We start from the raw sequence: 57,671 nt of genomic DNA, 5'->3' as shown, positions 1-57,671 counted from the left end.
CCTTAAGCTTTGACCATACAGTTCTATTAACGAAGTCGGTATAGCTCAATACGGTGCGTACGACCTTCGCAGAAACTTGCCCGCCTGCATAATCGGCTACAGTATTAGGCTTGAAGCCTTGCTGAGACGACTGTTCCGTTACAACGCTCACAGCATCCAATACACGTTCAGCCTTCAATCCAGTCATCACCAGCGTGCCTTCATCCATCCCCTCCGGCCTCTCGTGGGCATTGCGGATGGTTACAGCTGGCAGATTCAACAGAGAAGCTTCTTCCGTGATCGTGCCGCTATCAGACAAGATACAGAAGGCCTCCATCTGCAGTTTGATATAATCAAAGAACCCAAATGGCTTGAGGAATTTTATTTTTGAATCGATAGATTCGATTCCCAGTTTTTCCAAACGCTGCCGGGTGCGAGGGTGCGTCGAAACAATCACTGGCATATCGTATTGCTTAACCAACGCTTGCAAGGTATCCAGCAGATCTTGCAGGTTGGTAGTGGTATCGACATTTTCTTCGCGATGCGCGCTCACCAGGAAATAGTTTTTAGCCTGCAGCTGCAGCTTATCCAGCGCGGTTGACTGCTGGATCTTGGGCATGAAGTGGCTCAATACTTCCTGCATATGAGAACCAGTCTTAATGATTCTATCCGCAGGGATGCCTTCAGCCAGCAAATAACGACGCGCATGCTCAGTCAAAACCATATTGATATCACTCAAATGGTCCAAGACTTTACGATTCAGCTCTTCAGGCACCCGCTGATCAAAGCAGCGATTACCCGCCTCCATATGGAATACAGGGATTTTTCTGCGCTTGGCCGATATCACTGCTAGGCAAGAATTAGTATCGCCGTACAGCAACAGCGCATCCGGCTGCTCCTTTTCCAGCACTTCATCCGCTTTTTCTATTACACGAGCAATAGTTTGTGCCGCATTATTGCCGACGGCTTCAAGAAAATAATCGGGCTTTCGAATATCTAATTCATCAAAGAAAACTTGATTCAATTCATAATCGAAATTTTGTCCAGTATGCACTAAAACATGCTTGGTATGCTTATCAAACTCTGCGATGACTCTTGACATCTTAATGAGCTCAGGACGCGTACCAACAATAGTCATTACCTTAAGCATTCAGCTGCTCCTGAATGAAATCCAATGTCAGAAGTAATTTCTTCACGCCTTCGATATCTAAACGCTCGGTATTGTGCGATGTATAATCATCATACAGCGTGATCTCAGTTTCACCTTCGACAGAGAATTTGGCATAATTCAGATCGCGGTGGTCCGCAGGAATGCGGTAGTAGGCACCCATATCTTCCGCATGAGCGAGCTCTTCGCGCGAAACGAGAGACTCATAGAGCTTTTCGCCATGACGCGTACCAATAACCTGAATCTTATTGCTTTTAGCAAATAGCTCGCTCAATGCTTGAGCCAATACTTCGATAGTCGAAGCAGGAGCCTTCTGCACGAAGATATCGCCTTGGCGTCCATGCTCGAATGCATGCAATACCAGATCAACCGAGTCTTCAAGAGACATCAGGAAGCGGGTCATCGTCGGGTCGGTAACCGTTAATTGCTTACCCTCTTTCAGCTGGCTTACAAACAACGGAATGACCGAGCCTCGCGAAGCCATAACATTGCCATATCGGGTTGCGCAAAGAACGGTTTCGCCTTCGGTTCGCATTCTCGACTTGGCCACCATCAATTTTTCCATCATAGCCTTGGATATACCCATCGCATTGATAGGATATACCGCCTTGTCCGTACTCAGAACAATGACCCGCTTGACCTTATTCGCAATTGCGGCATTCATGACGTTTTCCGCACCCAGCACATTGGTGCGCACAGCTTCCATCGGATAAAACTCGCAAGAGGGTACTTGCTTCAAAGCGGCAGCGTGAAAGACATAGTCAACGCCATTCATTGCCTCATTCACGCTGTCATAATTCCTGACATCGCCAATATAAAACTTGAGCTTTGGATTATTCAAAGCAATCCGCATGTCTTCTTGTTTTTTTTCATCGCGGCTAAAGATACGAATCTCTTTTACATCAGTTGCCAAAAATCGCTTCAGTACCGCGTTGCCGAAAGAACCGGTACCGCCGGTAATCATCAAGGTTTTATTGAGAAACATCTTTATCTTCTCTTCCTGATTATATAAATTCACACATACGCTGAACCAGCGTCGACCAGTCTGGCGCTACATAGCCAGTCGCTTCTCTGAAGCGGTCAGCATTGAGAGATCGATCAATCACCAACGAATCATCAGGCAAAATCTCAATTTCTTTCCCATAGGCCGCGGCCACCAGGCTCAGCAAGTCAAATTTATTGATGGGCTGGGCGGCGACATGGTACAAGCCATGCAGGTCAGGACGACCCAACACCACATCGCGCACCACGCGTGCCAGCTCCACCGTCGGCAGACCTGAGAAAATGGCCTTAGTAAAGCCTTTGACTGTTTTTTGCTGCGCAAGGAACCAGCCAACCAGACTACGCTGCCCAGACAGCTCATGGCCGATAATCGACGTCCGCAGCGTTATCGCATGGGGATAGTCCACTTCGCCCAAAAGCTTGGAACGGCCATACAAATCATATGCATCAGGAAAATCAGATTCCAGATAATTGCCTTGCTTGCCTGAGAAGACACAATCTGTGCTGATATGCACGAGTCGAGCGCCGGCGACCTGACATAAGCCCGCCAAACGATGGGGGAGCAATGTGTTGATCGGTACGGCCTGCAAGGGGTCGTTGGCATCGGCGAGTTGCTTGACGAGGCCGACACAGTTAACGACGACGTCCGGACGCGTGGCGGCAAAGGCTCTGGCGAGCGAGTCATGGTTTTCCACATCGACGCCGATGACCAATCGCTCAGCCTGTTCGGCAGAAAAATGGCGGCGAGCATTCTCGCCGCGGGCCGTGCCGTAGACAATCAAGCCAGAGTCTTCTGATAAGACTCGGAACATGGCATTGCCCAGCATGCCTGTCACGCCTAGAACTAGAACTTTCATTGATGCCACTTCTCTGCTTCCGATTCAGTACATGGTTTGTTCATAACAACTCTGAGTGATCGCGGGCTCGAATATGCATTACAGATATGCCGTGCAGGATTATGCCATCGTCACGATTGCGTTTCTGAGCTTACCAAGCGGAGTACTGCTGTGCGGGGGTTGATCACCAGGGAAAGAATGATGGCGCTTCCGATTATAAAACACTTCTCGATATTCAAAAATGGTCTTGACTGGACCGCATACAAAAAGCATACCATCTCAGAATTGTGTCGCGAATCCCGATACGCTCAGGTAAGCAACGGCGCTTGAGCCGTCGGTTCGGCATTTTCTCTGCTCGGGCCTGTTATCCCCCGCCATGCTCAAACACTAGGCTAGCGATGCCAATAGCACTCCAAGTCGCATTGATCGCCAGCTAGTCACAGACTCAAAGCGCTGATCGGGATCGTCTGCTTTGCCTGGTGCGGCGCTCAGCCACGGGGAATGCCGCGCGAGCATGCGCAACCGCAGCCTGGAAACCACCATCTTCACCACTCAGACGCGGAAGTTTAGTCCCGCCGCGCAGTCTTGTATATTGGAACCTCCCGCCGGCGGCCTGGCCGGCCACGCTTGAAACCGGAAAACGCGGTTCAAACCCAGCCCGCCTGCCGTTGTCGCCTCACACGCAGTCGAAGTAACCCAGTATGCCTTCCGCCGCCTGCCGGCCTTCGAATACGGCCCTGACCACCAGATCGGCGCCGCGCACCATATCGCCGCCGGCAAAAATTTTCGGATTGTCCGTCTGATACGGATGCTTGCCGCCGGCCTGAACCAGCGTACGACCGTTGCCAGCGGTATGGATGCCCTGGGCCTCGAACCACCCAGCCGCCTCCGCCTGAAAGCCGAAAGCAATGATGACGTGGTCGCACTCGATGATCTCTTCGCTGTCTGGCGCCACTTCCGCATTCCTGCGCCCTTTGGCATCCGGCGGCCCAAGCCGGGTCTCCGCCAGTTTGACAGCCAGCGTGCCCCCTATCATCGGTTCGATGGCGATGGGTTGGCGATTCCACAGGAACTGCACCCCCTCCTCCCTGGCATTGGCGACTTCACGCTTCGAGCCGGGCATATTGGCTTCGTCGCGGCGGTAGGCGCAGATCACCCGCTTGGCGCCTTGGCGGATGGCGGTGCGGTTGCAGTCCATCGCGGTATCGCCGCCACCCAGCACCATCACCCGCTTGCCGCGCATGGACACCGGGACTTCGCCCTTGGGCAGCGTGCCCAGATTCTGTCGCACATTGTTGACCAGGTAGGGTAGCGCCTCCAGCACCCCCGGGCTGTCTTCGCCCTGGAAGCCGCCCTTCATGTACTTGTAGGCGCCCATGCCCATGAAAACCGAGTCGTGCTGCTTGAGCAGCTTGTCGATGGAAATATCTTTGCCCACTTCGGTATTCAGAACAAAGCGCACGCCCATCCCTTCCATGATTTCTCGCCGGCGACGGATCACCTCCTTTTCCAGCTTGAATTCCGGAATGCCGAAAGTCAGCAGGCCGCCGATCTCTTCGTAACGATCGTAGACCACCGGCTTCACCCCGTTGCGCGCCAGCACGTCGGCGCAAGCCAATCCAGCAGGCCCCGCGCCAATCACCCCCACCGTCTTGTCAGTCCATACAACCTTGGACATGTCCGGTCGCCAACCTGCCTTGAACGCCTCGTCGGTAATGTACTTTTCGATACTGCCGATAGAGACCGCGCCGAAACCACCCTGGTCCAGGGTACAGGCTCCTTCGCACAAACGGTCCTGCGGACAGACGCGGCCGCATATCTCCGGCAAGCTGTTGGTCTGGTGCGACAACTCCGCCGCTTCGAACAGCCGGCCTTCCTCCACCAGCTTCAGCCAATTGGGAATGTAGTTGTGCACCGGGCACTGCCACTCGCAGTAAGGGTTGCCGCAAGACAGGCAGCGGCCAGCCTGGTCAGCGGCATCCACCGCGTGCAGCGGCTGATAGATTTCCTTGAATTCGATCTTGCGCACGGATGCGTCGATCTTGTCGCCCGGGTTGCGCGACAGCTTCATGAATTGGAATACATCGGACATCTTGTTCTCTCCCGCAGGGATGGGCGGCGCCTTCCCGCGCCGCCGCGTATCGATTCAACCGGCGCTTAGTCTTTCAGCAGGCTTTCCAGCTTGGCCGCCTTGGGCTTCACCAGCCAGAAGTAGTCGACGTAGTCGTCGAAGTTCTGCAGCATCGCGCGGCCGGTTTCCGATCCGGTCAGCTCCACGTGCTTGGCGATCTTCTCCAGCAGGTAGGCGCGGTACATGCCCATCGCCTCGCCGTTGATCAGGTGGATGTCGATCAGCTCGTTGTTGTAGCGGTAGGCGAATTTCTCGCCTGGATCGTAGACAAAGGCGAAGCCCCCGGTCATGCCCGCGCCGAAGTTGTAGCCGGTTTCGCCCAGCACCACCACGGTGCCGCCGGTCATGTATTCGCAGCAGTGGTCCCCCGCGCCTTCTATCACCGCCAGCGCGCCGGAGTTGCGCACGCCGAAGCGCTCGCCGGCGATGCCGGCGGCGAACAGCTGGCCGCCAGTGGCGCCGTACAGACAGGTGTTGCCGATGATGATGGATTCGCTGGCCTTGTAGCCGGCGTCCCTGGGCGGGTAGATGGTGACGCGGCCGCCGGCCATGCCCTTGCCGACGTAGTCGTTGGCGTCGCCTTCCAGCTCCAGATGCAAGCCGGACGCGTTCCACACGCCGAAGCTCTGTCCGGCGCTGCCGCTGAACTTCACTTTCAGGCAGCCAAACGGCAGACCGGCCGCGCCGTGGACGCGGGCGATCTCGCCGGACAGCCGCGCGCCGATCGAACGATGGGTGTTTTCGATGGCGTAGGACAGCTCGAGCATCTGCTTGTTATGAATGGCTGGCAGCGCGTCCTTCAGGATGGCTTCGGCCAGTTCGCCCTTGTCGAACGACGGATTGCTGGCGCTGATGCAGAAGCGCGGCTCGCTGTCGGGCACCGTGCCCTGCGACAGCAGCGGGCTGAGGTCCAGCTTGCGCTGCTTGTCGCTTTCGCCCTCCAGCAGTTCCAGCAGATCCATGCGGCCGATCAGCTCCTCCATGCTGCGCACGCCCAGCTTCGCCATCCACTCGCGGGTTTCGCGGGCGATAAACAGGAAGTAGTTGACCACCATCTCCGGCAAGCCGGTGAAGTACTTGGAGCGCAGCTTGATTTCCTGCGTCGCCACACCGGTGGCGCAATTGTTCAGGTGGCAGATGCGCAGGTATTTGCAGCCCAGCGCCACCATCGGCCCGGTGCCGAAACCGAAGCTCTCGGCGCCGAGGATGGCGGCCTTGACCACATCTAGGCCGGTTTTCAGGCCGCCATCGGTCTGCACCCGCACCCGGCCGCGCAAGCCGTTGGCGCGCAATACCTGCTGGGCTTCGGACAGGCCCAGCTCCCACGGCGAGCCGGCGTATTTCACCGAGGTCAGCGGCGAGGCACCGGTGCCGCCGTCGTAGCCGGAAATGGTGATCAGGTCGGCGTAGGCCTTGGCCACGCCGGCGGCGACAGTGCCGACGCCGGGCTCGGCCACCAGCTTCACCGACACCAGCGCGGTCGGGTTCACCTGTTTCAAGTCGAAGATCAGCTGCGCCAGGTCCTCGATCGAATAAATGTCATGATGCGGCGGCGGCGAGATCAGGCTGACGCCTTCCTTGGCGTGGCGCAGCCGCGCGATCAGGCCGGACACCTTGTCCCCCGGCAGCTGCCCGCCCTCGCCCGGCTTGGCCCCCTGCGCCACCTTGATCTGCAGCACCTCGGCGTTGACCAGGTAATGCGGGGTGACGCCGAAGCGGCCGGACGCCACCTGCTTGATCTTGGACATCTTTTCGGTACCGTAGCGCGCCGCGTCCTCGCCGCCCTCGCCGGAGTTGGAGCGGCCGCCCAGACGGTTCATCGCGATCGCCAGCGCCTCGTGCGCCTCCGGGCTAAGCGCGCCCAGCGACATGCCGGCCGAATCGAAGCGCTTGACGATAGCCTCCACCGGCTCCACCGCGTCGATGTCCAGCGCCTGCTCGGCCAGCCTGAGGCTCATCAGGTCGCGCAGCATCGCCACCGGGCGGCTATTCACCGTTTCGGCGTATTGCAGATAGGCGGCGTAGTCGTCGTTCTGCACCGCTTTCTGCAACTGTGTCACCACGTCGGGGTTGTAGGCGTGGTATTCCTCGCCGTGCACGTACTTGAGCAGGCCGCCCTGAGCGATGCCGCGCATCGGGTTGAACGCCAGCCGCGCCAGTTTCTTCTGGTCGGCCTCGAAGTCGTCGAAGCCGGCGCCCGACACCCGCGACACGGTTCCCTTCAGGCACAGCGCCACCACATCCTCATGAATGCCCACCGCCTCGAACAGCTGCGCGCCGCGGTAGGAGGCGATGGTGGAGATGCCCATCTTGGACAGCACCTTGAGCAGGCCCTTGTTGATGCCCTTGCGGTAATGCTGCAACGCCTCGTTGGCCTTGAGATCCACCTCGCCGCTGCTCACCAGCTCGATGATGCTCTGATAGGCGAGGTAAGGGTAAACCGCGGTGGCGCCATAGCCCAGCACGCAGGCCACCTGGTGCGCGTCGCGCACCGCGGCGGTCTCCACCACGATATTGGTCTTGCAACGTAGGCCAGCGTCTATCAGCGCGTGATGCACGGCGCCGGTGGCGAACAGCGCGTGGATCGGCAGGCGCTGGCCGGTGACATGGCGGTCGGACAGCACCACCACCACCGTGCCCTCCTCCACCGCCTCCACCACATGGCGGGTCAGGCTGACGATGGCCTCGCGCAGCGTGGTTTCATCCGGGTCGTAGCACAGGTCGAAATTGGTGGCCTTGAGATAGGGCTCCGGCCGGGTGGTGACGCGGGTGAACTTCTCATGGCTGAGCACCGGCGAGCGCACTTCCAGCCGCTTGGCGTGTTCCGCGCTCTCCTCGAACATATTGCGTTCCGGGCCGAACACGGTGTTCAGCGACATCACCACCGCCTCGCGGATCGGATCGATCGGCGGGTTGGTCACCTGGGCGAACTGCTGACGCAGGTAGTCGAACGGCGAACGCACGCGCTGCGACAGCACCGCCATCGGCGTGTCGTCGCCCATCGAGCCCACCGCCTCCTGGCCGTCCTCGGCCAGCACCCGCAGGATTTGGTCGCGTTCCTCGCGGCTGAAGTTGAACAGCTTCTGCAGCCGGGACCGCTCTTCCTTGGACAAAGCCTCGACGCCGGCGTCGTCCTCTATCGACAGCTCCAGGTACTTGGCGCTGTCCTTGATCCACTGTCGGTAGGGCTTGGCGCTTTTCAGCTGGGCGTCGATCTCTTCCGGCAGCAGCAATTCGCCGCTGGCCAAGTCGGCGCCGAACAGCTGACCCGGCTTGACCCGGCCCTTTTTGACCACGTCCTTCGGCCGGTAGTCCCACACACCCACTTCCGAAGCGATGGTGAGGATGTTGTCGCGGGTCAGCACCCAGCGCGCCGGACGCAAGCCGTTGCGGTCCAGCATGCAAGCGGCGTAGCGGCCGTCGGTCAGCACGATGCCGGCCGGACCGTCCCACGGCTCCATGTGCATGGAGTTGAATTCGTAGAAGGCGCGCAAATCCTTGTCGGTGCTGTCGACGTTCTGCCAGGCCGGCGGCACCAAGAGGCGCAGCGCGCGAAACAGCGGAATGCCGCCCATCAGCAGCCCTTCCAGCATATTGTCCAGGCTCATGGAGTCGGAGCCGTCGGTCTGGACGATGGGACGCACCGCGTCCATGTCGAGGTGCGGCGAGGCCATGATGCGCTCGCGCGCCCGCGCCCAGTTGCGGTTGCCCTGCACGGTGTTGATCTCGCCGTTGTGGGCGAGGAAGCGGAACGGTTGCGCCAGCTTCCATTGCGGCCAGGTATTGGTGGAAAAGCGCTGATGGAATACCGCCAGGCTGGATTCGAAACGCGGATCAGCCAGATCGGGGAAAAACACCGCCAGGTGATCCGGCGTCACCAAGCCCTTGTAAGAGATGGTATGCGGCGACAGCGTGGGCAAGTAGAAATGCGGGTCGTTCTCACGATTGGCCTTTTCCGCCAGCCGGCGGCCCATGTACAGCCGACGCTGGAAAGTCAGTTCATCCATGCCGAATGGACAGTTGACGAACACCTGGACGATGGCCGGCAGCGAGGCCAGCGCGGCACCGCCACAGGCGCTGTTGTCGGTCGGCACCGCGCGGAAACCGGCCACTTCCAGCTTCTGCGCCTCCAGGTATTCCTTCAGCCGCGACAAACTGCGCTCGCCGGACGCCGCTTCGGGATGGTGGAACACCAGTCCGGCGGCGTACACTGACTTGAGCGCGATGCCCGATTCGCCGGCCACTTCGCGCAGAAAGCCATCCGGTTTCTTGAACAACAGGCCGCAGCCATCGCCCGACTTGCCATCCGCCGCCATCGCGCCGCGGTGGGTGAGCTTGGCCAGCGACGAAATGGCGGTGGCCACCAGCCAATGGCTGGGCTTGTCGTCCAACTGGGCGATCAGGCCGAAGCCGCAGCTGTCCTGTTCAAACTCCGGTTTATACAATGTGCCTTGCAAGCAGCGCTGTCTGTCCATTTCTCTGCCTATTTATACTTTGTAGTGATGGTTTCGATTCTAAGGGCAAGATCGCAGCCGCCGCAAGCCGCACTGGCGCAGCGCAACATTCGTTTAACTTCAATCACTTAACATGCAATCAATTGATTTTAAATGTAATTACACTACTAAAAAACTGCGCTCTTATTGATTTTTTGAGACATGATTTTTCAAAAAAACGACAGTTTTTCACCATGAGAAACAGATACAAAGCAGCCTTTTTGGCAATATTTTGTATTTTGTCTGACAAAATTCAATAAAATCATGAACCACGACGACCAATCCGCTTCCACATTGCAATTCGTCCGCCAGTTGGCCGAACAGGCGCTGTCGCGCTCCGCCGGCGCGCCGCTGACCGGCGGCAACCGCGTCGAACTGCTGTATGACAGTGCCGGCAACTTCCCGGCCTGGGAAAACGCCATCGCCGCCAGTCAGGATTCGGTTTTTATTGAAATGTATATTTTCGCCAATGACCAATTTGGCGAGAAAATCCGCAACATTCTTATAGATAAGGCCAAACAAGGCATCCAGGTTTGTCTCTTGTACGACTGGCTGGGTAGCTGGCGCTCGCATCTGTCCAGTTTCTTCAAACCTCTGCTGGAGGCCGGCGCCGAAGTGCGCGCCTATCACCCGCCCAGCCTGGGCGGCGGCCTGAGCCTGTTGGGACGCAACCACCGCAAGATGATCATCGTCGATCGATGCCAGCTGTTCGTCTCCGGCCTGTGCATCAGCGCCAGCTGGCAAGGCCAGCCGGACAAGGGCCTGGCGCCCTGGCGCGATACCGGCCTGGCGCTGCAGGGTCCGCTGCTGATGCCGGCGCTAGCCGCCTTCGCCGACAGTTGGGCCAGCTGCGGCGCGCCGCTGGCGCCGCGCTGGCTGCAGCCCGTCGAGAAGGAAACCGGCGGCGCCGTGGCGGCGCGGCTGATCGCCACCACCCCGTCCACCGCCAAGATGATGCGGCTGGACCTGCTGATAGCCAGCTTCGCCCGCCAGACGCTGTGGCTGACCGACGCCTATTTCATGGCCACCAGCCTGTATCTGTCGGCGCTGAAGCAAGCGGCGCGCGACGGCGTGGACGTGCGCCTGCTGGTGCCGCGTTCCAGCGACATCCGCTGGATCGCCACCGTGTCGCGCACCCAGTACCGGCCGCTGTTGGAAGCCGGGGTGCGGGTGTTCGAATGGGACGGGCCGATGATCCACGCCAAGACCGCAGTGGCCGATGGCCGCTGGGCGCGGATCGGCTCCACCAACCTCAACCTGTCCAGCTGGCTGGTCAACCGCGAGCTGGACATCGCGCTGGAAGACGAGGGCCTGGCCGACGAACTGGCCGAGCGTTTCTTGCTGGATCTGGAACAGTCCACCGAGATCGTGCTGTCCGAACGCCGCCGCCCGATGCCGACCCAGCCGCGGGAGAAACGCCGGCGCGGCAGCCCCAGGGAAATCGCGCTCAGCGGCGCCAGCGCCGCCGCGCGCCAGGCGATACGCATCGGCGACGCGCTGGGCGCGGTGGTTCATGGCAGCCGCATGGTGGAGAGCAGCGAGGCGCCGGCCTTTCTCAGCATAGGTGCGGCGCTATGCCTGCTGGCGCTGGCGATAGGCTATTTCCCCTGGCTGGTGGCCGCGCCGCTCACCCTGCTGCTGGCGGTCAGCGGCATAGGCGTGGTGTTCAAGGCCGGCAGCCTGTATCTGACCAGACGGAGAAAAAAACAACAGTCGGCGCTGCCCGCCGCAAGCGGCCGGCCGCCGCAGCCGCCATCGTCCGACTGCCAATGAAAACAGCCATTTATTTGCTGGCTACAGCCTGGACCGCGGCGACCGCAGAGCCTGCGCGGCCGCCGGCATTGTTGCGGTTGGAAGTTTTTTGCGCCTGCGGCCATGCTGCATAACAACATGACAAGCAAAAGGTCTACAATGCGCGCTTCTTGGGATGTTCTCCAGGCCGGCTGACGTGAAGCAACCGCAGGTTGCCAGGTACGGACCGCGGCGCAAAGCGACCCTGTTTTATTCGCGCCTCAAGGCCAGCCTCCAGGGCGGCGGCGAAGATCCGTTCTTCAGCCCGTGCGTACAGATTCTGCGCCCCACGCGCACCGAGTGACGCTGCAGCGATGCGGGCCGCCAGGTGGCGCCACCCCGGCCCCATCCGCAGTGTCCGAGTTAACAGCAACAAGGACTCAGGTATGCGTTTTCATTTCCCCATCGTGATCATCGACGAAGACTTCCGCTCGGAAAACACCAGCGGTTCCGGCATCCGCGAACTGGCCGCCGCCATGGAGGCGGAAGGCATGAGCGTGATCGGCTACACCAGCTACGGCGATCTCACCTCCTTCGCCCAGCAGCAAAGCCGCGCCGCCGGCTTCATCCTGTCGATAGACGACGAGGAATTCCACACCGAGGATTCCGCGCAGCAAGCGCTGGGCAATCTGTACGGCTTCGTCGCCGAGATCCGCCGCCGCAACCCGGACATCCCGGTCTACCTGTACGGCGAAACCCGCACCGCGCGCCACATCCCCAACGACATCCTGCGCGAACTGCACGGCTTCATCCACATGCACGAGGACACGCCGGAGTTCGTCGCCCGCCACATCATCCGCGAAGCCAAGAGCTATCTGGACAAACTGGCGCCGCCGTTCTTCCGCGCACTGGTCGACTACGCGTACGACGGCTCCTACTCCTGGCATTGTCCCGGCCACTCCGGCGGCGTCGCCTTCCTGAAGAGCCCGGTCGGCCAGATGTTCCACCAGTTCTTCGGCGAGAACATGCTGCGCGCCGACGTCTGCAACGCGGTGGACGAGCTGGGCCAGCTGCTGGACCACACCGGCCCGATCGCGGCCTCCGAACGCAACGCGGCGCGCATCTTCAATGCCGACCACCTGTTCTTCGTCACCAACGGCACCTCGACGTCCAACAAGATCGTCTGGCACAGCTGCGTGGCCGCCGGCGACATCGTGCTGGTGGACCGCAACTGCCACAAGTCCAATCTGCACGCCATCATGATGACCGGGGCGATACCGGTGTTTCTGATGCCGACCCGCAACCATTACGGCATCATCGGGCCGATCCCGAAATCCGAGTTCCAGCTGGACACCATCAAGAAAAAAATCCTCGCCAACCCCTTCGCCCGCGAAGCGCTGGAGAAGAGGCCGGGCGCCAAGCCGCGCATCCTCACCATTACCCAGTCCACCTATGACGGCATCCTGTACAACGTCGAGGAGATCAAGGGCCTGCTGGACGGCGAGGTGGACACCCTGCACTTCGACGAAGCCTGGCTGCCGCACGCCAGCTTCCATGACTTCTACGGCGACTTCCACGCCATAGGCGAAGGCCGCCCGCGCTGCGAAGACAGCCTGATCTTCTCGACCCAATCCACCCACAAGCTGTTGGCCGGCATCAGCCAGGCTTCGCAGATCCTGGTGCAGGACCCGCAGAACCGGCAGCTGGACACCGCCTGGTTCAACGAGGCCTACCTGATGCACACCTCGACCAGCCCGCAATACTCGATCATCGCCAGCTGCGACGTGGCGGCGGCGATGATGGAACAGCCGGGCGGCCAGTCGCTGGTGGAGGAATCGCTGGTGGAGGCGCTGGAATTCCGCCGCGCGATGCGCAAGGTGGACGAGGAATACGGCCGCGACTGGTGGTTCGGCGTATGGGGCCCGGATGACCTGTCCGACGACGGCATCTGCGATCCGGCCGACTGGACGCTGAAGCCCGATGAGCGCTGGCACGGCTTCGCCGGCATCGAGGACGGCTTCAACATGCTGGACCCGATCAAGGCCACCGTGCTGACGCCGGGACTGTCGGTGGACGGCAGCTTCGAGGAAATGGGCATTCCGGCCGCCATCGTCACCAAGTACCTGACCGAGCACGGCGTGGTGGTGGAAAAGACCGGCCTGTACAGCTTCTTCATCATGTTCACCATCGGCATCACCAAGGGCCGCTGGAACACGCTGATTTCGCTGCTGCAACAGTTCAAGGACGATTTCGACAAGAACCAGCCGATGTGGCGCGTGATGCCGGACTTCGTCGCCAAATACCCGCAGTACGAGCGCGTCGGCCTGCAGGACCTGTGCCAGCGCATCCACGGCTTGTATAGCAAGCATGACATCGCCCGCCTCACCACCGAGATCTACCTGTCCGAGATGGAGCCGGCGATGCGCCCGTCCGACGCCTTCGCCAAGATGGCGCACCGCGAGATCGAGCGGGTGCCGGTGGAGCAGCTGGAAGGCCGCGTCACCGCGGTGCTGCTGACCCCCTACCCGCCCGGCATCCCGCTGTTGATCCCGGGCGAGCGCTTCAACAAGACCATTGTCGACTACCTGCGCTTCGCCCAGGCGTTCAACCGCGAATTGCCGGGCTTCGAAACCGACGTCCACGGCCTGGTGGCGGTGGAGGTGCAGGGCCGCAAGACCTACTGCGTGGACTGCGTCAAATAAGCGCAAGCCGCCGCAAACCAGACGACCGGGCCCCGCGCCCGGTTTTTTTATCGCCGGCAGTCAGCGGCGGCGCACGCGCCGCGCGATGGAAACCGTCCACCCCAGCATGGCGGCGCCAATCGCGACTAGCACCGCCGCCGCGGCATAGGCGTCGATAGCCAGCAACCAGCCGCCAAACAGCAGCAAGGACGCGCCCAGCAAGCCCAGGAACACCACAGCCAGCCACCCCGCGGCCGGCGCCATCGTCCAGCCCCAGCCAGGCTGCGCCTTGCGATGGCGCAACTGCTCCTGCGGCGGCAGCTTTCCCAACCACCACGCCTGGAAACCCAGCAATGCGGTCAAGCCCACCAGCGACAAGCCAGCGATGAAGCTTCCAGACTTGAGCAAGCCGTCAAACAGCAGATCGCCGAACAAGCCATACAAAAACAGGCCCCAACCGGCGGTTGCCGTTATTTTCCGCCAGCGCTCGTAAGCGGGCCTGGCCGGATCGCCGCCGTACTCGGCCGCCAGCGGCAGCAGGCAGGCGACGGCGGTCATCACCATCGCCAGCTCCAGCATGGCGCCGGCCAGCCCATGCAGATGCAGCCCGGCGCCGTGCTTGGCCGGTATGAAAAAATCGTCGCGCCGGCTGCTATAGATGGCGTAAGCCAATGCGGCAAAGGCCAGCGCGATCCGCTTGGCCTTGTCCTTTGCCGTCAGCCGCGGGCCGGGTGCCTCCATTTGTTCCATCTCTCCTCCCCAAGCGGTAGCGGGACCGGACTACAGCCTGACCCGCCAAGTATTGCGGCCGCCGGACTTGGCCTGGTACAGCGCCTCGTCCGCTCGTCCCAGCGCCGCCATCATCTCGTCGCCGGCGCGCAGCAGCGTCATCCCCACCGAGCAGGTATAGGAAAACGACGGCACGTCGGCCAGCGGCCTCGAGGCCTGCACCTCGACCAGCATGGCCTGTATCCTCGCCTCAGCCTCGGCCAGCGCGCTGCCGGGCAACAGCAGCAGGAATTCCTCTCCGCCCAGCCTGCCCAGGCTGTCGTGCGGCTTCAACAAAGGTTGCAGCCGGCGCGCGAAATCGCGCAGCACCTCGTCGCCGGCCAGATGGCCCTGCAGATCGTTGATCAGCTTGAAATTGTCCAGGTCCAGGATGGCAACCGCCGCCGCCCCGCAGCCGCCGGCGAGAAATTGCGCCAGCATGCCTTCCAGCTGCTCCAGGATGTGGGCGCGGTTGCCGATGCCGGTCAAGGGGTCGGTCAGGGCGGCGCGCTGCGCCATGTCGCGCGCCTGGCGCAGTTCGCGCTCGCCCGCGCGCAGATTGGTGATGTCGCAAGCCACGCACAGCATCCAGCCGCCCGGCTGCATGGTTTCCGTCATCCAGATCCAGCGGCCGTCGACCAGATCGCTCTCGAAAGCGCGGAACGGCTGCTTGGCGCGCCGCGAGCGGGCCGACGCCAGCCAGGCCTCGAAATCGCGCGCCTGGATCAGCGTGCCGCGGCCGCCATGGTAATTGCGCCGCATCATCTGCTCCCAGTTGATGCGCTCATGCGGCGCCACCTCCAGCGCCGCGCAAAAAGCCGGATTGGCGTAGCGCAAGAAGTCATGCTCGTCAAACAGGGAGATCAGCAGCGGACTGTCCTGCTGCAAGGAAATCAGGCGGGAGGCGATATCGTCTGCTTGGCTGGCTGGCTTCATATGCTTGCGTCCGGCAATTGCCCAAGGCCCGCGCTGGCGCGGCCCGCCGCCGGCCCGGGCGGGAGGCGGTCATTAGCCATGGTAGAGCAAAACCGCCGCCAGGGTTAAGCCGGCCTGGCCGCCGCCGCGCTCACTTCTGCCCGGCGAACAAGAGGCGCATCGCCAGGCCTCCGAACACGGTAGCCAGCAGATACTGCGGCCAGCGCCCGGCAGCGCCGGCCCCCAGCAGCCTGCCCATGCGGCTGCTGGCGACGATCACCAGCGCGTTGACGGCGAAACCCACCAGGTTGAGCACCGTGGCCAGCATCAGGATCTGCAAGGCCACCGATCCTGCGCGCGGATCGACGAATTGCGGAAACAGCGCCAGCACGAACAACGCCATCTTGGGATTGAGCAGATTGGTGGTCAGCCCCTGCAGCACGATGCGGCCCAGCGGCTGGCCGGCGGCGGATGCCGATGGCGCGCGCAGCACGCTGCGGCTCTTCAGGGTGGTCCAGGCCAGATACAGCAGATAGCCGGCGCCGGCAATGCGCACCGCGTCGTAGGCCAGCGGCACCAGCACGAACAATTGCGCCAGTCCCAATGCCGCCAGCAGCGCGTGGCAATAGGTGCCGAGCTGGATGCCGAACAGGGTGGCGAAACCGGCGCGCAGGCCCTGTCCGGCGCTGCGGCTGGCGATCAGCAGCATGTCGGGGCCGGGGGTCGCGGCCAGCGCGAGACAGGCGAGGATGAACAGCAGCAGGGTGGACAAAGTGGGCATGCGCGGCGCTCCGAAGTCGGTGACGAAGGCATTCATGATACCGATATCATCCCGACGCAAACAACCGCGCCGGCATGGTTTGAAGACCGGCGGCATTTACGGTATATCTACTTGTCCTGGCAAGGAGGATGGATGAACTTCCCCATACTGCATACCCAGCGGCTGACGCTGCGCGAAATCCTGATGGACGACGCGCCGACGCTGCTGGACATCCACGGCGACGCCGACGCGATGCGCTGGTACGGCACCGACCCGCTTTCCACGCTGGAGCAGGCCCGGCAGATGGTGGAGAAATTCGCCGGCTGGAGAAGCCTGCCCGCGCCCGGCGTCCGCTGGGGGCTGGCCTTGAACAGCGGCGGTCCGCTGATCGGCAGCATAGGCCTGTTCAAATGGAATACCGGCTGGCGCAGCTGCGCGCTGGGCTACGAACTGGCGCGCGGCCAGCAGGGGCGGGGCTTGATGGCGGAGGGGCTGCGCGCCGCGCTGGCCTGGGGTTTCGAGCATATGGCGCTGAACCGGATCGAGGCCCAGGTGCATCCAGACAACCTGGCCTCGCTGAAACTGCTGGAACGGCTGGACTTCAAGGTGGAAGGCCGCGCCCGCCAGGCCGGCTTCTGGCTGGACCGCTACCAAGACCTGATCAATCTGTCGCTGCTGAGCGAGGAAAGCGCGCTGACCGCGGTTTGAAAGCAGCGTTGCGCCTCCTTGCCGCGCGCGTGCGCTGGCAGCGGCGGCGCGCCTTGGCTCAGGGCCTTGCGCGCAGCTCTCAACGCTTACCAGCCGTTTTCCAGCACGATGTGGCCGGGCGCGTTCTGCCGGGTCATCCGGTAACCCATCTTCATCAGCTGGCGGTGGGTATCCTCCACCATCTTGGGGTTGCCGCACAGCATGAAGCGGCTGTTTTCTGGCGACAGCTGCAGGCCGGCCCGTTGCGCCAGCCTGCCGTCTTCCAGCAGCTGCGGGAAGCGGGCGTCCAGCATGCCGGCCGGCGCGTCGCGGGTGACTACCGGCAGGTATTGCAATTTGTGGCCGTGCTCGCCCCACAGCGGATGCTGACACAGCGCGGCGATTTCAGCCTGGAACGACAGCTCGTCGGCATTGCGCACGCAATGCGACAGGACGATATGCTCGAAGCGCTGCCATACCTCCGGCCGCTGCAAGATGGACAAATAGGGAGCGATGCCGGTGCCGGTGGCCAGCAGCCATAGATCGCGGCCATCCGGCAACCTGTCTTCCTGGAAAAAACCCAGCGCCTTCTTGTCCAGCATCACCTGGCCGCCCGGCGCCAAGCTGGCCAGCAAAGGGCTGAACAGGCCGGACTCCACCACGATGGAATAGAACTCTAGATGCTCGTCATGCTCCGCCGAGCACATTGAATACGCGCGCCACACCTGGCCGCCGTTCTCCAGCGGCAGTCCCAGCCGGGCGAACTGGCCGGCGGCGAAACGGAAGCTGGCAGGCCGCGTCAGCCGGAAGCTGATCAGCTTGTCGGTCCAGCGATGCATGTCGAGTATGGTTTCGGTGGTGTATTTCTGTTGAATCTCGGCTTCCAGCGCGGCATTCATGACGGGGCAACCATTAGTTGAGTAATTCACTCAACAATTATGCCCCAGCGGTTCGCGCCTGCCAAGCCAGTCGGCCAACTGCGGATGCAGTTGAGCGGGAGGCAAGGCACGCAAGGCTTCCAGCGACATCGGCAGCAATTCCGCCACCTCTCTCCCCAGGCGCCAGCATGCCGGCAACGCTCCGCGAAACAGCGCGCAATACTCTCCATCCAGTTGCCGGTAGCCCAGGGCCTCCAGCGCCAGGCCACTGATGCCGAGCTCCTCTTCCAGCTCGCGCACAGCCGCTTCGCGCGGATTCTCTCCAGATTCCATGCTGCCGCCTGCGGCAAAATCCAGGCAAGCCGGGTAGCTGCCATCATCCAAGGCGCGGCGTTGCCACCAATAGTCTTGTCCGTCGTACAACAGGATCAGCGCGCTCTTCGCAGCATCGTTAGCCATGCTGGTTCTCTCCGCCAAAAAGCCCCATTCTATTCAGATATCCGTTCATCACGAAAAGGACTGACCCATGACCATCGCCCTAGCCCTGCACGGCGGTGCCGGCACGCTGCGCCGCCAAGATATGAGCGCCGAACAGGAAAAGGCCTACCGGAAAGGTTTGCAACAGGCGCTGGATGCCGGCCATGCGGTGCTACTTGCCGGCGGCAGCGCGCTGGACGCGGTCTGCGCCAGCGTATGCGCACTGGAGGACGACCCGCTGTTCAACGCCGGCCGCGGCTCGGTGTACACACTGGACGGCAAGCAGGAAATGGAGGCGGCGGTGATGGACGGCAACCGCCAGGACGCCGGCAGCGTCACCGGCCTGGCCGGCGTGCAGAACCCGGTGCGGCTGGCGCGCGCGGTGATGGAGCAAAGCCCGCACGTGACGCTGGGCTTTGCCGCCGCCGAGGATTTCGCCCGCCGCATCGGCGCGCCGTGTCGGCCGCCGGAATACTTCCACACCGACAAGCGCTGGCAGGCGCTGCTGCTGGAGCAGGAAAGGCTGGCCGCGGGCGGCAGCGACGCCGACATCCCGGAAGACCGCAAGCACGGAACGGTGGGCGCGGTGGCGCTGGACACGCAAGGCTGGCTGGCGGCGGCCACCTCCACTGGAGGGCGCACCGCCAAGTGGCCGGGCCGCATCGGCGACACCCCGGTGATAGGTGCCGGCACCTGGGCCGACGGCCATTGCGCGGTGTCCGGCACCGGCCATGGCGAGTACTTCGTCCGCGTGGCCGCCGGCCACGAGATATCGGCCCGCATCCGCTATCTGGGCGAAACGCTGGAACAGGCCTGTGATGTCGTGGTGCAGCGCGACTTGCCGCGGTTGGGAGGTACCGGCGGCGTGGCGGCGGTGGACAGGCAAGGCCGGGTGGCCTTGCCCTTCAATTGCGAGGGCATGTACCGCGCCGCCATTGATGGCCAGGGCCGGCGCATCGTGGCCATCTACAGGGAAGACGGCTAACGGTAAGCCGCCTGCCACTCCAGCAGCAACTGCCCCATCAGCTCCGCCGCCGGCAATTCGCGCGCCTGCGCCACGCCTTCGCCGGCCCATAGCGACATCATGTCGCTGCGCCCGACCTTGGAGGCGGCGGCGCGCATTGGGCCGGTCAGCGCGTTGGTCACCGGATAGGCCGGCAGTTGATCCTGCCACTGGGCCATTTCCTCCATATAGCGGTTGTCCAGCCCGCGGGCCATCCGGCCGGAAAAGGCGCGCGTCAGCCGCGTCGCGCCGGCCTTGGCCGCCGCCAGGCCGTACTTCCACGGCTGGGATATGGCGGACTCCGGGCAGCGCAGAAAAGCCGTACCCAGCTGGCAGGCCTGGGCGCCGTGACGCATGGCGCCGGCGATATCCTTGCCGCTCATGATGCCGCCGGCGGCGATCACCGGCACCGGCAGATTCTGCGCCAGCTCGTAGACCAGCGACAGCATGGGCCTGAGCGACTGCTCCTGCGGCCCGATGAAGGTGCCGCGGTGGCCGCCGGCTTCCCGCCCCTGCGCGCACACCGCGTCCGCGCCCAGTCGGGCCCAGGCCAATCCCTCGGCCAAATTGGTGGCCGTGCCCACCACCAGGATGCCGGCCTGCTTCAGCGCTTGCATCTGCTTGCCGTCCAGGATGTCAAAAGTGAAGCTGGCCAACGCCGGCCGCAGTTCCAGCAGCGCCTCGAATTGCTGGCCGAACGGTTGGCAATAACGCTCCGGCGCCGCCGGCGGCGGCAGGCCCAGCTCGATATGCCATGGCGCCAGCAGCCGCAACGCCAACTCCAGCTCGGCGTCATCCGGAGCCGGCGGCTCCTGGATGAACAGATTGATGCCGAAAGGCCGGTCGGTCAGGCCGCGTATCTTCGCCGCCTCCTGCCGGATCTGCTCAGGCGCCAGCATCGCGCCGGCCAGAAACCCCACTCCGCCGCCGGCGGAGACCGCGGCCACCAGCTGCGGCGTGGTCGCCCCGCCCGCCATCGGCGCCTGTATTACCGGAAGCTTGAGCTGCAATCGCTGCCAGAGTGCTGAAGACATCACGCTTCTCCTTGTTGCCGGCGCAAGGCCGGTTCGTGGTATCGGATGCGCTGCTCTCGATTCAGTCCTGCAGGGCTTGGGCCAGATCGGCCAGCAGATCGTCGATGTCCTCGATCCCGATCGACAAGCGCAATCCCCCCTCCAGAATGCCCAACGCCGCCTTGTTCTCGGCCGGCATGCTGCCATGCGACATGGTGTAGCTGTGATTGATCAGCGACTCCACGCCGCCCAGCGACTCCGCCAGCACGAACAGCCGCAGACGCTTGGCGAAGCGGCTGGCCGCCTCGCGGCTGTCATCCTTCAAGCGGATGCTGATGATGCCGCCGAAGCGCTTCATCTGCGTCCTCGCCAATGCGTGGCCGGGATGGCCGGGCAGGCCCGGGTAGAACACCTCGGCGATCCGTTCCTGGCCACACAGCCACTCCGCCACCCTTTCCGCGTTGTCGCAGTGTCGCTCCATCCGCAATGCCAGCGTCTTGATGCCGCGCAAGGTAAGGAAGCAATCCTGCGGCCCCGGCACCGCGCCGGCGGAGTTCTGCACAAAGCGGATGTCGTGATAGAGCTTGTCGTCGCTCACCGCCACCAGGCCCAGCAGCACGTCGGAATGGCCGGCCAGGTATTTGGTGGCCGAATGCACGACGATATCGGCGCCCAAGGTCAGCGGCCGCTGCAGGTAAGGGGTGGCGAAGGTATTGTCCACCGCCACCTTGACCCCATGGCTATGGGCGATCCGCGACAGCGCCGGGATATCCGCCATCCCCAGCAGCGGATTGGTCGGCGACTCCAGCCACAGCAGCCGGGTGGCCGGCGTGATCGCGGCCTCCAGCTGCGCCGGATCGCGCAGGTCGGCGAAGCTCACCTTGATGCCGGCCGGCGCCAGCAGCCGCGTCATCAAGCGGTAGGCTCCGCCGTACAGGTCGGCCACCGCGATCACCTCGTCACCCGGCTTCAGGCAGGCGCGCAGCACCGCGTCTATCGCCGCCATGCCGCTCGCGAAAGCCAGCCCGTGCCTCGCCTCCTCCAGGCTGGCCAGGCAGTCCTCCAGCGCGCTGCGAGTGGGGTTGCCGCTGCGGGCATAGACATAGGGCATGCTCTCGCCGATATGGTCGTAGGCGAACGCCGATGTCTGGTACAACGGAGGCATCACCGCCCGGTTGTGATCGGCGCTCTGATAGCCGATATGGATGGCGCGGGTAGCAAATTTCACAAAAACTCCTCAAAATCATGCACTTGGACAAATTGCCCGACAATCAAACGTGAATAGCCGGCAAAGCATGCATTTGCCATGCCCATTTCATCACAATGCCAAAATTTCAACGCAATTGCGAACAAATATCGGCAAATTCCTCTGATTTTCGCCAAGTCCGGGCGGATTTTTACTTTACACCGCGGCCCTTTAGGGCTATTTTGCTGCGTTTCGCATTAAAACTAACGTTTGCATGAAGACAAAACGCGTTTTTGACATCCTGTATCACCAGTTGGCCACCCACCCACGCCCGGACTGCCTGGCAGCCAAAACCGGCAAGGCATGGCGGCAGCTGTCCACTACCGAGGTACGGGACACGGTCAACCGCGTCAGTCTGGGCTTGCTTGAGCTGGGCATCGGCCCCGGCGACAAGGTGGCCATCGCGGCAGACAACAGCATCGAATGGATGCTGGTGGACCTGGCATTGCAGCAAGTGGGCGCGGTCAGCGTGCCGCTGTATCCCACCATCACCCTGGATGATGCACGCTATATCCTGTCCCATGCCGAGGTCAAGCTGGCTTTCGCCGGTAGTGCTGCATTGCAGCGAAAACTGCGGGACGCGCTGGGAAAACTGGCCTGCCCGATCTACGGCCTGGCCGACATCGACGGCGCGCCGTCCTGGCGAGAGATCCACGACCTGGGCCGGATGGAACGCGCCGCCGAGCTGGACGCGCTGCGCGACAGCATAGGCTCGGACGATGTCTACACAATAATCTACACCTCCGGCACCACAGGCCGTTCCAAAGGCGTGATGCTGTCCCACCGCAACGTGGTTAGCACCGTCGTCGCCACTGCGGAGTTCACCGGCCTGCCGCACGGCCAGTGCCGCGCGCTGAGCTTTCTGCCGCTGTCGCACATCTTCGAGCGCGCTGGCGTGTTCTACTACCTGTACAGCGGCACCGGCATCTATTTCGCCAGTGTGGAATGCCTGTCGTCGGCCATGGCCGACGTCAAGCCGCACACCTTCAGCGCCGTGCCGCGCGTGCTGGAGAAAGTGCATGAAAAACTGGTGGCCAAGGCGCGCGACCTGTCCGGCGCCAAGCGCCGCATCTATCAATGGGCAGTGGCCCGCGCCGAAGCCTTCGACCCCAACCGCAGGCTGTCGCCGCTGGAGGCGATCAAGCACGCGCTGGCCGACAGGCTGGTGTACAGCAAGTGGCGCGCGGCGATGGGCGGCGAGCTGCAATCGATCAACGTCGGCTCGGCCGCCCTGCAGCCCAGGCTGGCGCGGATGTTCTGGGCGGCCGGCATCGCCGTGGCCGAGGGCTACGGCATGACCGAAAGCTCGCCGGTGATCTCCGCCAATCCGTTCACCGCCCGCGGCGTGCGCATCGGCAGCGTGGGCTTGCCGCTGCCCGGCGTGGAAGTGCGCCTGGCCGACGACGGCGAGATCCTGGTGCGCGGCAACAACGTGATGGTCGGCTACTACAAAGAAGAGCGGCAGACCGCCGAGGCGCTGCAGGACGGCTGGCTGCACACCGGCGATATCGGCGTGCTGGAAAACGGCTACCTGCGCATCACCGACCGCAAGAAGGAAATGTTCAAGACCAGCAACGGCAAGTACATCGCGCCGCAGGCGCTGGAGAACAAGCTAAAGGAATCGGCTTTCATCGACCAGATCATGGTGGTCGGCGACGGCCAGAAATACGCCGCCGCGCTGATCGTGCCGCTGTACGAAAAACTGAAAGAATGGTGCGCCGAACACGGCATCGCCTACACCACCGACAGCGAGATGCGCAGCCACCCGAAGATCGTCGATCTGATAGACCGCGAGATCAAGCGCTTCAACCGCTACTTCGGCAGCTGGGAGCACATCAAGAAGTTCGCGCTGGTCGATAAGCCCTGGTGCGTGGACGCCGGCGAGCTGGCGCCCACCCTGAAACTGCGCCGCAAGGTCATCGCCGAGCGCTGCCGCGCGCTGATAGAAAACCTGTACGTGCATGCTTAAGCGGCTCGCCCCGCTACGAAAAAGCCCCGCGACGCGGGGCTTTTTCATGGCCGACACCGAGCCTCAACGCCGGTGCGCCAGCTCCAGCCTGTCCTCCACCCGGCGCTGGATGCGCTCGAAGGCGGCGCTGAGCAGCCAGTAGATGGCCGCGGCGGCAAGATACAAGGGCAGCGGCTGGAAGGTCTGGGCGATCACCTCTTTCGTCGCCAGCATCAGCTCGGTGACCGTGATCACGGAAACCAGCGAGGTGTCCTTGATCAGCGAGATCAGGCTATTGGACAAGCTGGGCACCGACAGGCGCAGCGCCTGCGGCGCGATGATGTGGCGCATGGTCTGCCACCAGGACAGTCCCAGCGAGAAAGCCGCGTCCCACTGTCCGCGGGCCACGCCGGCGATGCCGCCGCGCAAGCTCTCCGACAGATAGGCGGCCACGTTCAGGGTCAGCGCCAACACCCCGGCCGGCACCGGGTCCAGTTCCAGCCCCATGCCCGGCAGGCCGTAGTAGATAACGAAGATCTGCACCAGCAACGGCGTGCCGCGCATCGCGCTGACGTAGAACGCCGCCAGTTGCGACAGCACCGGCAGCCGCGCCACCCGCACCATCGCCACCACAAAACCCAGCGCCAGGCCCAGCACCATCGCCACCACGGCGAACAGCAGCGTGTGCCAGGCGCCCTTCAGCAGCACCGGCAGCGCCGCCTCGAATAGTGCCATCCAATCGCTCATGCCATCCCTTCCCTGAAAAAGCTACGCCCCCGCTATGGCAGGGGCGTGTTACGCATCCCGAATTCTGATACAGATTACTTCTTGGCCGCCGTCGGCGCCCTGGAAACATCGCTACCGAACCACTTCAGAGAAATCTTGCCGAAGCTGCCGTCGGCCTTCATATCGCCCAGCGCCTTGTCGATGGCGGCCTTGAACTGCGGATTGCCCTTGGCGAACGGGATCGCCATCGTCGCCACCTCGCCCACCGGCGCGCCGGCCTTCAAGGGCAGCTTGGCCTGCTTGATGGCGAACGGAATCAGCAGGCTGTCGTTCAAGGCCGCGTCCAGACGGCCGGTGGCCAGATCCTGCAGGTATTCCGGCGCGCCCGGATAGGTCTTCACTTCCACTCCGCCCGCCGCCTTGGCCATGTCGGCATAGTTGCTGCCCTGGCCGACGCCCAGCTTCTTGCCTTTCAGATCAGCCAGGCTCTTGAAGGCGCGGCTTTCGTTCTTGCGCACGATCAGTTGCGCGCTGGAGTAAGTATAAGGCTGGCTGAAATCGAATACCGCCTTGCGCTGCTCGGTGACGCCCACCTGGTTGACCACGATGTCGAACTTGCCGCTCTGCAGGCCGGCCAGCAGGCCGCTCCACTCGGCGGTGGTGAACTCCGGCTTCACCTTCATCCGCCGCGCGATTTCGCTGGCGATCTCGACATCAAACCCAGTCAGCTGCTGTTTGGCGTCCCTGAAGTTGAACGGCGGATACGTGCCTTCCAGCGCGATCTTCAGCGTGCCGCGCTGCTTCACCGTATCCAGCAGATCCGCCGCCAGCGCTTGGTAACTCAACCCCGTCAGCAGCAATACCGTCATCAACTTGCGCATATCAATATAACCTATTGGAATTTAGATTGCTGAAAATATTTTATGATAGAATATCAGTAATGGATGATATCCGGCAAGCGCAAAGCTGTTCATGCGCATTGAAAATTACCCGGGGCTTTCTGTGACAACCACAGGCACAACAAGGAACCCCCAGAAACGAAAAAACCGCGCAAGTGCGCGGTTTCATTGGACTCCCTGGCTTCCAAAGTGTTTCAGGAAACACCAGGAGTCATAGAAAATGCTTCAGACGTTGAACAGGAAGTTCATCACGTCGCCGTCCTGCACCACGTAGTCCTTGCCTTCCGCGCGCATCTTGCCGGCTTCCTTGGCCTTGGCTTCGCCGCCCAGCGCGATGAAATCGGCGTAGGCGATGGTCTGCGCGCGGATGAAGCCGCGCTCGAAGTCGGTGTGGATCACGCCGGCCGCCTGCGGCGCGGTGTCGCCCACATGGATGGTCCAGGCGCGCACTTCCTTCACGCCGGCGGTGAAATAGGTCTGCAGACCCAGCAGCTTGTAGCCGGCGCGGATCAAGCGGTCCAGGCCAGGCTCTTCCAGGCCCAGGGTTTCCAGGAATTCCACCTTGTCAGCGTCGTCCAGCTCGGCGATTTCCGACTCGATGGCCGCGCACAGCGCCACCACCGGCGCGCCTTCGCTGTCGGCCAGCGCCTGCACGCGGTCCAACAGAGGATTGTTGCTGAAGCCGTCTTCGGCCACGTTGGCGACGTACATCGCCGGCTTGATGGTGAGCAGGCACAGGGGCTTGATCAGCGCCTTCTCTTCATCGGACAGGTCCAGCGAACGCGCCGGCTTGCCCTGGTCCAGATGCGGCACCAGCTTTTCCAGCACGGCAATCAGCGCGCGCGCGTCCTTGTCGCCGGACTTGGCCTTCTTGCCTTCGCGCTGCATCGCCTTCTCCACCGCGGACAGGTCGGCCAGCGCCAGTTCAGTCAGAATGGTTTCGATATCGGCGATCGGGTCCACTTTGCCAGCCACGTGGACGATGTTGTCGTCTTCGAAACAGCGCACCACGTTGACGATGGCGTCGGTCTCGCGGATATTGGCCAGGAACTGGTTGCCCAGACCTTCGCCCTTGGAGGCGCCCGCCACCAGGCCGGCGATGTCGACGAACTCGACGATGGCCGGCTGGATCTTCTGCGGACTGATGATCTGAGCCAGCGCGGCCAGGCGCGGATCCGGCACTTCGACGATGCCGACGTTCGGCTCAATGGTGCAGAAGGGATAGTTGGCCGCTTCAATGCCTGCCTTGGTCAGCGCATTGAACAGGGTGGACTTGCCGACATTGGGCAAACCGACAATACCGCATTTCAGACTCATGTCCGATTCCTTGAAATTCTAAATGATCAATCCATTATGGCGATGGCCCCGCGGGCCGTCAGCCATGATTCACTTGGCTTCGGTGTGCAAGGCCTTCATCGCCTCGGCCATCTTGCCGGCGATGGCCCGCGGCAGCTCGCGCAAGGATGCCAGAATCGCCTCGTCCAGCGCCTGCTGCTCTTCGCCGCGCGGCTTCTTCAGCACGAAGTTTGCCACTTCGTTGCGGTCGCCGGGATGGCCTATACCCAGGCGCAGGCGCCAGAACGCCGGCGAGCTCAGCCGCGCCGCGATGTCCTTCAGGCCGTTGTGGCCGCCATGGCCGCCGCCCTGCTTGAAGCGGGCGGTGCCCGGCGGCAGGTCCAGTTCGTCGTGCACCACCAGAATCTCATCCGGCAGGATCTTGTAGAACTGCGCCAGCGCCAGCACGGCCTGGCCGGACAGGTTCATGTACGTCATGGGCTTCAGCAACCAGACGTCCTGGCCGTTGATATCCACCCTGGCGACGTCGCCATGGAACTTGCCTTCGTTGCGCCAGTTGCCCTTGAACTGCCAGCACAATTCGTCCACCAGCCAGAAACCGGCATTGTGGCGGGTTTTTTCGTATTCGGGGCCCGGATTGCCCAGGCCGACAATCATGCGGATGCCGGACATATCGTCATTCCAAATTAAAAAGCCCGCTGCCCGCCACTTGGGCGCACAACGGGCTCTTCACCGTTACCGCCAGGCGGCACGGCAGCAGGGATCACACACGCGCGAAGTCGATGTGCATGACTTGCTGTTTGTACGGGTGCATCTGGAATGCAGCCACTTTCACTTGCTCTTTCTGACCGTCGATGACCAGATCCAGCACGGAAGTGTGGAAGGCTTCGTTCTTCAGAGCGTAGTACATGGTGTTGTGATCCAGCACCAGGGAAGCGGCTTCTTTGCCGGCGCCGTATACCACGGCCGGCACTTGGCCAGCGTGACGCAGGCGGCGGCTCGCACCCGTACCCAGATCAACACGCTTGCTAGCAATCAGTTCAAAAGACATTGTAAAACTCCAGTTTCAGTTAGAAGCACCCGGCCCGCCGCGACCAGCAGGCCAGATGTTTACGGCAGGCAGGCGCCCGTCGCAACCAGTTCCTCATTGAAGAGGTAGGACACCGACTCTTCGTTGTTGATGCGGCGCAGCGTCTCGGCCAATAGGCCGGCGATGGAGGCCACCCGGATGTTCGGGCAGGCCTTGGCCGCAGCGGTCAACGGGATGGTGTCGGTCACCACCACCATGTCGATGTCGGAATTCTTGATGCGGTCCACCGCCTGACCGGAAAAGATCGGGTGGGTCGCATAAGCCAGCACGCGCTGGGCGCCGCGCTCTTTCAGCGCGGACGCGGCCTTGCACAGCGTATTGGCGGTGTCGATCATGTCGTCGATGATCAGGCAGGTGCGGCCCGACACATCGCCGATGATGTTCATCACCTCGGCCACATTGGCCTTGGGACGACGCTTGTCGATGATCGCCAGATCGGTGTTCAAAGCCTTGGCCACCGCGCGAGCGCGCACCACGCCGCCAACGTCCGGGCTCACCACGATCAGGTCTTCAAAGCGCTGCGCGCGGATGTCCTTCAACAACACCGGGGTGGCGTAGACGTTGTCCACCGGGATGTCGAAAAAGCCCTGGATCTGGTCGGCGTGCAGATCGACGGTCAACACGCGGTCGATGCCGGCGCTGGTCAGCATATTGGCTACCAGCTTGGCCGAGATCGGCACCCGGGCGGAGCGCGGACGGCGGTCCTGGCGGGCATAGCCGAAATAGGGAATCGCTGCGGTGATACGACCGGCCGAGGCGCGTTTGAGCGCGTCGGCCATGGTCAGGATTTCCATCAGGTTGTCATTGGTGGGGGAACAGGTGGACTGCAGGATGAAAACGTCGCGGCCACGCACGTTTTCCAGCAACTCAACCGCCACTTCACCATCGCTGAACTTGCCGACGTCGGCGCGTCCCAACGAGATATCCAGATGCTTGACTACATTCTGAGCCAATTCCGGATTTGCCGTTCCGGTGAATACCATCAAACTGTCGTATGCCGCCATGATTCGCTTTGCCTTAGCTGGATAAAGAAAAAGCGTGTAAGGGATTCTTACACGCTTTTTTCATGCTCTCTCTTCATAAGGAGAAAGTCCTGGCTGGGGAGGTAGGGATCGAACCTACGAATGCCGGAATCAAAATCCGGTGCCTTACCACTTGGCGACTCCCCAGTAACCTTATTCAGTGCTGTCGAACAGGGGATGGACGTCGAGTCCTTCTGCAACAAATCCCTGATATTTTTCCGACAACGCCCGGTAAACTTTATCGGCTTCGTCTTTCGACTTGAACTCCAGAAATACGCATGATCCGGAACCAGTCATCAGCGGCGAACCATATTTTCTCAGCTCGCTCAGTACTTCATTCACCGCTGGAAACATCCCTGAAACAACGTCTTGCAGATCGTTTCGTCGCTGCTGCGTTGTTTCGAGGATTCGCATTATGCCGTCGGCCCCTACCCCTGTCAACACACCCTGCGAAAAATTTCGGAACACCGCGGCGGTCGGCACATGGACCTGTGGGCGAATTACCAAATACCAGGCCGGCGCCAATTCCAGCGGCTGCAATTGCTCGCCGATGCCGGTGGCCAACGCGCTGCGTCCGTAAATGAATACCGGCACATCGGCGCCCAATCGCAGCCCCAGCGCCTGCAACTGCGGGCGGGACCAGGCCAGCCCCCACAAACGGTTGAGCGCGATCAGCACCGTGGCGGCGTCGGAACTGCCGCCGCCCAGGCCGCCGCCCATCGGGATGCGCTTCTCCAGACGAATGCTTGCGCCCAGCCGGCAGCCGCTGGCCTGCTGCAGCAGCCGCGCGGCGCGTACGGTCAGGTCCTGTTCCGGCGGCACGCCCTCGGTCGGCGTCAACAGCTCGATGGCGCCGTCCTCGCGCGCCGCTATCCGCAGCGTGTCGCCGAAATCGATGAAACGGAACACCGTCTCCAACAGATGGTAGCCGTCGGCGCGCTTGCCCACCACATGCAGCAGCAGGTTGAGCTTGGCCGGCGCCGGGAAGACTTGGAAAGATAACGACATGATTGGAATGATCTGTTCTTCAATGCTTGAAAACGCCGGGCTACTGCCAGCTTTGCACCACAACCTTGACGGTCAAGCCTTCGCGCTGCATTTCCACCCGCTTGGGATAACGGCTGTCGGCGTCGGCGTCGGCGTCGGCGTCGCGGATGAAGCGGATATGCCAGCCCTGCTGCTCGAGATTACCGTCGGCGTCCAGCCTGCCCGCCTCTCCCGGCGCCTGCATACCGCGTATCCACCACACCAGATTAGACAGCGGCAGCGGCCAGCCCAGCACCTTCAGCGTCAGGCTCTCCACATCGTCCGCCTGCCAGCTCTTGCCATCGGCCAACAGGGTGACGCCACCGGCATCACGCAGCACCTTGGCTACCGTATTGCCCAGCGGCGAGTTGATCGCCACCTCGTCCTGCGGCGGCTGATGCCGCCAGTCGAAGTTGGCGACATGCCCCTTGCCGTCCAGGTTGGCCGACAAGCGGCCGCTGACCTTGAAAGGTTGGTCCAGCGCCGCCGTCGCCGCCTGCCGCGGCGCAAACGGCATTTCGCGGCTGGCGCAGCCAGCCAGCAACAGCGCCAGCAACAGCGCCAGACACCTCGCCGTCATAGTTTGACGCCCAGGCGCTGGATGGTCTCGGTCAGCACATCATGGTCCGGATGCGCGGCCAGCTCCTTGCTCCACACCGCCCGCGCCTCATCATGCCGGCCCAGCTTCCACAACACCTCGCCCAGATGGGCCGCCACTTCGGGGTCCGGCATCGCCTGATATGCCTTGTCCAGATTCTTGCGCGCAGGCTCCAGCCTGCCCAGCTTGTATTGCACCCAGCCCATGCTGTCCAGGATCACCGGATTGTCCGGCTCGGCCTTCAGCGCCTTTTCGATGTAAGCGTAAGCTTCCTTGTAGCGCGTGGTGCGGTTGGCCAGCGTGTAGCCCAGCGCGTTGAGCGACTGCACATCGCCAGGTTTGTCCTTGAGGATCTGCTTGAGATCGCGCTCGGCATTGCCGGTATTTCCCAGCATGTCCGACACCAGCGAGCGCTCGTACAGCAGCTCGCCCGACTTCGGCTGGCCCTGCAGCGCCTTGCTCAGCAGATCGTACGCCTTGCGCGGCTGCTTGGCGTCGCGCGCCAACTGCGACTGCAACAGCGCCAGCGAGACTTTTTCCTGATCGGTGCCGCCCAGTTGACCCAACCGGCTCAAGGCCGCGTCCAGCTGGCCCTCGCCCGCCTCCAGCATCGCCAACCTCGATTGCGCCGGCAGGTACTGCTGCTGGCCGGGGCCGACCTGGCGGTACCAGTTCTCGGCCCGGGCCACGTCGTGATCATCCTCGGCGATCTGGCCCAACGTGTAGCGGACAAAGTCCTGCTCCGGGTATTGCTGCGCCAGCGCGCGCTGCAGCCTTTCATCGGCCACTTTCAGATCGCGCATCTGATAGGCCAGCAGGCCGGTGGCGTAGAGCAGGTCGGGATTGTCCGGATGGGTCTTGAGCAGGGCCTCGAAGGCGGCGCGCGCCTCGACGAAGCGCTTGGCGCCGACCAGCAGCCGCGGATAAGCAGCCTGCAGCTCCAGGCCGGCGTCGGGCCGGCGCGCCAGTTCGCGCTGCAGGAAGTCCGCCGCGCCCGGTATGTCCTTGCGCCGCAAGCGGTCCACCTGCCAGGCCACCGGCAGATCCCATTTCGGCGCAATCTGCGCCAGGCGGTCGAACTCCCGATCCACCACTTTCTGATCGTTGTTGTCGGCCGCCGCCGCCAGCACCGCGAAGCGCGCCTCGGGCAGGTCCAGATAGCGGCTGGCCAAGTCGGCCACCAGTTGATACGACTCGGCCGAGCCGCCGTCCTGGCGCGCGCCCAGCCTGGCCAGTTGCACGAAAATGGCCGGCGCCCGCGCCGGCTCGCGCCGCAGCAGGTCTTCGATCAGCGGCTTGCTTTGCGCCAGCTTGCCGCCTCGCATCAGCGTGATGAACAGCTGCTCGCGCGCCGGCAATGAGTCGGGATCGAGCGCTATCCACAGCGACAAGGCCTCGGTGGCCTCCTTCAATTGGCCGGACAACAGGCAGAATTCGGCGGCGCGCTGCGCCATGCGCGGATCGCGGGTCTGGCGCGCCAGATCCAGATAGGTCAAGCCGGCGGAACCGACCGCGCCGCGGTTGGCGGCGATTTCGCCGGCCAGCACGCCGTAGAGGATTTCCGGCGTCAGCTCCTGCTTCGGCAGCTTGGCTTCGTCCGGCTTGGCGCCGGCGTCCGAATCGTCGGCCGCGCCCTGCGCCGCGGCGACAGGCTGCGCAGCCGGCGGCTTGACGCTGGCGCAAGCCGGCAGCAGCAACGCCAGCAGCAGCGGAAGAGTTCGTTTCAGCGGTTTCATTCGCATGGAGTAAGTTGCCTGCTCAAAGCCTGTTGAACGCGTAGAATAGCATGTCCGGTTTTCATCTTTACACCATTTACCGAGTAGCACTTTCCAATGCCAGAATTGCCAGAAGTCGAAACCACCCGCCGCGGCGTGCAACCCCACCTTGAAGGCCGCGTCCTGCAGGGCGCGGTGGTGCGCAACGCCAGCCTGCGCTGGCCGGTGCCGCCTGACCTGTCGGCGCGTCTTGCCGGCGAAAAGGTGCAGGCGGTGCGCCGCCGGGCCAAATACCTGCTGCTGGAATGCGAGAGCGGCACCCTGCTGATCCATCTGGGCATGTCCGGCAGCCTGCGCATCCTGACGGCGGGCACCCCGCCGGAGAAACACGACCATGTGGATCTGCTGCTGGACGGGCAGTTGCTGCGTTACCGCGATCCGCGCCGCTTCGGCGCGATACTGTGGCATATCGGCCCGATAGAATTGCACCCGCTGCTGCAGGCGCTGGGGCCGGAGCCTCTGTCCGACGCTTTCGGCGGCGAGGCGCTGTTCCAGGCCATCCGCAAACGCGGCAGCCCGATCAAGCTGGTGCTGATGGACAACCATGTGGTGGTCGGCGTCGGCAACATCTACGCCAACGAATCGCTGTTCTACGCCGGCATCGCCCCCACCCGCCCCGCCTCAGGCCTGCGCCGCGACGAATGCGAGCGGCTGGCGGCGGAAATCAAGGCGGTGCTCACCCGCGCCATCGCCGCTGGCGGCAGCACGCTGCGCGACTTCGTCGCCAGCGACGGCAAGCCGGGCTACTTCCAGCAAAGCTATATGGTGTACGACCGCCAGGAGGAGCCTTGTCGCCAATGCGGCACGCCGATCCGGCAAATTCGCCAGGGCCAGCGCAGCACTTACTATTGCCCGCTATGCCAGCCATGTTAGAGTGGCGGGCTGTAATCTTGCAGACTTGAAATCTTAAAGCCTTGAAGTCACCCGCCACCACATCATTCCCGACCCGCTGCGGCCGCGTGCTGCGCCTGCTGGGCCATCTGGCCATCGGCGTTTTCATCGTCGCCACCCGCTACTCGCGCCTGGCCCAGGCCGAGCGCGCGGTGGTCACCCGCCGCTGGGCGCAGCATGCGTTGAAAATCCTCGGCGTCAGCATCAAGGTGCAGGGCGTCAACCCGGGCTTCTATCCGCCCAACACTCTGCTGGTCGCCAATCACGTGTCCTGGCTGGACATCGCGGTGCTCAACAGCTGCACCGTGTCGCGCTTCGTCGCCAAGCGCGAGATCCGCAACTGGCCGCTGATAGGCTGGCTGGCCTATGTGGCCGGCACGCTGTTCATCGATCGCGGCAACCGCCGCGACGCCAGCCGGATCAACCAGATACTGGCCGACGCGATGGGCAACGGCGGCTGCATGGCGGTGTTTCCCGAATCGACCACCTCCGACGGCAGCGGCCTGCTGCCGTTCAAGGCCTCGCTGTTCGAAGCCGCGCTGCTGTCGGGCGGCACCGTGCAGCCGGTGTCGCTGCGCTACCAGCGGCCGGACGGCAGCCTGCTGCTGGAAGCGGCCTACATCGGCCAGATTTCGCTGTTCGAGAGCATAGGCCGGGTGCTGAGCGTGCCGCAGATCGAAGTGGAGATTTGCTACGGCCAGCCGCTCAGGGCCGGCGACGCCGGCCTGGACAACCGCTTCCTGCTGGCCGAGCAAGCGCGGCGCGAGGTGGCGCGCGGCCTGCGCATCGCGCTGGAAGATTCGCCGCAACCCAACTCCTCGTCCGAGGAAAAAAGCCAGGCCTGATGCCTCAGCGCGCCAGGCGCTGCATCAGCCCCTGATAGAGATCGTCTGCCAGGCGGGTGTAGCCCGGCGCGGTGAAATGCACCAGATCGGGCCGACCCAGCTGGCGTTGCTGCCATATGCGCATGCTGCACGGGCCGCCCATCGCCTGCTCCCAATCCCAATACAGCAAATGGTTGTCGCGCGCCATCTGCCGCTGCGCCTGCTGCACCGCCGACAGCATCAGCGGACGCCTCGGCGCCGCGCACTCCTGGCTGACCGGGCCCTTGCGGCGGGCCGAATCCGGCGCCCCCAGCAACAGGATGGCCGCCTGCGGCAGTTGCGCGCGCACCAGGTTGATGGCCGCCTGCAGCGTGGCGCGGTATTCGTCCAGGTCCAGCTTGCCGTCGAACGCCTCGTTGGTGCCGTAAGCCAGCACCACCAGATCGGCGTCGCGCGCCGCCAGCTGCCGTCCCCACACGCCGCCCCAGCGCCGCCACAAGGCCAGCTCGGCGCCATTGCTGCCCACGCTGTCCAGCACCACGCCAGGCGTCAGTTTTTCCAGTTCGAAACCGCCCAGCTCGGGTGCCGGCAGGCTGTCCGCCCGCACCGAGAACGGCAGCTGGAGCTTCATTTCCACCCGTTGCCAACCGGCGCCGGCGGCGGCCTGAATCCGCCGGGGGCCATTGCCATCGTCAACCGTCAGCGACGCAGCGTCGCCGGCCTGGCGCAGCCAGACCCGCACCCGCCACAGTCCGCCGTCCGCGCTGCGCGGCTGCACGCTCAACGCGGCACCGGAACGCTGCGCCATGCCGATGAAACCGCCCAGCGGAAAATCGGCGTCCTCGTCGCGGCGGCTGTTACGCAAGCTCCAGCCCTCGCTGCGCACCAGTCCCAGCGCGTTGCGCTGGCCTGGCACATTGAGCGGCGGCAGCCAGCCTATGCCGGCGTCGCCGAAGCGGGCCTGCAACCGCGCGCGCAATTCGCCGCTCAGATAATCGGCGGCGGTATGCGAATCGCCGAACTGGACGATGCGCACCGGCTGCTGCGCGTCGGCCAGCAGGCTCAAGCGAGCGGCCAGCCGGGCCAGATTGGCCTCGCCAAAGTCCTGCACCGGCGCGGCGCGAACCTGAGCCGCCAGCAATGCGGTAAACAGCCAGCGCCAGCCGCGCGCCATGGTTTTTGCTGTCATTCAAACCTCAATTCCGCCAGCACGCGGCGCGCCAGCAACAGTTGTCCCTGACGGGTGAAGTGCACGCCATCCGCCGTGCGCACCGCCACCTCGCCCTGCTCGGGCAATGTCATGAATTTGTTGAAGCTGTCGTCGCGGCTGCCCAGCACTTCGCGGGTCGGGACGAAACGCTGCCCGGCCGCGCCTACTTCTTCGCGGTACAGCCGGTTCAGATAGTGCGCGCCGTCATTCAGCTTGTCCCGGCCCATATTGGGCAGCCCCAGCCACAACACCGGTATCTTGCGCTTCCCGGCGCTTTGCAAAATGCTGCGGATGCGCTCGCGGTAACGCTGCTCCCAGTCGGGCGACGCGAAACGGATGTAGCGGCTGCCGCCGACCATGTCCCAGGTATCATTGGCACCAACGAACATCACCAGCAGCTGTACTTTGGGATTGGCCGCCAACTGCCGCTCAATGGTGGCCGGCCAGTTGAAGAAGTCCGGATAGGTGAGGCCGGTGCTCTGCTTGCTGACGTCCAACGCCTTCACCTGATGCTGGCGGAACAGCGGCGGCAACAGATGCAAGGCGACGCCCTGCATCAGGGAGTCGCCCGCCAGCAACACCGGCAGCCCCTCCTGCAGCGCCAGCCGCGGGTCCACCGCCTTGACCGCCGCCGGCGCGGAGGCACTCGGCGGCCGGCTCGCGGCACGCGGCGCCGCCGGCGGCTGCCCCAAGCAGCAGGCATTCAGGCGCTCCACCATGCGGCGGTCCCACATGCCCACCTGCTGCTGCAAGGCCACGCTCTGTTGACGCAGGCCGCCGCCCAGCTCGCCGCCCTCGCGCCACGGCGACAGTTCGGTCAGCGTCTCCAGCAGGCTGGGACGATGGAAGGTCTGGCGCCAGTAGGCATTGATGGCGGTCTGCTCCACCCAGAACAGCAGCAGCATGCAGCTGAGCAGGATGACGAGGATGCGGCGGTGCGGGTAGGCGGCTAGCATGGCGGGCTATTCAGAATTGGTAATAGATGAAGGCGGGAATGCCGGACGGCGCCAGCGAAATCACCAGCAGCGCGCAGGCGCTGAGCAGGAGCGGCTTGCCCCACCAGGGCAACGCCGCCAGTTGGGCGATGCAACGCTCGCGCAACGGCGCCAGCCTGGGCAGCGCCGCCAGCCACAGCGCCAGCACCAGCAACAGGCCGGGCGCGTTCAAGGTCAGGCTCTGGCCTGTGCCGGCCATCGCGCGCAAAAAGTCCAACGCCTCGTCCAGCGACTGGGCGCGGAAGAACACCCAGGCCAGGCACACGTAATGGAAGGTAATCAGCCGCGCCAGCCAAGGCCAGCGCCGACTGATGCCGTCGCGCCGCCACAACTTGTCGCCGACGTTCAGCCCCACCACGCCCAGGCCGTGCATCGCACCCCACACCAGGTATTTCAGACTGGCCCCGTGCCACAGGCCGGACAGCAGCATCGCCGCCAGCAGATTGATCTGGCTGCGGGCGAAGCCGTCGCGATTGCCCCCCAGTGGAATATAGATGTAGTCGCGGATCCAGCTGGACAGCGAGATATGCCAGCGCCGCCAGAAGTCGCGCAGATTGAGCGCCAGATAAGGGCTGTCGAAATTGCGCGGCAGCTGGATGCCCAACAGCAGCGCCAGCGCGGTCACCAGATCGGTATAGCCGGAGAAATCCAGGTAGATCTGCAAGGCATAGGCATAGAACGCCGCCCATACCTCCAGCGTGTGGAAGGTGTCCGGCGCGGCGAACACCGGGTCCACCCAGGCGCTGGCCAGCCAACCAGCCAGCCACAGCTTCTTGACCAGCGCCAGCACGATCAGCCCCAGCGCGCGGTCGAAGTTGGCCACCTGGCGCAGGACCGGGCTGCGCAACTGCTCCAGCAGATCCCGGGCGCGGCAGATCGGCCCCGCCAGCAAGGTGGGAAAGAACGCCAGGAACAGGGCGAACTGCGGCAGGCGCGCCGGCGCCATCTCCCTGCGGTATACCGACACCAGGTAACTGACCGACTGGAAGGTATAGAAGGAAATGCCCACCGGCATCAGAATGTCCAGCGCCGGCAGCAGCGCGGACACGCCCAGCGCGTGCAGTCCCGCCTGGGCGCTTTCGCGGAAGAAGTCGAAGTACTTGAACAAGGCCAGATTAGCCACCGCCAGCGACAAGGCCGCCTGCAGCCAGCGGCGCGGATGCGGCGAGACCAGCATGCGCTGGCTCAGCCGGTGCTGGACCAAGGTATACGCGCCGAGAATGGCGGCGAAACGCCAGTCCAGCTTGGCATAAAACAGGTAGCTTGCGATCAGCAGCAGGAAATTCTGCAGGCCGGGCAGACGGCGGCAAGCCCAGTAAACGGCGAAAAAGCCGACGAAGGCCAGGGCGAACTCTATGGACAGATAACTCATGCTGAAGGTAACAAGCTGGCGAAGGCGGCAATTATGACAACAAGGCCAGTCCTGCACCAGCTTCCATCAAATTTTATTTATTTCCCGGCTGGCGCCGCGATTTCACGGTAAGCCTGGCACTCCAGCGAGAACAGCTGCCGGTCGTCCAACCGCAGCGCCGACAGGCTGCCGCCCCACAGACAGCCGGAATCGATCGCCAGCACGTCGTCGTCCAGATGCACGCCCAGCGCCGACCAGTGGCCGCAGACTATCGGCGTGCCGCCATGGCGGCGGCCCGACGCCTCGAACCAGGGAATCAGATTGGCCGGCGCGCAGTCCCGCTCGCCCTTGTAGCTCAGATCCAGCTCGCCGTCACGAGTGAGGAAGCGCATCCGCGTCATCACGTTGACGATCAACCGCAAACGGTCCGCACCCTTCAGGTCGTCGCTCCAGCGCGCCGGCTTGTTGCCGTACAGCCGGCCGAGAAACTCGCGGTAGCGATTGCTGGACAGGCCAAACTCCACCTCCTCGGCCAGCCTGAGCGCCTTGGAAATGGTCCACTCCGGCAGCAGGCCGGCATGCACCATCGCATAGCCGTGGCCCTCCAGCATCATCGGCTGGCAGCGCAGCCAGTCCAGCAGCACCTTGCCGTCGGCGGCATTGAGAATGTCGTCCAGGGTATCGTCGCGGTGCAGCTTGCCGAAGCCTTCCGACACCGCCAGCAGATGCAGATCGTGATTGCCCAGCACCATCTCCACCTGATCCTGATGCTCATACACCCAGCGCAGCACATCCAGTGACTGCGGGCCGCGGTTGACCAGATCGCCGGTCAGCCACAGGGTGTCCTTTCCCGGATTGAAATCGATTTTTCGCAACAATTGCTGAAACGGGGTGAAACAACCCTGGATGTCGCCGATTGCGTAGATGGCCATGATCTTTCCCTTGGAAGCGGATCGGGATTGCCGCCCATCCGCGATAAGCCATGATACCCCATGCTACAATGCATGGTCCTGATTACCGATTTGCTACGCCCGCCCGGGCGCGGCTCCGATACCGCCATGTCCGCTCCCCTGCTCAATCCGCCGCAACGCGCGGCCATCCACTACCTAGACGGCCCGCTGCTGGTGCTTGCCGGCGCAGGATCGGGCAAGACCCGGGTGATCACCTACAAGATCGCCCACCTGGTGCGCGAAGGCGGCATCCCGGCGCGCCACATTGCCGCCATCACCTTCACTAACAAGGCCGCGCGCGAAATGCTGGAGCGGGTGAGCAAGCTGATGACGCCGTCCGAGATCCGCGGCATCACCGTCTCCACCTTCCACTCGCTGGGCATGCATATCCTGCGCCAGGAGGCGCCGCACCTGGGCTACAAGACCCAGTTCTCCATCCTGGACGCCTACGATGCCGGCAAGATCATCGCCGATATCCTCGCCACCACCTCCAAGGATGAAATCCGCAAGGTGCAGAGCCAGATTTCGCTGTGGAAGAACGACCTGAAAACCGCCGACGAAATGATGCTGAGCGCGGAAGGCCAATGGGAAAGCGTCTGCGCCCGCACCTACCTCGCCTATCAGGACACCCTCACCGCCTATCAGGCCATGGATTTCGACGATCTGATCCGCCTGCCGGTGCAATTGTTCAGGACCCACCCGGAAGTGCTGCTCAAATGGCAGGGCAAGCTGCGCTACCTGCTGCTGGACGAATACCAGGACACCAACACCTGCCAGTACCAGTTGGTGAAGCTGCTGGCCGGCGTGCGCGGCCTGTTCACCGCGGTGGGCGACGACGACCAGAGCATCTACGCCTGGCGCGGCGCCAATATGGAAAACCTGCGCCTGCTGCAGCAGGACTTCTCCCAACTCAAGGTGATCAAGCTGGAGCAGAACTACCGCTCCACCGCCCGCATCCTGCGCGCCGCCAACAGCGTGATCTCCAACAACCCCAAGCTGTTCGAGAAGCAGCTGTGGAGCGAGCTGGGCCTGGGCGAGCCCATCCACGTGGTGCAGTGCAAGGACGAGGAACACGAAGCGGAAACCGTGGTGCAGCGGCTGTTGGCGCACAAGTTCGAAAACCGCACCGAGTTCAAGGACTACGCCATCCTCTACCGCGGCAACTACCAGGCGCGCATCTTCGAGCAATCGCTGCGCAACCAGCGCATTCCCTACCAGATGGCCGGCGGCCAAAGCTTCTTCGACAAGCCGGAAATCAAGGACCTGCTGTCCTATATGCGGCTGATCACCAACCCGGACGACGATCCGGCCTTCATTCGCGCCATCACCACCCCCAAGCGCGGCGTCGGCGCCGGCACGCTGGAAAAACTGGGAGCCTGGTCCGGCCAGTACGGCAAAAGCCTGTTCGCCGCCGCCCACGACGCCGGCCTGAGGGTGCAGATACAAACCGCCCAACTGTCCCCGCTGGAACAGTTCTGCGAATTCATCAACCAACTGCAATACCGCGCCACCCGCGAGCCGGCCGGCCAACTGGCGCTGGAGCTATTGCAGGCAATAGGCTACGAAGCCTGGCTGTACGACAGCGAAGACAGCCCGCGCATCGCCGAGACCAAGTGGAAGAACATGCTGGACATGGTGGGCTGGCTGGCGAAGAAGGGCGAGGCCGACGGCAAAAACCTGATCGAATTGACCCAGACCATCGCGCTGATCACCATGCTGGAAGGCCGCGACGAGGGCGAGGTGGACGCGGTGAGGATGTCCACCCTGCACGCGTCCAAGGGGCTGGAATACCCGCACGTGTTCCTGGTGGGCTGCGAGGAAGGCATCCTGCCCCACAGCGAGTCGGTGGACAACGGCATGGTGGAGGAGGAACGGCGGCTGATGTACGTCGGCATCACCCGCGCCCAGCGCAGCCTCACCCTCAGCTATTGCGTCAAACGCCGCCGCGCCGGCGAATGGCAGTTCATCGAGCCGTCACGCTTCATCAACGAGATAGACGGCGAGGACCTGCGCCACTTCGGCAAACCCGGCGCGGAACCGCTGGTCAGCAAGAGCGAAGGCAAGAGCAAGCTGGCCAGCCTGACGGCGATGCTGGCCGGCAAGGACAAATCCGGGGAAGCGCCGGCGGAATGAGCGGCATGCGGCGGACGGGACCGCCAAAAGAAAATGGCGCCATAGGCGCCATAAAGAAGAATGAGGAACATCTCTGGGTGAAGCGAGGCTGGGGAACCTCACCTGACTGGCAAGCCTGAACCGCCAACCGGTCAATCAGATGCAGCCATGATGCCGGAACCGCGAGCAATTGCCACCTGTCCTTTTTAACTAGTCAGACACATTGACATTTAATGCCAGCTCAAAAGCCACAAAAAAAGCACGCTGCTGCGCAGCGTGCTTTTTATTCTATAGCCCAGATGGAAAATTACTTGGAGTTGTTGACCATATATTCCACCGCGGCGCGGAACTCGGCATCGCTGCCGGTATAGCCACCCTTCGGCGGCATCGCGTTCAAACCCTTGGTGGCGATCTTCACCGCCTCGTCCAGGCCCGGCTTCAGACGCGCCGCCCATGCCGCCTTGTCGCCGAACTTCGGCGCCCCGGCCACCCCCGTGGAGTGGCAGGCCACGCACACGCTTTCGTAGATTTTCTTGCCCACCACCGCCGGATCGGCCGCAGCCACGGCGCCGCCCGCTCCGCCCACCGGCGGCTCGGTGAACTTGGCGCCAGCGGCGTTGCCCATATAAGCCACCGCGCGCCTCACTTCATCGTCGGTCAGGTCAGGCGAACCGCCCTTGGCCGGCATCGCATTGAAGCCATGCAGCGCATGGTCCACCAGCGTATCCCAGCCTTTGGCGATATGCGGCGCCCAAGCGCCGGCGTCGCCGAACTTGGGAGAACCGGCCAGACCGGTGCTGTGACAGGACATGCAGATCGCCTTGTACACCTGCTCCCCGGTACGCATGCCTGGCGGCGCGTCGCTGGCCTTGGATTCGCCGATCGGCTTCAGACGAGCAGCCACGGCTTCCTTGGTCATCACCTCGGCATCCACATTGAAACCACTGGTCGCCAGTTTGGCCAGAAGCCAAATCGCCACGACAAGAAAGACAACGATGCTGACCAGAACCTTTACGATCTGGCCGGGGGCCATTCCGCTCTCATTACTCATCCCAAGCCTCGCCTGAAAATAATGACAATTAAAACCGGTTAATTATAAAGTATGCACCCATGCATGGCAAAAAACCATACTCTGGACTCGGATTAACTTTTTGCGGTATGATGCGTCTACTTGATGACAAGTTGCAGTGCACCCGTAGCTCAGTTGGATAGAGTGTCAGTTTCCGAAGCTGAAGGTCACAGGTTCGATCCCTGTCGGGTGCACCAATCAAATCAAAGGCTTGCAAGCGTTGCGCTGCAAGCCTTTTGTTTTTCCAGCAGCTTTTTCATGATGTTTCTACCCTTCCCTGCGCGGCGCCGGATTCATGCGTTTGCCATCCCCATGGGAAAATCCAGACCTCCGGAATCAAACTGTTCTTTTTTCCAGCTGATTAAATTTGATATAGATCATTTATCGATCACATTTCGCAAATTTAAATGATGCCGTTCTGCCACAGAGGCCGATCCAGAGCATCACAAGCAGCCTTTGCACATCGCCAGCAAAATCGGCGTCAGCGACAAGCCATCGACAATCTCGCAGTCATCGACCATTTGCGCCGCCTCCACGGCGCCGAACCAGCGCACCTCCATCACTTTGTTCCGGTCGAACCGTTCATTCACCTGCGTCAGCCCGTGAACTAAAAATATCTCGAAACGCTGATCGCTGCTGCCGCAAGTCGGAAAATAAGTCAGGAAAGTCCGCCACTTCGCGGCCGTGTAGCCAGTTTCCTCCAGCAGTTCCCGCTTAGCCGCGACCGCCGCCGTTTCGCCTGCATCCACTCCGCCCGCCGGAATGGCCCAAACCGCGTGCGCTATGAGCACCCGATCAGCAGCAAACGGCTCTGCTCAATGGCAAGAATGCCAACAGCCGGACGCGGATGATGCACCGAAAAATAAGAAATGGGCCAGCCATCGGGCTGCCTGACGCCAAGCTCCCTCACCACGAACCAAGGATTGATGTAAACCAGTTCCCCCGACTCCACTTGCCACGCGGCATCCATCGCCATGCCTCCATCGTCCGGGTATCGCCAGCAACAAAAAACCCTCCGGCAATCGCCGGAGGGTTTTTCTCAGCCCATCAAGGACACTCGCTCGTCTTCGTCGCCGCCTTCCTCTCCCAGGAAGCCGCCGCTCTGATGCGCCCATAATCTGGCATATAAGCCGCCGCGGGCCAGCAGTTGCTGATGGCTGCCTTCCTCCACCACCTGGCCGCGGTCCAACACGATCAGCCGGTCCATCGCCGCGATGGTGGACAGCCGATGGGCGATCGCCACCACGGTCTTGCCCTCCATCAAACGATACAGGCTGCTCTGGATCGCCGCTTCCACTTCGGAGTCCAACGCGCTGGTGGCCTCGTCCAGCAGCAATATCGGCGCGTCCTTCAGCATCACCCGGGCAATCGCCACCCGCTGGCGCTGGCCGCCGGACAACTTGACGCCGCGCTCGCCGACATGGGCGTCGTAGCCGACGCGCCCCTTCGGGTCGGTCAGCGTCTGGATGAAGTCGTCGGCTTCGGCCCGGCGCGCGGCCGCTATCATGTCTTCGTCGCCCGCATCTGGCCGCCCGTACAGCAGATTTTCCCGCACCGAACGATGCAATAGCGACGTGTCCTGGGTCACCATGCCCACCATGGCGCGCAGGCTGTCCTGGGTGACGCCGGCAATGTCCTGGCCATCGATCAGGATACGCCCGCCGTCCAAGTCGTAGAAACGCAGCAGCAGGTTGACGATGGTGGACTTGCCGGCGCCGGAGCGGCCGACCAGGCCGATCTTCTCGCCCGGACGTATCGTCAGGTTAAGGCTGTCGATCACCTTGCGCGTGCCGCCGTAGGCGAAATCCACCTGATCGAAGCGGATCTCGCCGCGCGGCACTTCCAGCTTGCCCGCCCCCGGCGCGTCCACCACCGCCACCTTGCGCGACAGCGTGGTGATGCCATCCTGCACCGTGCCGATGTTTTCAAACAGGCTGGACATCTCCCACATGATCCAGTGCGAAATACCGTTCAGGCGCAGCGCCATCGCGGTAGCCGCCGCCACCGCGCCGATGCCGACTTCGCCGCGGCTCCACAGCCACAGCGACGAGCCGGCGGTCACACCGATCAACAACATGCTGCTGAGCTGGTTGACGATCTCGAAGCCGCTGACCAGCCGCATCTGGCGGTAGGCGGTGCTCAGAAACTCCTGCATCGCGCCCTTGGCGAAGCGGGCTTCGCGCTGGCCGTGCGAGAACAGTTTGACGGTGGCGATATTGGTGTAGGCGTCGGTGATGCGGCCGGTCATCAGGCTGCGCGCGTCGGCCTGCCGGGTGGCGGCCTTGCCCAGCCGCGGCACGAAGTACCACAGCGTGGCGAGGTAGAACACCAGCCAGCCGAGGAAAGGCAGCAGCAGGAAAACGTCGAAATGACCCAGCACGGCGATCATGGTGACGAAGTAGATCACCACGAACACCAGGATGTCGGTGATGATCAGCACGGTGTCGCGCACCGCCAGCGCGGTCTGCATCACCTTGGCCGACACCCGGCCGGCGAATTCGTCCTGATAGAAGCTCAGGCTCTGCCCCAGCAGATGGCGGTGGAAATTCCAGCGCAGCCGCATCGGGAAATTGGAGAACAGGCCCTGATACTTGCTCATCGCCTGCAAGGCCACCAGCAGCACGCTGCCCAGCAGAATACCGGCCAGCAACAGCAGGTGACTGCGCTCTCGTAGCCACAATTGATCCACCGGCACCTTGGACAGCCAGTCGACGACAGAGCCCAGCATGGAAAACAGCAAGGCCTCGAACGCGCCGATGCAGGCGGTCAGCAAAGTCATGAACAGGATCAGACCGCGCAAACCGCGGGTACAGAACCAAATGAAGGAGAAAAAGCCCTGCGGAGGCTGGGCAGGAGGCGTTTCCGGATAGGGGGATATCCGGCGTTCAAACCAGGAAAACATAAAGATCGCTCCATTGTCTGGAACCGTTGCGGTTCCGGATAAAGGGTTTAGTGGAGCGATGACGGTAGCGTACCCTGGCCTTGTCTGCAACGGAAAAGTTGCCCTTCCGCCAAAAAACGCCGCGGACTCTGGTCAGAACGCGGCAGCTGCGGCCGCATCATGCCATCGGCACCATTTTGATGTAAACCTCTTCCAGCTTCTCCGAGGTTCTGGCTTTCAGATCCACCTTGTGCACCTCCGCCCGCACCCGCCCCTTGTAGACATGAAGCATCAATTCGGCCGCCCTGCGCGCCTGCTCCTGGGTGGGGTGCAAGGGCCCGCTGTCGTCTATGCCGAAATCCGGAGAAATCAGTTTCAACCGATACATTATTATTATCTCTAGCTAAAACGGCGTGATTGATGTTTTTATACTAAATGCATTTCCTCAACCCCATTCTACATGAGTTTATCTGACAGCATCCACTGTCATGACTTTGCAATAAGATCCCGAAAATCATGGCAATAGCCGATGAATAACAGCAAGATAACGGATATCGGCCACCCTGACCGAACGATGAGAAAATCACATACTGCGCTGCCAGACCAAGCAAAAACCCGGCACAAGCCGGGTTTTGCGTAGCGCCACGCGCCAACACGCGAGGCCGCGGCTAAGCCAGCGTCGCCAGATCCTGCTCCAGCCCATGGCGAACCCGGGAAAGCGCATCCGCCACCAGGCCGTTGCGCTGCTGCCAATAGCCCAGCCGGCACAGACAGTCCAGGCTGACCAGCGCGGCGTCTATCATGAAGCGCTCGGCCACCAGCAACTGCTCCACCTCGGCCAGCGGCAGCAATAGATGCTCGGCCACCTCGCCGTCCTGACAAGCCGGCCGCAGCCCCTGCGGCAGCCATAGATCATGGGCGTACAGCCACTCGCGGTGCAGGCCGCGCGCCACCGGCCGCTCGGCCAGCAGCAACGATACCGGTTGCAATCCTTGCAGCGCCTCGCGCGCGACGCCGGCCTCTTCCCAAGCTTCCCGCTCCAGCGCCAGCGCCAACGTCTCTCCGGCGGCCACGCCGCCGCCCACCAGATTGTCCATGCGGTTGGGATCCACCGCCTTGTTCGGACTGCGCCGCCCCACCCACATCCGCACTTCGCCGTCGCTCTGCCGGCACAGGCCGTTGACGTGGACGGCGCGGCTGGTCAGGCCGAGCGGGCGGAAGGCCGCGCGCTCCAACTCAAAATATGGCGTGCCGTCATGGCGAAAGGCGGTGAAGTTCTCGTTGCGCCAGCCATTGAGCCAGCCTGCCTGCTGCCAGCGCCTCGCCGCCAGCCCCAGCGCATGGCTGATGCTGCGGTAACTGCCGTCCAGCCTACAGATCAGGCCCTGGTAATTTTCCTCGAACAGCGACGCCTCATGCTGCAGCAAGCGCTCTTTCCATTGCGCATTGACACAACCCATGCGCTCGATGCCGATATGAAGCGGCGTGAACTGTTGCGCATCGAAACGGCTTACCTTGTCCAGATAGCCCAATACGGCATCCACCTGCATGACGACTCCCCCTGCGGTTTTTCGGGAAGGCTGCATCTTACGGGTGTCTGGCGCGGCTTGACTATTCTCGACCGCACAAAGCCGGCAAGTGTTGCATTCCGTCCATTCCTCCTCAACGCAAACGGTCGGCCAGGCCGGAATGGCGCCGCGGCGCCAGCTCGACGCCGCGCAGCCAGACCTCCTCGCCGCCAGCCGCGACAAAGCATGCCCGGGCGCGGGTAATGGCGGTATACAACAGCGCGCGGTTGAGCAACGCGCCCGCTTGTTGCGGCAGCTGCAGCCATACTTCGTCGTACTCCGAGCCCTGGCTCTTGTGAACCGTCATCGCAAACACCGTGTCGTGCGCCGGCAACCGCCCTGGGGCGAACTCGCGCCACACGCCGTCGCCGGAGGGGAACACCACCCGCAAGCCCTGGCTGCGCGGCAGGGCAAAACCGATGTCGCCGTTGAACAAACCCAGGCCGTAGTCGTTTTCGCTGATCATCACCGGCCGGCCGGCATACCAATCTCGCCCCGGCTGTTTCAGCCCGGTCTTTTCCAGCTGGCGCTCGATGCCCTGATTGCAGTCGGCCACCTGGCGGCGCTCAGCCGCCAGCAGCATGAAGGCGGAAAAGGCCCGCAGCACATCGTCCGGCTCCGCGCCGGCCGCCACCGCCTGCAAATAGCCCTGGCGCTTGTCCAACAGCATCCCGGCATCCACTGCCTGCCGCATGCTGATGTCGGCATGACCGCCCGCCTGCAGCAGCTCCAGCGCCAGACGACCTTGGCCGGCATTCACCCGCCGCGCCAGCTCGCCGATGCCGGAGTCGGCGCCGAAGCGGTGACTGCGGGTAAGCAGCGCCACGCAGTCGGTGAGGCGGCCCCCATCCTCGCCGCTTCGCGGCAGGCTGTCGCCGCATACCCGTTGCAGCCATTGTAGCGTGGACTCGCTGTAGCCTATCCGGCTGCACAGCTCTCCCAACACCGCGCCGGCCTCGACCGACGACAGCTGGTCGCGATCGCCCAGCAGGATCAGCCTGGCCTGCGACGGCAGCGCCGCCACGGTGCTGGCCATCAGTCCCAGGTCTATCATCGACGCCTCGTCCACCACCAGCACATCCAGCGGCAAGGGATTGCCGGCATGGTGGCGCGGCGCCTCCATGCCGGGACGCAGGCCCAGCAGGCGGTGCAGGGTTTCCGCCTGCGCCGGCAACTGCCGCCGCACCGCTTCGTCCACATCCAGCCGATCGCGCGCGCCGCGCATCGATTCGGACAGCCGCGCCGCGGCCTTGCCGGTGGGCGCCGCCATCGCCATCACCAGCGGACGCGGCGACAGGGCCGCCAGCAAGGCCAGCAACCGCACCACGGTGGTGGTCTTGCCGGTGCCCGGGCCGCCGGAAATCACCATCAGCCGCTGCCGCGCAGCCAGCGCGGCAGCCAGTTTCTGCCGATCCGGCTCGCCCGAGCCGCCGCCGGGAAACAGCCTCGCCAGCCATGCCGCCAGCCGGGCTTCGTCTGGCGGCGGCAGCGGCTCGGCCAAGCGGACCAATCCCTGCGCCAGCCTGTCTTCGTCATGCCAGTGGCGCGCGAAATACAGCCGGCCGGCGCCGTCAAGGATCAGCGGAGCGTAATCGCCGGGACGGCCGGCCAGGCCGCTGCCCTGCAAGGCTTTCAGTTCGGCGCGGTGCGCCAGCGGCAGGCAGACGTGGCCTGCCAGATTGGCGCCGCTCAATTCGCGGATCAGCGCCAGCACCGCATCGTCGGCATCGGGAGCCAGCCGGCGGAACAGGCTGGCGAGTTGATCGGGCAACAGGGAAATGGCGGGATTCATATGGACGTCAACGGTTGAGAGCCTGCGAAGAAGCGGGCGTCAGTTTTTCGCGCCGAACAGCGGCTTGAGCTTGCCTTGGCTGTTCAAGGTCTGGATGGCTTGATTCAGCCTGGGCAGCAGTCCGCGGTATTGCGGGTGCAGCCTCAGCATCACCGGCACGCTGCCCGCCGACTCGCCCGGCAGGCAGCGCCGGCCCTCGGTCTGACGGCTCCAGTACTGCGCGCGGCCGCGCTCTAGCACCACCGCCTGCACCCTGCCCTCGCGCAGTTTGTCCAGCAGCTCCTCCTCATTGCCGGACAGGTCGCGCCTCAGCCGCCGGCTCTGGAAAGCCGGTTCCAGCAAAGGATAGCTCTGGCCGGCCAGAGTGCCCACCGTCCATCCTTTTTGCGCGCCCGCCGCGGGCGGCGCATATCCCTTGGCTTGCGGCAGGCACAGCACAAACTCCACCTCGCCCAAGGGCTGGGTATAAAAGCCCGCGACCGGCGCCAGCGCGCGCCAGGAGGGATTGACGCCCGCCTCCATGTCCAGCCGCCCCACCTGGAACAGCTGCTCCAGCCGCTGGGTGGGATAATAGTCCAGCTGGAAGCGGACGCCGCTCTGCTTGGCGATCAGGGCCAACGCCTGGCGGTAGGTTTGCAGCAAGCCGCCCTCGGCCGCCTGGCGCAGAGGCTCGCTGGTATCGTTGGCGACGCCGGCGCGCAAAGGCTGCGCCAGCGTCGGCGCGCACAACAGCAGAAACAGACAGCACAGCCTATTCACTCAACTTCGCCTCCAAAGCGTCGCATACGGTGGTCAATACCTTGATGCGGGCAAAATACTTGTTGTTGGCCTCCACCAGCGTCCACGGCACCTTGCTGGTGCTGGTGCGGTCCACCATGTCGCTGACCGCCTGCCGGTAGAGGTCCCATTTGTCGCGGTTGCGCCAGTCCTCGTCGGTGATCTTGAAACGCTTGAAACCGGTTTCCTCGCGCCCCTTGAAACGCGTCAACTGTTCATCCTTGCTGATCGCCAGCCAGAACTTCAGCACGATGGCGCCGTTTTCGGAAAGCTGGTGCTCGAAATCGTTGATCTCGTAATACGCGCGCAGCCAGTCGGCCTCCGGCGCGAAGCCCTCCACCCGCTCCACCAGCACCCGGCCGTACCAGCTGCGGTCGAAGATGGTGATGCCGCCCTTGCCCGGCACATTGCGCCAGAAGCGCCACAGCCACGGCTTGACGCTCTCTTCCTGGTTGGGCGCCGCCACCGGCACCACCCGGTAGCGGCGCGCGTCCAGCGCCTGGGTGATGCGGCGGATGCTGCCGCCCTTGCCGGCGGCATCGTTGCCTTCAAACACCAGCACCAGCGAATGGCGGGCGAAGCGGGCGTCGCGCGTCAGCTTGCTGAGCCTCCCCTGCAACTGGTCCAGCTTGGCGCGGTAGCTGTCCTTGTCCAGCTTCTGCTCCAATTCCAGCGTGTCCAGCACCAGCTTGTTGTCTATCGGCGCCAACAGCGGCGGCGCCTCGACGCGGTCGGTGCTCAGCATCGGCTGGCCGAGGCGGTTGCGCACCGCCTCCAGAATGGTGTTGGCCACCGTCAGGCTGCGATAGTTGCCATCCTCGCCGTCGATCACGATCCACGGCGCATGCGCGGTATTGGTCAGCCGCAGCATGTGTTCGCCGTATTTGCGTATTTTGTCGTAGCGCTCGTAGTGCAGCCAGTCGGTCTTGGTGACGCGCCAGTTGGTGGCCGGGTCCTGCTCCAGCAGCTTCAACCGCTGCTTCTGCTTGTCGCGGCTCAAGTGGAACCAGAACTTGAGCACCACCGCGCCGTCCAGCGTCAGCATGCGCTCGAGGCGCAGGATATCGAAGATCTGCCGGTCGAAGGCATCGCGGTCGCTGCGGCTGAATACCCGCTCGAACAGGGTATCGGAATAGTAGGAACCGAAGAACATGCCAATGCGGCCCTTGGCCGGCAGCTCGCGCCAGTAGCGCCACATCCACGGCCGCGCGCGCGCCTCGTCGTTGGGATCGTCGAAAGCCACGGTCTGGATCAGCCGCGGGTCCAGCCACTCGTTGATCAGGTTCATCGTCTCGCCGCGGCCGGCGCCATCGAAACCGTGGATCAGGATCAGCACCGGAAAGTCGGCTTTTTCCTTCAGGTCGTACTGCACATCCAGCAAGGCCTCGCGCAGCGAGGGCATCATCTTGCGAAAGGTTTCCTTGTCGATGCTGTGGCCGATCTCGGCGGATTCAAACATGTCTCACATCCTTGTCCACTTGCTTAGCTTAGTTGCTGTACCCGGTACGCCACACTGCGTAGAACTACCGAGTCCCCCTTCGATTCAATCCCGTCCCAGCAGGCTATCCAGCGCGTCCAGCAACGCGTCCGCGGGCCGGTCGGCCCAGACTCCGCAGCCGGCCTGGCCCATGCCGCGCAGAAACAGGTAGCGCACGCCGCCGAAGCGGCCATCCCAATCGACCCCGCGCGCGCGCAGATAGCGGCGCAGCGCCACCAGGTAGATCAGGTATTGCAGGTAATAATGCTCGCGCGCCACCGCCGCGGCCAGATTGTCTTCGCGATAATCGTCGTAACGGTCGCCCAGGTGGTTGGACTTGTAGTCGATCAGGTAAAAGCGGCCGTCCAGCTCGCACACCAGGTCGATGAAGCCCTTGAGGAAACCCTGCACCGCGGCGAAGTCCAGGCCGCCCGCCGCCAGCCGCAAGGGTTCGGCCAGCCCGTGCGCCGGATCCTGCAGCACCCCGATCAGCGCCGCCACGTCCAGCCGCTTTACCGGCAGCGTGAATTCCATTTCGATCAAGCGCCTGTCGTCCGCCACCTCGCGCATGCGCGCGCCAGGAGCCAGCTCCGCCTCCAGCGTGCTCAGTATCAGCTCGCAGCCGGCGTCCAGCCATTCCTCGCCAAAACCGTGGCGCGCCAGCGCCGACGCCGACGCCTCGCGGATGGCGGCCTCGCCGGCGCCGAAGCTGATGTTTTCAAATATCTCGTGCAGGCAGATGCCGGCCTTGGACCCGCGCGGAAAGCTGAAGCGGTCGCGCGCAGGTTCGGCAGCGGGTTCCGGCGCGGACGCCGGCTGCGGCGCGCGGTCGTAGTCCGGCGCTTCGGCCAGATGGCTGCCCACCGCATGAGTCAGCGAAGTGAAGCTGGCGATCTTCCACGGCGCATACAGTTTGCGCGCAAACGGCCGCGCGGCGTAGCGACGCTCGGCCGCCGCCCCCGCCGCCAGCGCCTGCCAGCCCTCGTCTTCCAATACCGCCATCGCGCCGCCGCGGCCGGCGGCGAAAGCGCGCAACTGGCCCTCCACCGCGGGGCCGTCCAACTTCAGTTGCTCCAAGGCGGCCAAATCGGCCACACCCGGCGCGTGCAGCAGCCAGGACAGCGCGGCGGTCTGCATGTCCTTGACCCAGCCCCAGGCGAGATATTGCCGGTACTGCGCCCGGGTGAGCGCCACGTACAACAGCCGCAGCTTCTCGGCCAACATCTCGCTGCGCGCCGCCAGCCGCACGCCATCGTCCGCCACCACGTCCGGCGCCAGCCAGGGCGCGTCTCCCTGGTGGTAGCTCCAGAAACTGGCGCCGCGCCGCTCCAGCGCGCCGTTCCATAAAAACGGGCAGAACACCACCGGGTACTGCAGGCCCTTGGAAGTGTGAATGGTGACGATCTTCACCAGCGCCGCGTCGCTCTCCAGCCGCAGCACGGCCTCCTCGCCGCGCGGCGGATTGGCCACCCGCGCCGCGAACCAGGCCAGCAGCGGCGCCATGCCCTGGCGGCTTTCGCTTTCCTGCTGCAGCAACTCGGCCAGGTGGCCCAGATTGGTCAGCCGCCGCTCGCCGTCCGGCAAGGGCAGCAGCCGCGCCGCCAGCTGTTCGCGGGCGAAGTAATGGCGCCAGGCCGCCATGAAGCCGTGCTCGCGCCAGCGCTGGTGATCGTCGGCATTTTTCAGCAGCTGCCGCTCCCAGCTGGCCTCGTCCTCCAGCCGCGCTTTCAATTCGGCGGCGTCGAGGCCGGCCAATTCGGTAGACAGGGCCAGCCGCAGCCGCGACTCGCTGGCCGGCTCGGCCCAGGCATGCAGCAGCGCCAGCAACTCGTCGGCTTCGCCGCTGGCAAACACGCTTTCCTGGGTCAGCGCCACGCTGGCCACGCCGCGCTCGCGCAAGGCTGCGCGCACCCGGTCGCCCTGTTTATGGGTGGCCACCAGCACCGCGATGTCGCCGCCCTTCAGCCGCCGCCGCGCCTCGTCCTTGATGATGGCGGCGCGGTCCTCGCCAGCCAGGCTCAACAAGCGGGCGATCTCGTTGGCGCAGGCGGTGGCGGCGGCTTCTTCCGCCGCCTCCTTGCTCAAGGCCTTGTCGCCGGCCGACAGCCACTGCGCATTGAACGGCGCCCGCCCGTCGTCCACCTCCAGCCGGCCGCCGGACGATGGTTGCGCCGCCACCGGCTGATAGTCGATGCCGGCGATCAGGAAGGGCAGCTCGCGACCGAACAGCGCGTTGACGGTGGAAACCAACGGCGCGTCGGAGCGGCGGTTGGTATCCAGCGTGTAGTGGTGCTCGGCGTCGCCGCGGGCGGCCAGGTAAGCGAAAATGTCGGCGCCGCGGAAACTGTAGATCGCCTGCTTGGGGTCGCCCACCAGGAACACCGGCCGCGCCTGTTCGACGAAGCAGCGGCGGAAGATGGCGTATTGGGTGGGATCGGTGTCCTGGAATTCGTCTATCAGCGCCACGCTGAAGCTGCGCGCCACCTGGGCCGCCAGCAAGGGGCCGCTGTCCGGATGGTCCAGCGCCGCGCCCAGGTCGGTCAGCAGGTCGTCGAAGCTGCGGCTACGCTCGCCGCCGCGCCGCCGCGCCAGCTCGGCGTTGGCCCAGGCGATCAGCTCCAGCTTGAGGCCGGCCAGGGAGTGCGCCACCTGCCCCATATAGGCATCCCAAGCCGCCAGCCAGGCTTCCACCCGCTCGAACAAGGGATGCGCCGGCGGCGGGCAGTCTTTCTTCATGCCCTTGGCCAACGCTTCCGGCCTGAGCTTGTCCAGCGCCTTGCGGCTGTCGCTGTCCAGTTCCGGCAGGCCGTCCGGCTGCGCCAGCCAGCCGCGCAAGGCGCCAGCCGTCCGCTCAAGGATGGCGGCGCTGTAGACATTGCCCTTGTAGCCGGGATGTTCGGCGAACAGCCGCAGTCCCTCCTCCGCCAGCTGTGGCTCTGCCGCCAGCGCCTGCCAGCGGCTCAGGGCCAGCCGCTGCGCGCTTTCCAGCCTGCCGGCGTCCGGCGCCTGCAGCTTGAGGTAAGGCTTGGACAGATAGGGGCGGATCTCGGCCAGCCATTCATCCGGCGTGGCGCGCTGCTCCACCAGCACCTGGGCCAGCAGCGGCTGGGACACGATGCGGCTGCGCCAGAAATCGTCGACGATCTCCACCAGCCGGCCGGCGTCGTCCTCCATCAATTCGGCCTGGAAGGTCTGGCCGCTTTCGAAGGCGGCGTCGGTCAGCACCCGCTGGCAGAAGCCGTGGATGGTGTAGATGGCGGCGGCGTCGAAGCCGGTGATGGCGGCGGTGAGCCGCTGCCGCGCCAGTTCGCGCGCGCCTCCCGCCGGAAAGCGGCCGGCCAGCCGCTGCAGGAAGTCGTCGCCGCCGGCCTTGCCTTCCAGCACCGCCAGCAGCTCGCTCAGCCGGTGCCGCAGCCGTTCGCGCAATTCCGCGGTGGCGGCCTTGGTGTAGGTCACCACCAGCAGCCGGTCTATGGTCGGCGGCGTCTGGCCGTCGCGCTCCTCCAGCAGCAGCCGGGCGAACAGCGCGGCGATGGTCCAGGTCTTGCCGGTGCCGGCCGAAGCCTCGATCAGGTTGATGCCGCTCAGCGGACAATTGAGCGCGTCCAGCGCCTGGGCTTGCGTCGTCGTCATTTTTCTTTTCCCGCCAGGCGTTCGGCCAGCGGCAGCAGCAGGGTTTGCGCCAATTGGGCGAACAGCGGATCTTCCAGCGGCTGCTGGTGGCGAAAGGCCAGCGCCAGCGCCGGCTCGTCCTGCTGCGCCATGCCGCCCTCCATCACGAAGCTGGGTTGCCATTTTTGCCAGGCGGCCGCCAGCGCCGCCTCCGGCGCGTCCGGCGCCTTGGCCAGCGCTTCGGCGTAAGCCCAGCTGGTGCGGCCGAAGAAGGGCAAGGGCTGATCCTGGCCCTGGCGCCAGCGCGCCAGCCACGGCGCGAGCAGGCCGGCGGCGTCGATCTCGTCGGCGAGCGCGATGCTGCCGGCGTCGTCGTAAACGGCGCTATGGCAGGCGATGCCCTCCGGCCGCGCCGCGCACAATATCAGATGCGTCAGCCACAATTCGATGCGCTGGGCGGCGTTGAGCTTGCCGACGATGAAGCCGAGCCGGCCCTCCGGCCGCAGGCCGTACAGTTCGCCCACCAGGGTGAAGCCGTCTATCCGCAGATGCACCGGCTGCGGCGGCAGCGTTTCATTCGCCAGTGCCCGCGGCAGCCGGCCAGCCAGCCGCACGCTGGCGCGCCCTTCCTCCTGCAGCCAGGCCTGGCCCAGCTCGCCGCAGGGCAGCAGGCCGGCGGCGGCCACCCTTTCGCGCAGCGGCGCCTGCGGCCGGCGGTGCAGCATCGCCTCCACCAGTTGCTGGCGCAGCGCGCGGCTGGCGTCGGCCTCCATGCTGAACGGCTCGCGCGCCGCCAGTTCCTCGCCGCCTCCGGCCAGCCGTATCGCCAGCCGCTCCGACAGCCAGGCCCGCACCGGGTGTTTCCAGAAGCGGATGAAGTCGTGCAAGTTCAACACCACTGCCGGCTCTTCTGCCGGCAGCGGCGCCAGGAAAGGCCGCGGCTCGGCGTCCGGCGCGGCCAGCGCGGCGGCGAAAGCCGGCTCGAAGCTGGCCAGCCGCCTGTCCGCCCCGTCGTAAGCCTGCGGCGCGAAAGGTTGCAGCGGGTGGCGCAGCGTCAGCCGCGCCGCCAGGTCCTCGCCGCACATCGCCGACAGGCTGTCCATCAGCTCCGCCACCAGCGGCGACGGCGGCAAGGTTTCGCCGCTGCGCGCCGACTGGCCGACATAGGACAGATACAGCGTCTGGCGCGCCGACAGGATGGCCTCCAGAAACAAGTAGCGGTCGTCGAAGCGGCGCGAGCGGTCGCCGCGGCGCGGGTGGCGCGCCACCAGGTCGAAGCTGACCGGGCGCTCGTCGCGCGGGTAGGCGCCGTCGTTCATGCCGATCAGGCACAGCGCCTTGAAGGGGATGGAGCGCATCGGCACCATCGCGCAGAAGGTGACGCCGCCGGACAGGAAACCCTGCGCCGAGGCCTCGCCCAGTCGGCGCAGCAGCCAGTCGCGCACCACCGCCAGCCCCACCGGCGCGTCGAAACCGGCCAGTTCGGCGTCCTCCGCCAGCTCGGCGAAGGCCGCGCGCAGCATTTCCAGCGCCGCCTCGTCGTCGCCCTCGGCCAGGAACAGCCGCTCGCAGGCCAGATGCAGCCGCTGCGCCCACTGCCGCGGCGAGGCCGGCTGACGCCATTCCCGCGCCAGTTCGTCCAGCGCGTCGTAACAGTCGGCGAAGCGCGCCAGCACTTCGCCCAGCTGCCCCTGGGCGCCGGTGTGCGGCAGCAGTCCGGCGAACAGCCCGGCCTCGTCGCCGGCCAGCGCCGGCGGCAGCACCGTGCCCAGCAGCAGCCGGTCCAGCCCCCAGCGCCAGGTGTACAGTGGATCGGCCGGCAGCCCCAGCTGCGCCTTGTGGACGGCGTCTCGCCCCCAGCGGATGCCGGCGCCGCGCACCCAGTCCTGGATGAAGGGCAGGTCGGCGTCAGCCAGATCGAAGCGCGCCAGCAGCGCCGGGCTGTCCAGCAAGGCCAGCACCGCGTCGGCGCCGAAGCGCGAATCGGCCAGTTGCAGCACCGCGGCGAAGGTGGACAACAGCGGCTGTTCGCGCTCCACCCGGCGGTCGGCGATGCTGTAGGGGATGTTGGGCGCGTCGTCGCGGCGGCCGAACACCGCGTCGATGTACGGCGCATAGGCGTTGATGTCCGGGGTCAGCACCGCCACGTCGGCCGGACTGAGCTGGAGATCGTCGGCGAACATGGCCAGCAGCCGGTCCTTCAGCACCTCCAGCTCGCGCATCGGACCGTGGCAGGCGTGCAGCTGCACCGAGTGGTCGTCCGCCGCCATCGGCCGCGGCTGCGCCGCCGGCTCGTTCAACTGCAGGATGTCGCGCTGCAGCCGCGCGAGCAGGCTGTCGCCCTTGGGCGCGGCGAACAGGGGACGCGCGTCCAGCTCAGAATCGGCGGCGATCAGCTCGAAGAAGTCCCGCCCCTGCTTGCCCAGCGACGCCAGCAGCGGATGGCCGTCGCTGGCGAACAGGTCGCCGGCCTGGCGCAGCTTGAGCTTGCGGCGGGCGTCGACGATGTCCCCCCAGTAGGCTTCGCAGGGATTGAGGGTGAACAGGCAGACGTCGGTCAGCTCCGCCAGCCGCTTGACCAGCGCCAGGTACATCGGCGCCAGGCTGGCGATGCCGAACAGCGTCACCCGCGCCGGCAGGTGCTCGCTTTTCAGCTGGGCGAAGAATTCGTCCAGCATGCGCACGCGGTGGCGGCCGGGATCGCTCTCGGCCAGCCGGCGCCACAGCGCCGCCTGCCAGGCCTCGTCCTCGCCCAGGCCAAGCAGTTCGCCGCGCTCCCAGGCGCGGATCCAGTCCGGGCGGAACACCAGGTACTGATCGAAGATGTCGGCGATCTTGCCCGATAGCTCGAAAGCCGCGCCCTCGCCGCCCTCCAGGTAATGGCACACCGGGCCAAAGGGCTCGCCCCGCAGCGTGGGCAGCAGCGCCAGCAAGCGCCAGGCCAGCACCTCCGGCACGAAGGCGGACTTGCGTGGCAAGTCCGGCATCACCTTCTGCATCAGCCGCCAAGCGAAGGCCGCCGGCAGCACGAAATCGACATTGGCCGCCACGCCGGCCTGGCGCGCCAAGTCCAGCGTGATCCAGCGCCCCATGCCGCGGCTCTGCACGATGACGGTTTCCGCGGCAAAGGGATCGGCGAGCGGCATCGCCTGGGTCATGCCGCAGAACAGCTCGCCCAGTTGCTCGAGACGGTTGGATTGGTAAAGGAACAGCATGGAATAGGATGGCAGCGGCCGGGAGCGGATATGGCCGGATTGTAGCATCGCGCGCCGGCCGCGCCTGCGGCAAGCGCAACGCATTGCGCCTGCGGCGCGGAATCATGACAAAGGATTATCCATTGACGACGGTCAATATCCGCCCCGCTTAAAAAGCATTCAATTCCGCCATGACGATGCCCATGCCATCCTCCGCGGGCCCCCGCCCGCCCGAACGCGCTACAAATCGCCGCCGCCGCCGTGTACCATGGCGGGCGTCGGCGCCTCCCGCGCCTCCTCAGGCTTCCGTCCATGTATCCCTACCTGATCGTCAAGCACGCCCATATGGGCTTCGCCTTCCTGTCCATACTTTTGTTCGCCGCGCGCGGCGGGCTGATGCTGAGCGGCCGCCAGCATCTGCTGGCCATGAAACCATTGCGCATCCTGCCGCATCTGATAGACACCCTGCTGCTGGCCTGTGCCATCGCACTGGTGGTGATGGGCGGCTGGCCGGTGCTGCACAGCCCCTGGCTGCTGGCCAAGATCGCCGGCCTTGTCGCCTACATCGTGCTGGGCAGCATCGCGCTGCGCCGCGGCGCCACGCCCAAAAGCCGGCTGCTGGCCTTTGTCGCCGCGCTGGCGGTGGTGGCCTATATCCTGCTGGTTGCCCGCACCAAGATGGCGCTGCCGCTGCTGTAAGCCGCATCGCCGCCCTTGACTGCGCCCGATGCGGACGCTAGGACACAGTAGGGGCGCGACACCCTCGCCGGCTGTCTCCACGTCCCTGCAGGGCGCCCTTCCGCTCCCAGCAATCGATGTC

45 protein-coding genes and 2 tRNA genes (1 of these 47 only partly in view) are annotated in these 57,671 nt (G+C 64.0%); 10 read left to right on the top strand and 37 right to left on the bottom strand.

Annotated features, from left to right (window positions below; all coding sequences use genetic code 11):
- The 5 genes from wecB to gltB all read right to left on the bottom strand — a co-directional run.
- A protein-coding gene (wecB, locus tag BI344_RS19185; protein WP_071114401.1) for a non-hydrolyzing UDP-N-acetylglucosamine 2-epimerase crosses the window boundary here: on the bottom strand, positions 1-1,129 show its 5' portion. The gene continues 5 nt to the left of window position 1, outside the view; the window shows 1,129 of its 1,134 coding nt (coding positions 1-1,129); its start codon is at positions 1,127-1,129; its stop codon lies off the left edge, out of view.
- Positions 1,122-2,132, bottom strand: coding sequence for a polysaccharide biosynthesis protein (locus BI344_RS19180; RefSeq protein WP_071114400.1), 1,011 nt, complete (start codon positions 2,130-2,132; stop codon positions 1,122-1,124). The genes wecB and BI344_RS19180 overlap by 8 nt, the downstream gene beginning before the upstream one ends.
- 19 nt (positions 2,133-2,151) lie before the next feature.
- Entirely contained in the window at positions 2,152-3,006 is an 855-nt protein-coding gene (locus tag BI344_RS19175; protein WP_071114399.1) for a dTDP-4-dehydrorhamnose reductase family protein, read from the bottom strand.
- Positions 3,007-3,661: 655 nt separating this feature from the next.
- Positions 3,662-5,077 (bottom strand): FAD-dependent oxidoreductase, encoded by a 1,416-nt coding sequence (locus tag BI344_RS19170; RefSeq protein WP_071114398.1) that lies wholly within the window; start codon positions 5,075-5,077, stop codon positions 3,662-3,664.
- A 65-nt stretch (positions 5,078-5,142) separates the two neighbouring features.
- Positions 5,143-9,591: a glutamate synthase large subunit gene (gltB, locus tag BI344_RS19165; RefSeq protein ID WP_071114397.1), complete on the bottom strand. Its 4,449-nt coding sequence runs from the start codon at positions 9,589-9,591 to the stop codon at positions 5,143-5,145.
- A gap of 282 nt (positions 9,592-9,873) precedes the next feature.
- On the opposite strand from gltB, the gene BI344_RS19160 reads away from it, so the two are divergent.
- Both BI344_RS19160 and BI344_RS19155 read left to right on the top strand, forming a co-directional pair.
- Positions 9,874-11,382 (top strand): phospholipase D-like domain-containing protein, encoded by a 1,509-nt coding sequence (locus BI344_RS19160; RefSeq protein ID WP_071114396.1) that lies wholly within the window; start codon positions 9,874-9,876, stop codon positions 11,380-11,382.
- 404 nt (positions 11,383-11,786) lie between these two features.
- Positions 11,787-14,042, top strand: a complete 2,256-nt coding sequence (locus BI344_RS19155; RefSeq protein WP_071114395.1) for an arginine/lysine/ornithine decarboxylase — start codon at positions 11,787-11,789, stop codon at positions 14,040-14,042.
- Between the two features lie 60 nt (positions 14,043-14,102).
- Here the strand turns inward: BI344_RS19155 and BI344_RS19150 are convergent, their stop codons facing one another.
- From BI344_RS19150 to BI344_RS19140, 3 genes are all read right to left on the bottom strand, one after another.
- Entirely contained in the window at positions 14,103-14,771 is a 669-nt protein-coding gene (locus tag BI344_RS19150; protein ID WP_071114394.1) for a hypothetical protein, read from the bottom strand.
- Between the two features lie 30 nt (positions 14,772-14,801).
- Positions 14,802-15,725 (bottom strand): GGDEF domain-containing protein, encoded by a 924-nt coding sequence (locus tag BI344_RS19145; RefSeq protein WP_071114393.1) that lies wholly within the window; start codon positions 15,723-15,725, stop codon positions 14,802-14,804.
- Positions 15,726-15,855: 130 nt separating this feature from the next.
- Complete coding sequence (locus BI344_RS19140) at positions 15,856-16,521, bottom strand: LysE family translocator (protein ID WP_239690856.1); 666 nt, start codon at positions 16,519-16,521, stop codon at positions 15,856-15,858.
- A gap of 96 nt (positions 16,522-16,617) precedes the next feature.
- Between BI344_RS19140 and BI344_RS19135 the strand changes: the two genes are divergently transcribed.
- Complete coding sequence (locus BI344_RS19135) at positions 16,618-17,172, top strand: GNAT family N-acetyltransferase (protein WP_071114392.1); 555 nt, start codon at positions 16,618-16,620, stop codon at positions 17,170-17,172.
- Between the two features lie 86 nt (positions 17,173-17,258).
- On the opposite strand, the gene BI344_RS19130 is transcribed toward BI344_RS19135, so the two are convergent.
- Positions 17,259-18,050 (bottom strand): ferredoxin--NADP reductase, encoded by a 792-nt coding sequence (locus BI344_RS19130; protein WP_071114391.1) that lies wholly within the window; start codon positions 18,048-18,050, stop codon positions 17,259-17,261.
- Positions 18,051-18,080: 30 nt separating this feature from the next.
- Positions 18,081-18,488, bottom strand: a complete 408-nt coding sequence (locus BI344_RS19125; RefSeq protein WP_071114390.1) for an NUDIX domain-containing protein — start codon at positions 18,486-18,488, stop codon at positions 18,081-18,083.
- 67 nt (positions 18,489-18,555) lie between these two features.
- Between BI344_RS19125 and BI344_RS19120 the strand changes: the two genes are divergently transcribed.
- Positions 18,556-19,491, top strand: coding sequence for an isoaspartyl peptidase/L-asparaginase family protein (locus tag BI344_RS19120; RefSeq protein WP_071114389.1), 936 nt, complete (start codon positions 18,556-18,558; stop codon positions 19,489-19,491).
- On the opposite strand, the gene BI344_RS19115 is transcribed toward BI344_RS19120, so the two are convergent.
- Positions 19,488-20,543, bottom strand: a complete 1,056-nt coding sequence (locus BI344_RS19115) for an NAD(P)H-dependent flavin oxidoreductase (protein WP_071114388.1) — start codon at positions 20,541-20,543, stop codon at positions 19,488-19,490. The two genes, BI344_RS19120 and BI344_RS19115, sit on opposite strands and share 4 nt — an antisense overlap.
- Before the next feature lie 61 nt (positions 20,544-20,604).
- Positions 20,605-21,750 carry a trans-sulfuration enzyme family protein gene (locus BI344_RS19110; RefSeq protein WP_071114387.1) on the bottom strand — a complete coding sequence of 382 codons (1,146 nt, stop codon included), beginning with the start codon at positions 21,748-21,750 and terminating at the stop codon, positions 20,605-20,607.
- 232 nt (positions 21,751-21,982) lie between these two features.
- Here BI344_RS19110 and BI344_RS19105 point away from each other — a divergent pair, with 232 nt between their 5' ends.
- Positions 21,983-23,737, top strand: coding sequence for an AMP-dependent synthetase/ligase (locus BI344_RS19105; RefSeq protein WP_071114386.1), 1,755 nt, complete (start codon positions 21,983-21,985; stop codon positions 23,735-23,737).
- A gap of 63 nt (positions 23,738-23,800) precedes the next feature.
- Here BI344_RS19105 and BI344_RS19100 read toward each other — a convergent pair whose 3' ends face one another.
- The 10 genes from BI344_RS19100 to BI344_RS19055 all read right to left on the bottom strand — a co-directional run bounded on the left by BI344_RS19100 (position 23,801) and on the right by BI344_RS19055 (position 32,109).
- Entirely contained in the window at positions 23,801-24,463 is a 663-nt protein-coding gene (locus BI344_RS19100) for an amino acid ABC transporter permease (protein ID WP_071114385.1), read from the bottom strand.
- Between the two features lie 74 nt (positions 24,464-24,537).
- Complete coding sequence (locus BI344_RS19095) at positions 24,538-25,323, bottom strand: transporter substrate-binding domain-containing protein (RefSeq protein ID WP_071114384.1); 786 nt, start codon at positions 25,321-25,323, stop codon at positions 24,538-24,540.
- A gap of 243 nt (positions 25,324-25,566) precedes the next feature.
- Entirely contained in the window at positions 25,567-26,658 is a 1,092-nt protein-coding gene (ychF, locus tag BI344_RS19090; protein ID WP_071114383.1) for a redox-regulated ATPase YchF, read from the bottom strand.
- A gap of 69 nt (positions 26,659-26,727) precedes the next feature.
- Entirely contained in the window at positions 26,728-27,309 is a 582-nt protein-coding gene (pth, locus tag BI344_RS19085; protein ID WP_071114382.1) for an aminoacyl-tRNA hydrolase, read from the bottom strand.
- A gap of 91 nt (positions 27,310-27,400) precedes the next feature.
- A complete protein-coding gene (gene rplY, locus BI344_RS19080; protein WP_071114381.1) occupies positions 27,401-27,688 on the bottom strand; it encodes a 50S ribosomal protein L25 in 288 nt (95 codons plus the stop codon).
- Between the two features lie 59 nt (positions 27,689-27,747).
- Positions 27,748-28,731 carry a ribose-phosphate pyrophosphokinase gene (locus BI344_RS19075; protein WP_071114380.1) on the bottom strand — a complete coding sequence of 328 codons (984 nt, stop codon included), beginning with the start codon at positions 28,729-28,731 and terminating at the stop codon, positions 27,748-27,750.
- Positions 28,732-28,821: 90 nt separating this feature from the next.
- A tRNA-Gln gene (locus BI344_RS19070) sits at positions 28,822-28,896 on the bottom strand.
- Positions 28,897-28,902: 6 nt separating this feature from the next.
- The gene (gene ispE, locus BI344_RS19065) at positions 28,903-29,757 is read right to left on the bottom strand and encodes a 4-(cytidine 5'-diphospho)-2-C-methyl-D-erythritol kinase (protein WP_071114379.1); all 855 of its coding nucleotides are present in this window, start codon (positions 29,755-29,757) and stop codon (positions 28,903-28,905) included.
- A 40-nt stretch (positions 29,758-29,797) separates the two neighbouring features.
- Entirely contained in the window at positions 29,798-30,355 is a 558-nt protein-coding gene (gene lolB / locus BI344_RS19060) for a lipoprotein insertase outer membrane protein LolB (RefSeq protein ID WP_071114378.1), read from the bottom strand.
- Entirely contained in the window at positions 30,352-32,109 is a 1,758-nt protein-coding gene (locus tag BI344_RS19055; protein ID WP_241499404.1) for a tetratricopeptide repeat protein, read from the bottom strand. The genes lolB and BI344_RS19055 overlap by 4 nt, the downstream gene beginning before the upstream one ends.
- 96 nt (positions 32,110-32,205) lie before the next feature.
- On the opposite strand from BI344_RS19055, the gene mutM reads away from it, so the two are divergent.
- Positions 32,206-33,021, top strand: a complete 816-nt coding sequence (gene mutM, locus BI344_RS19050; RefSeq protein WP_071114376.1) for a bifunctional DNA-formamidopyrimidine glycosylase/DNA-(apurinic or apyrimidinic site) lyase — start codon at positions 32,206-32,208, stop codon at positions 33,019-33,021.
- A gap of 41 nt (positions 33,022-33,062) precedes the next feature.
- Positions 33,063-33,884, top strand: a complete 822-nt coding sequence (locus BI344_RS19045) for a lysophospholipid acyltransferase family protein (RefSeq protein WP_071114375.1) — start codon at positions 33,063-33,065, stop codon at positions 33,882-33,884.
- A 4-nt stretch (positions 33,885-33,888) separates the two neighbouring features.
- Here BI344_RS19045 and BI344_RS19040 read toward each other — a convergent pair whose 3' ends face one another.
- The 4 genes from BI344_RS19040 to BI344_RS19025 all read right to left on the bottom strand — a co-directional run bounded on the left by BI344_RS19040 (position 33,889) and on the right by BI344_RS19025 (position 38,351).
- Positions 33,889-35,052: an SGNH/GDSL hydrolase family protein gene (locus BI344_RS19040; RefSeq protein WP_083370297.1), complete on the bottom strand. Its 1,164-nt coding sequence runs from the start codon at positions 35,050-35,052 to the stop codon at positions 33,889-33,891.
- A complete protein-coding gene (locus BI344_RS19035; RefSeq protein WP_071114373.1) occupies positions 35,049-36,029 on the bottom strand; it encodes an SGNH/GDSL hydrolase family protein in 981 nt (326 codons plus the stop codon). The genes BI344_RS19040 and BI344_RS19035 overlap by 4 nt, the downstream gene beginning before the upstream one ends.
- Positions 36,030-36,039: 10 nt before the next feature.
- Entirely contained in the window at positions 36,040-37,440 is a 1,401-nt protein-coding gene (locus tag BI344_RS19030) for an MBOAT family O-acyltransferase (RefSeq protein ID WP_071114372.1), read from the bottom strand.
- 77 nt (positions 37,441-37,517) lie between these two features.
- On the bottom strand, positions 37,518-38,351 hold the full coding sequence (locus BI344_RS19025; RefSeq protein ID WP_071114371.1) for a symmetrical bis(5'-nucleosyl)-tetraphosphatase: 834 nt from the start codon (positions 38,349-38,351) through the stop codon (positions 37,518-37,520).
- Positions 38,352-38,477: 126 nt separating this feature from the next.
- On the opposite strand from BI344_RS19025, the gene BI344_RS19020 reads away from it, so the two are divergent.
- Positions 38,478-40,502: a UvrD-helicase domain-containing protein gene (locus BI344_RS19020; RefSeq protein ID WP_071114420.1), complete on the top strand. Its 2,025-nt coding sequence runs from the start codon at positions 38,478-38,480 to the stop codon at positions 40,500-40,502.
- A 286-nt stretch (positions 40,503-40,788) separates the two neighbouring features.
- On the opposite strand, the gene BI344_RS19015 is transcribed toward BI344_RS19020, so the two are convergent.
- Entirely contained in the window at positions 40,789-41,532 is a 744-nt protein-coding gene (locus tag BI344_RS19015) for a c-type cytochrome (protein ID WP_071114370.1), read from the bottom strand.
- A gap of 138 nt (positions 41,533-41,670) precedes the next feature.
- Here BI344_RS19015 and BI344_RS19010 point away from each other — a divergent pair.
- Positions 41,671-41,747: transfer RNA gene (locus tag BI344_RS19010), tRNA-Arg, on the top strand.
- Positions 41,748-41,993: 246 nt separating this feature from the next.
- On the opposite strand, the gene BI344_RS19005 is transcribed toward BI344_RS19010, so the two are convergent.
- The 10 genes from BI344_RS19005 to recC all read right to left on the bottom strand — a co-directional run bounded on the left by BI344_RS19005 (position 41,994) and on the right by recC (position 56,872).
- Positions 41,994-42,341, bottom strand: coding sequence for an NUDIX domain-containing protein (locus BI344_RS19005; protein ID WP_083338791.1), 348 nt, complete (start codon positions 42,339-42,341; stop codon positions 41,994-41,996).
- Entirely contained in the window at positions 42,332-42,520 is a 189-nt protein-coding gene (locus tag BI344_RS23260) for a hypothetical protein (protein ID WP_206600433.1), read from the bottom strand. Before BI344_RS23260 ends, BI344_RS19005 begins: the two co-directional genes overlap by 10 nt.
- 69 nt (positions 42,521-42,589) lie before the next feature.
- The gene (locus BI344_RS19000; RefSeq protein ID WP_071114369.1) at positions 42,590-44,452 is read right to left on the bottom strand and encodes an ABC transporter ATP-binding protein; all 1,863 of its coding nucleotides are present in this window, start codon (positions 44,450-44,452) and stop codon (positions 42,590-42,592) included.
- A gap of 157 nt (positions 44,453-44,609) precedes the next feature.
- On the bottom strand, positions 44,610-44,819 hold the full coding sequence (locus tag BI344_RS18995) for a hypothetical protein (protein WP_071114368.1): 210 nt from the start codon (positions 44,817-44,819) through the stop codon (positions 44,610-44,612).
- A gap of 280 nt (positions 44,820-45,099) precedes the next feature.
- Positions 45,100-45,981: an NUDIX hydrolase gene (locus BI344_RS18990; protein WP_071114367.1), complete on the bottom strand. Its 882-nt coding sequence runs from the start codon at positions 45,979-45,981 to the stop codon at positions 45,100-45,102.
- Positions 45,982-46,093: 112 nt separating this feature from the next.
- Positions 46,094-47,770, bottom strand: coding sequence for an exodeoxyribonuclease V subunit alpha (gene recD, locus BI344_RS18985; RefSeq protein ID WP_241499402.1), 1,677 nt, complete (start codon positions 47,768-47,770; stop codon positions 46,094-46,096).
- A 60-nt stretch (positions 47,771-47,830) separates the two neighbouring features.
- Positions 47,831-48,550: a type 2 periplasmic-binding domain-containing protein gene (locus BI344_RS18980; protein ID WP_071114365.1), complete on the bottom strand. Its 720-nt coding sequence runs from the start codon at positions 48,548-48,550 to the stop codon at positions 47,831-47,833.
- Positions 48,543-50,027, bottom strand: a complete 1,485-nt coding sequence (gene pap, locus BI344_RS18975) for a polyphosphate:AMP phosphotransferase (RefSeq protein ID WP_071114364.1) — start codon at positions 50,025-50,027, stop codon at positions 48,543-48,545. The genes BI344_RS18980 and pap overlap by 8 nt, the downstream gene beginning before the upstream one ends.
- An 84-nt stretch (positions 50,028-50,111) precedes the next feature.
- A complete protein-coding gene (recB, locus tag BI344_RS18970) occupies positions 50,112-53,678 on the bottom strand; it encodes an exodeoxyribonuclease V subunit beta (protein ID WP_071114363.1) in 3,567 nt (1,188 codons plus the stop codon).
- Entirely contained in the window at positions 53,675-56,872 is a 3,198-nt protein-coding gene (gene recC / locus BI344_RS18965; protein WP_071114419.1) for an exodeoxyribonuclease V subunit gamma, read from the bottom strand. The genes recB and recC overlap by 4 nt, the downstream gene beginning before the upstream one ends.
- Before the next feature lie 291 nt (positions 56,873-57,163).
- Between recC and BI344_RS18960 the strand changes: the two genes are divergently transcribed.
- Positions 57,164-57,550: a SirB2 family protein gene (locus tag BI344_RS18960; protein WP_071114362.1), complete on the top strand. Its 387-nt coding sequence runs from the start codon at positions 57,164-57,166 to the stop codon at positions 57,548-57,550.
- The last annotated feature ends 121 nt before the right edge of the window (positions 57,551-57,671 follow it).

It is taken from the genome of Chromobacterium sphagni (assembly GCF_001855555.1).
Lineage (GTDB): Bacteria > Pseudomonadota > Gammaproteobacteria > Burkholderiales > Chromobacteriaceae > Chromobacterium > Chromobacterium sphagni.
The sequence above is the reverse complement of the archived record's forward strand: the minus strand, read 5'-3'. Positions and strand labels throughout refer to the sequence as shown.

Coding starts and splice junctions, on each gene's coding strand:
- BI344_RS19180 (WP_071114400.1), bottom strand. CDS start 2,132: ATGTTTCTCAATAAAACCTTGATGATTACCGGCGGTACCGGTTCTTTC.
- BI344_RS19175 (WP_071114399.1), bottom strand. CDS start 3,006: ATGAAAGTTCTAGTTCTAGGCGTGACAGGCATGCTGGGCAATGCCATG.
- BI344_RS19170 (WP_071114398.1), bottom strand. CDS start 5,077: ATGTCCGATGTATTCCAATTCATGAAGCTGTCGCGCAACCCGGGCGAC.
- gltB (WP_071114397.1), bottom strand. CDS start 9,591: ATGGACAGACAGCGCTGCTTGCAAGGCACATTGTATAAACCGGAGTTT.
- BI344_RS19160 (WP_071114396.1), top strand. CDS start 9,874: ATGAACCACGACGACCAATCCGCTTCCACATTGCAATTCGTCCGCCAG.
- BI344_RS19155 (WP_071114395.1), top strand. CDS start 11,787: ATGCGTTTTCATTTCCCCATCGTGATCATCGACGAAGACTTCCGCTCG.
- BI344_RS19150 (WP_071114394.1), bottom strand. CDS start 14,771: ATGGAACAAATGGAGGCACCCGGCCCGCGGCTGACGGCAAAGGACAAG.
- BI344_RS19145 (WP_071114393.1), bottom strand. CDS start 15,725: ATGAAGCCAGCCAGCCAAGCAGACGATATCGCCTCCCGCCTGATTTCC.
- BI344_RS19140 (WP_239690856.1), bottom strand. CDS start 16,521: ATGAATGCCTTCGTCACCGACTTCGGAGCGCCGCGCATGCCCACTTTG.
- BI344_RS19135 (WP_071114392.1), top strand. CDS start 16,618: ATGAACTTCCCCATACTGCATACCCAGCGGCTGACGCTGCGCGAAATC.
- BI344_RS19130 (WP_071114391.1), bottom strand. CDS start 18,050: ATGAATGCCGCGCTGGAAGCCGAGATTCAACAGAAATACACCACCGAA.
- BI344_RS19125 (WP_071114390.1), bottom strand. CDS start 18,488: ATGGCTAACGATGCTGCGAAGAGCGCGCTGATCCTGTTGTACGACGGA.
- BI344_RS19120 (WP_071114389.1), top strand. CDS start 18,556: ATGACCATCGCCCTAGCCCTGCACGGCGGTGCCGGCACGCTGCGCCGC.
- BI344_RS19115 (WP_071114388.1), bottom strand. CDS start 20,543: ATGTCTTCAGCACTCTGGCAGCGATTGCAGCTCAAGCTTCCGGTAATA.
- BI344_RS19105 (WP_071114386.1), top strand. CDS start 21,983: ATGAAGACAAAACGCGTTTTTGACATCCTGTATCACCAGTTGGCCACC.
- BI344_RS19100 (WP_071114385.1), bottom strand. CDS start 24,463: ATGAGCGATTGGATGGCACTATTCGAGGCGGCGCTGCCGGTGCTGCTG.
- BI344_RS19095 (WP_071114384.1), bottom strand. CDS start 25,323: ATGCGCAAGTTGATGACGGTATTGCTGCTGACGGGGTTGAGTTACCAA.
- ychF (WP_071114383.1), bottom strand. CDS start 26,658: ATGAGTCTGAAATGCGGTATTGTCGGTTTGCCCAATGTCGGCAAGTCC.
- pth (WP_071114382.1), bottom strand. CDS start 27,309: ATGTCCGGCATCCGCATGATTGTCGGCCTGGGCAATCCGGGCCCCGAA.
- rplY (WP_071114381.1), bottom strand. CDS start 27,688: ATGTCTTTTGAACTGATTGCTAGCAAGCGTGTTGATCTGGGTACGGGT.
- BI344_RS19075 (WP_071114380.1), bottom strand. CDS start 28,731: ATGGCGGCATACGACAGTTTGATGGTATTCACCGGAACGGCAAATCCG.
- ispE (WP_071114379.1), bottom strand. CDS start 29,757: ATGTCGTTATCTTTCCAAGTCTTCCCGGCGCCGGCCAAGCTCAACCTG.
- lolB (WP_071114378.1), bottom strand. CDS start 30,355: ATGACGGCGAGGTGTCTGGCGCTGTTGCTGGCGCTGTTGCTGGCTGGC.
- BI344_RS19055 (WP_241499404.1), bottom strand. CDS start 32,109: ATGAAACCGCTGAAACGAACTCTTCCGCTGCTGCTGGCGTTGCTGCTG.
- mutM (WP_071114376.1), top strand. CDS start 32,206: ATGCCAGAATTGCCAGAAGTCGAAACCACCCGCCGCGGCGTGCAACCC.
- BI344_RS19040 (WP_083370297.1), bottom strand. CDS start 35,052: ATGACAGCAAAAACCATGGCGCGCGGCTGGCGCTGGCTGTTTACCGCA.
- BI344_RS19035 (WP_071114373.1), bottom strand. CDS start 36,029: ATGCTAGCCGCCTACCCGCACCGCCGCATCCTCGTCATCCTGCTCAGC.
- BI344_RS19030 (WP_071114372.1), bottom strand. CDS start 37,440: ATGAGTTATCTGTCCATAGAGTTCGCCCTGGCCTTCGTCGGCTTTTTC.
- BI344_RS19025 (WP_071114371.1), bottom strand. CDS start 38,351: ATGGCCATCTACGCAATCGGCGACATCCAGGGTTGTTTCACCCCGTTT.
- BI344_RS19020 (WP_071114420.1), top strand. CDS start 38,478: ATGTCCGCTCCCCTGCTCAATCCGCCGCAACGCGCGGCCATCCACTAC.
- BI344_RS19015 (WP_071114370.1), bottom strand. CDS start 41,532: ATGAGTAATGAGAGCGGAATGGCCCCCGGCCAGATCGTAAAGGTTCTG.
- BI344_RS23260 (WP_206600433.1), bottom strand. CDS start 42,520: ATGGATGCCGCGTGGCAAGTGGAGTCGGGGGAACTGGTTTACATCAAT.
- BI344_RS19000 (WP_071114369.1), bottom strand. CDS start 44,452: ATGTTTTCCTGGTTTGAACGCCGGATATCCCCCTATCCGGAAACGCCT.
- BI344_RS18995 (WP_071114368.1), bottom strand. CDS start 44,819: ATGTATCGGTTGAAACTGATTTCTCCGGATTTCGGCATAGACGACAGC.
- BI344_RS18990 (WP_071114367.1), bottom strand. CDS start 45,981: ATGCAGGTGGATGCCGTATTGGGCTATCTGGACAAGGTAAGCCGTTTC.
- pap (WP_071114364.1), bottom strand. CDS start 50,027: ATGTTTGAATCCGCCGAGATCGGCCACAGCATCGACAAGGAAACCTTT.
- recB (WP_071114363.1), bottom strand. CDS start 53,678: ATGACGACGACGCAAGCCCAGGCGCTGGACGCGCTCAATTGTCCGCTG.
- recC (WP_071114419.1), bottom strand. CDS start 56,872: ATGCTGTTCCTTTACCAATCCAACCGTCTCGAGCAACTGGGCGAGCTG.
- BI344_RS18960 (WP_071114362.1), top strand. CDS start 57,164: ATGTATCCCTACCTGATCGTCAAGCACGCCCATATGGGCTTCGCCTTC.